The 53,137-nt window shown below is 66.8% G+C and carries 47 protein-coding genes (1 of these 47 running past the window's edge); 22 read left to right on the plus strand and 25 right to left on the minus strand.

What is annotated here, in order from left to right; all coding sequences use genetic code 11:
- A protein-coding gene (locus EV216_RS05615) for a protein meaA (protein ID WP_132694084.1) crosses the window boundary here: on the plus strand, positions 1 to 962 show its 3' end. The gene continues 1,006 nt to the left of window position 1, outside the view; 962 of the gene's 1,968 nt are visible here — the last part of the coding sequence; its start codon lies beyond the left edge, outside the window; the stop codon is at positions 960 to 962.
- Between the two features lie 44 nt (positions 963 to 1,006).
- Here EV216_RS05615 and EV216_RS05620 read toward each other — a convergent pair whose 3' ends face one another.
- The 3 genes from EV216_RS05620 to EV216_RS05630 form a co-directional block, all read right to left on the minus strand.
- Entirely contained in the window at positions 1,007 to 1,324 is a 318-nt protein-coding gene (locus tag EV216_RS05620) for an HPF/RaiA family ribosome-associated protein (protein WP_132694085.1), read from the minus strand.
- An 87-nt stretch (positions 1,325 to 1,411) separates the two neighbouring features.
- Positions 1,412 to 2,632 carry a glycosyltransferase family protein gene (locus tag EV216_RS05625; RefSeq protein ID WP_132694086.1) on the minus strand — a complete coding sequence of 407 codons (1,221 nt, stop codon included), beginning with the start codon at positions 2,630 to 2,632 and terminating at the stop codon, positions 1,412 to 1,414.
- A gap of 18 nt (positions 2,633 to 2,650) precedes the next feature.
- Positions 2,651 to 3,430: an HAD-IIB family hydrolase gene (locus tag EV216_RS05630; protein ID WP_132694087.1), complete on the minus strand. Its 780-nt coding sequence runs from the start codon at positions 3,428 to 3,430 to the stop codon at positions 2,651 to 2,653.
- Positions 3,431 to 3,551: 121 nt separating this feature from the next.
- On the opposite strand from EV216_RS05630, the gene EV216_RS05635 reads away from it, so the two are divergent.
- The 7 genes from EV216_RS05635 (at position 3,552) to EV216_RS05665 (ending at position 11,595) form a co-directional block, all read left to right on the plus strand.
- The gene (locus EV216_RS05635; protein WP_132694088.1) at positions 3,552 to 4,259 is read left to right on the plus strand and encodes an ABC transporter ATP-binding protein; all 708 of its coding nucleotides are present in this window, start codon (positions 3,552 to 3,554) and stop codon (positions 4,257 to 4,259) included.
- 5 nt (positions 4,260 to 4,264) lie between these two features.
- A complete protein-coding gene (locus EV216_RS05640; protein WP_132694089.1) occupies positions 4,265 to 6,628 on the plus strand; it encodes an ABC transporter permease in 2,364 nt (787 codons plus the stop codon).
- Positions 6,629 to 6,631: 3 nt separating this feature from the next.
- On the plus strand, positions 6,632 to 7,852 hold the full coding sequence (locus EV216_RS05645) for an efflux RND transporter periplasmic adaptor subunit (RefSeq protein WP_132694090.1): 1,221 nt from the start codon (positions 6,632 to 6,634) through the stop codon (positions 7,850 to 7,852).
- A 160-nt stretch (positions 7,853 to 8,012) separates the two neighbouring features.
- A complete protein-coding gene (locus tag EV216_RS05650; protein WP_132694091.1) occupies positions 8,013 to 8,756 on the plus strand; it encodes a phosphoadenylyl-sulfate reductase in 744 nt (247 codons plus the stop codon).
- Between the two features lie 142 nt (positions 8,757 to 8,898).
- Complete coding sequence (locus EV216_RS05655) at positions 8,899 to 10,218, plus strand: NAD(P)/FAD-dependent oxidoreductase (RefSeq protein ID WP_132694092.1); 1,320 nt, start codon at positions 8,899 to 8,901, stop codon at positions 10,216 to 10,218.
- A 12-nt stretch (positions 10,219 to 10,230) separates the two neighbouring features.
- The gene (locus EV216_RS05660; RefSeq protein ID WP_132694093.1) at positions 10,231 to 10,590 is read left to right on the plus strand and encodes a DUF5368 domain-containing protein; all 360 of its coding nucleotides are present in this window, start codon (positions 10,231 to 10,233) and stop codon (positions 10,588 to 10,590) included.
- A 21-nt stretch (positions 10,591 to 10,611) separates the two neighbouring features.
- Positions 10,612 to 11,595, plus strand: coding sequence for an SLAC1 anion channel family protein (locus tag EV216_RS05665; RefSeq protein ID WP_132694094.1), 984 nt, complete (start codon positions 10,612 to 10,614; stop codon positions 11,593 to 11,595).
- A 139-nt stretch (positions 11,596 to 11,734) separates the two neighbouring features.
- Here EV216_RS05665 and EV216_RS05670 read toward each other — a convergent pair whose 3' ends face one another.
- Genes EV216_RS05670 through EV216_RS05680 form a run of 3 tightly spaced genes read right to left on the minus strand, consistent with a single transcriptional unit; the run spans position 11,735 to position 13,771 of the window.
- Positions 11,735 to 12,520, minus strand: coding sequence for a metal ABC transporter permease (locus EV216_RS05670; protein WP_132694095.1), 786 nt, complete (start codon positions 12,518 to 12,520; stop codon positions 11,735 to 11,737).
- On the minus strand, positions 12,510 to 13,286 hold the full coding sequence (locus EV216_RS05675; protein ID WP_132694096.1) for a metal ABC transporter ATP-binding protein: 777 nt from the start codon (positions 13,284 to 13,286) through the stop codon (positions 12,510 to 12,512). Before EV216_RS05675 ends, EV216_RS05670 begins: the two co-directional genes overlap by 11 nt.
- Positions 13,283 to 13,771, minus strand: a complete 489-nt coding sequence (locus tag EV216_RS05680) for a Fur family transcriptional regulator (protein ID WP_132694097.1) — start codon at positions 13,769 to 13,771, stop codon at positions 13,283 to 13,285. The genes EV216_RS05675 and EV216_RS05680 overlap by 4 nt, the downstream gene beginning before the upstream one ends.
- Positions 13,772 to 13,851: 80 nt before the next feature.
- Here EV216_RS05680 and EV216_RS05685 point away from each other — a divergent pair, with 80 nt between their 5' ends.
- A complete protein-coding gene (locus EV216_RS05685) occupies positions 13,852 to 14,799 on the plus strand; it encodes a zinc ABC transporter substrate-binding protein (RefSeq protein WP_132694098.1) in 948 nt (315 codons plus the stop codon).
- Between the two features lie 15 nt (positions 14,800 to 14,814).
- Here the strand turns inward: EV216_RS05685 and bhcD are convergent, their stop codons facing one another.
- From bhcD to bhcA, 4 genes are all read right to left on the minus strand, one after another.
- Positions 14,815 to 15,780 carry an iminosuccinate reductase BhcD gene (bhcD, locus tag EV216_RS05690; protein ID WP_132694099.1) on the minus strand — a complete coding sequence of 322 codons (966 nt, stop codon included), beginning with the start codon at positions 15,778 to 15,780 and terminating at the stop codon, positions 14,815 to 14,817.
- Positions 15,781 to 15,954: 174 nt separating this feature from the next.
- Positions 15,955 to 17,118: a 3-hydroxy-D-aspartate aldolase BhcC gene (bhcC, locus tag EV216_RS05695; RefSeq protein WP_132694100.1), complete on the minus strand. Its 1,164-nt coding sequence runs from the start codon at positions 17,116 to 17,118 to the stop codon at positions 15,955 to 15,957.
- Between the two features lie 15 nt (positions 17,119 to 17,133).
- Positions 17,134 to 18,105, minus strand: a complete 972-nt coding sequence (bhcB, locus tag EV216_RS05700) for a beta-hydroxyaspartate dehydratase BhcB (protein WP_132694101.1) — start codon at positions 18,103 to 18,105, stop codon at positions 17,134 to 17,136.
- A 7-nt stretch (positions 18,106 to 18,112) separates the two neighbouring features.
- Complete coding sequence (gene bhcA / locus EV216_RS05705; protein ID WP_132694102.1) at positions 18,113 to 19,291, minus strand: L-aspartate--glyoxylate aminotransferase BhcA; 1,179 nt, start codon at positions 19,289 to 19,291, stop codon at positions 18,113 to 18,115.
- Between the two features lie 187 nt (positions 19,292 to 19,478).
- Here bhcA and bhcR point away from each other — a divergent pair, with 187 nt between their 5' ends.
- On the plus strand, positions 19,479 to 20,294 hold the full coding sequence (gene bhcR, locus EV216_RS05710) for an HTH-type transcriptional regulator BhcR (RefSeq protein WP_132694103.1): 816 nt from the start codon (positions 19,479 to 19,481) through the stop codon (positions 20,292 to 20,294).
- A gap of 18 nt (positions 20,295 to 20,312) precedes the next feature.
- On the opposite strand, the gene EV216_RS05715 is transcribed toward bhcR, so the two are convergent.
- Positions 20,313 to 23,903 (minus strand): hydantoinase B/oxoprolinase family protein, encoded by a 3,591-nt coding sequence (locus tag EV216_RS05715; RefSeq protein WP_132694104.1) that lies wholly within the window; start codon positions 23,901 to 23,903, stop codon positions 20,313 to 20,315.
- 160 nt (positions 23,904 to 24,063) lie between these two features.
- On the opposite strand from EV216_RS05715, the gene EV216_RS05720 reads away from it, so the two are divergent.
- Complete coding sequence (locus tag EV216_RS05720; RefSeq protein WP_132694105.1) at positions 24,064 to 24,543, plus strand: Lrp/AsnC family transcriptional regulator; 480 nt, start codon at positions 24,064 to 24,066, stop codon at positions 24,541 to 24,543.
- A 36-nt stretch (positions 24,544 to 24,579) separates the two neighbouring features.
- Here EV216_RS05720 and EV216_RS05725 read toward each other — a convergent pair whose 3' ends face one another.
- From EV216_RS05725 to EV216_RS05735, 3 genes are read right to left on the minus strand one after another with little or no spacing between them, the layout of a single operon-like run.
- The gene (locus EV216_RS05725; RefSeq protein ID WP_132694106.1) at positions 24,580 to 25,434 is read right to left on the minus strand and encodes a universal stress protein; all 855 of its coding nucleotides are present in this window, start codon (positions 25,432 to 25,434) and stop codon (positions 24,580 to 24,582) included.
- On the minus strand, positions 25,434 to 26,510 hold the full coding sequence (arsB, locus tag EV216_RS05730) for an ACR3 family arsenite efflux transporter (RefSeq protein ID WP_132694107.1): 1,077 nt from the start codon (positions 26,508 to 26,510) through the stop codon (positions 25,434 to 25,436). The genes EV216_RS05725 and arsB overlap by 1 nt, the downstream gene beginning before the upstream one ends.
- 47 nt (positions 26,511 to 26,557) lie before the next feature.
- Positions 26,558 to 26,908: an ArsR/SmtB family transcription factor gene (locus EV216_RS05735; protein WP_132694108.1), complete on the minus strand. Its 351-nt coding sequence runs from the start codon at positions 26,906 to 26,908 to the stop codon at positions 26,558 to 26,560.
- Positions 26,909 to 27,253: 345 nt separating this feature from the next.
- Between EV216_RS05735 and EV216_RS05740 the strand changes: the two genes are divergently transcribed.
- The 3 genes from EV216_RS05740 to EV216_RS05750 all read left to right on the plus strand — a co-directional run bounded on the left by EV216_RS05740 (position 27,254) and on the right by EV216_RS05750 (position 29,784).
- On the plus strand, positions 27,254 to 28,513 hold the full coding sequence (locus tag EV216_RS05740; protein ID WP_132694109.1) for a DEAD/DEAH box helicase: 1,260 nt from the start codon (positions 27,254 to 27,256) through the stop codon (positions 28,511 to 28,513).
- A 96-nt stretch (positions 28,514 to 28,609) separates the two neighbouring features.
- Positions 28,610 to 28,981: a hypothetical protein gene (locus tag EV216_RS05745; RefSeq protein ID WP_132694110.1), complete on the plus strand. Its 372-nt coding sequence runs from the start codon at positions 28,610 to 28,612 to the stop codon at positions 28,979 to 28,981.
- Between the two features lie 107 nt (positions 28,982 to 29,088).
- Positions 29,089 to 29,784: an MT-A70 family methyltransferase gene (locus EV216_RS05750; protein ID WP_132694111.1), complete on the plus strand. Its 696-nt coding sequence runs from the start codon at positions 29,089 to 29,091 to the stop codon at positions 29,782 to 29,784.
- Here the strand turns inward: EV216_RS05750 and EV216_RS05755 are convergent.
- From EV216_RS05755 to EV216_RS05780, 6 genes are all read right to left on the minus strand, one after another.
- Positions 29,694 to 30,809 (minus strand): DGQHR domain-containing protein, encoded by a 1,116-nt coding sequence (locus EV216_RS05755; RefSeq protein ID WP_132694112.1) that lies wholly within the window; start codon positions 30,807 to 30,809, stop codon positions 29,694 to 29,696. The genes EV216_RS05750 and EV216_RS05755 overlap by 91 nt on opposite strands.
- Positions 30,806 to 31,363, minus strand: a complete 558-nt coding sequence (locus tag EV216_RS05760) for a hypothetical protein (RefSeq protein ID WP_132694113.1) — start codon at positions 31,361 to 31,363, stop codon at positions 30,806 to 30,808. Before EV216_RS05760 ends, EV216_RS05755 begins: the two co-directional genes overlap by 4 nt.
- A gap of 32 nt (positions 31,364 to 31,395) precedes the next feature.
- Positions 31,396 to 33,324: an aspartate--tRNA ligase gene (aspS, locus tag EV216_RS05765; protein WP_132694114.1), complete on the minus strand. Its 1,929-nt coding sequence runs from the start codon at positions 33,322 to 33,324 to the stop codon at positions 31,396 to 31,398.
- Positions 33,325 to 33,404: 80 nt separating this feature from the next.
- A complete protein-coding gene (gene bchJ, locus EV216_RS05770) occupies positions 33,405 to 34,004 on the minus strand; it encodes a bacteriochlorophyll 4-vinyl reductase (RefSeq protein WP_132694115.1) in 600 nt (199 codons plus the stop codon).
- Positions 34,001 to 35,644 carry a magnesium-protoporphyrin IX monomethyl ester anaerobic oxidative cyclase gene (gene bchE, locus EV216_RS05775; RefSeq protein ID WP_132694116.1) on the minus strand — a complete coding sequence of 548 codons (1,644 nt, stop codon included), beginning with the start codon at positions 35,642 to 35,644 and terminating at the stop codon, positions 34,001 to 34,003. The genes bchJ and bchE overlap by 4 nt, the downstream gene beginning before the upstream one ends.
- Before the next feature lie 103 nt (positions 35,645 to 35,747).
- On the minus strand, positions 35,748 to 36,419 hold the full coding sequence (locus EV216_RS05780) for a CPBP family intramembrane glutamic endopeptidase (protein WP_243641975.1): 672 nt from the start codon (positions 36,417 to 36,419) through the stop codon (positions 35,748 to 35,750).
- A gap of 191 nt (positions 36,420 to 36,610) precedes the next feature.
- On the opposite strand from EV216_RS05780, the gene EV216_RS05785 reads away from it, so the two are divergent.
- The 7 genes from EV216_RS05785 to EV216_RS05815 all read left to right on the plus strand — a co-directional run bounded on the left by EV216_RS05785 (position 36,611) and on the right by EV216_RS05815 (position 45,917).
- On the plus strand, positions 36,611 to 37,924 hold the full coding sequence (locus EV216_RS05785; RefSeq protein ID WP_132694117.1) for a glycosyltransferase family 87 protein: 1,314 nt from the start codon (positions 36,611 to 36,613) through the stop codon (positions 37,922 to 37,924).
- 71 nt (positions 37,925 to 37,995) lie between these two features.
- Positions 37,996 to 41,223 carry a carbamoyl-phosphate synthase large subunit gene (gene carB, locus EV216_RS05790; protein ID WP_132694118.1) on the plus strand — a complete coding sequence of 1,076 codons (3,228 nt, stop codon included), beginning with the start codon at positions 37,996 to 37,998 and terminating at the stop codon, positions 41,221 to 41,223.
- Between the two features lie 76 nt (positions 41,224 to 41,299).
- Complete coding sequence (gene denD / locus EV216_RS05795) at positions 41,300 to 42,295, plus strand: D-erythronate dehydrogenase (RefSeq protein ID WP_243641976.1); 996 nt, start codon at positions 41,300 to 41,302, stop codon at positions 42,293 to 42,295.
- Between the two features lie 29 nt (positions 42,296 to 42,324).
- Positions 42,325 to 43,293 carry a TRAP transporter substrate-binding protein gene (locus EV216_RS05800; protein ID WP_132694120.1) on the plus strand — a complete coding sequence of 323 codons (969 nt, stop codon included), beginning with the start codon at positions 42,325 to 42,327 and terminating at the stop codon, positions 43,291 to 43,293.
- A gap of 67 nt (positions 43,294 to 43,360) precedes the next feature.
- Complete coding sequence (locus tag EV216_RS05805) at positions 43,361 to 43,858, plus strand: TRAP transporter small permease (RefSeq protein ID WP_132694121.1); 498 nt, start codon at positions 43,361 to 43,363, stop codon at positions 43,856 to 43,858.
- A complete protein-coding gene (locus EV216_RS05810; protein WP_132694122.1) occupies positions 43,855 to 45,138 on the plus strand; it encodes a TRAP transporter large permease in 1,284 nt (427 codons plus the stop codon). Before EV216_RS05805 ends, EV216_RS05810 begins: the two co-directional genes overlap by 4 nt.
- Positions 45,139 to 45,146: 8 nt before the next feature.
- Positions 45,147 to 45,917, plus strand: a complete 771-nt coding sequence (locus EV216_RS05815) for a hydroxypyruvate isomerase family protein (RefSeq protein ID WP_132694136.1) — start codon at positions 45,147 to 45,149, stop codon at positions 45,915 to 45,917.
- A 2-nt stretch (positions 45,918 to 45,919) separates the two neighbouring features.
- Here the strand turns inward: EV216_RS05815 and htpX are convergent, their stop codons facing one another.
- The 5 genes from htpX to EV216_RS05840 all read right to left on the minus strand — a co-directional run bounded on the left by htpX (position 45,920) and on the right by EV216_RS05840 (position 51,206).
- Complete coding sequence (htpX, locus tag EV216_RS05820; RefSeq protein WP_132694123.1) at positions 45,920 to 46,825, minus strand: zinc metalloprotease HtpX; 906 nt, start codon at positions 46,823 to 46,825, stop codon at positions 45,920 to 45,922.
- Between the two features lie 89 nt (positions 46,826 to 46,914).
- Entirely contained in the window at positions 46,915 to 47,811 is an 897-nt protein-coding gene (sucD, locus tag EV216_RS05825; protein ID WP_132694124.1) for a succinate--CoA ligase subunit alpha, read from the minus strand.
- A gap of 12 nt (positions 47,812 to 47,823) precedes the next feature.
- The gene (locus EV216_RS05830) at positions 47,824 to 48,996 is read right to left on the minus strand and encodes a malate--CoA ligase subunit beta (protein ID WP_132694125.1); all 1,173 of its coding nucleotides are present in this window, start codon (positions 48,994 to 48,996) and stop codon (positions 47,824 to 47,826) included.
- A 34-nt stretch (positions 48,997 to 49,030) separates the two neighbouring features.
- Positions 49,031 to 49,972: an HpcH/HpaI aldolase/citrate lyase family protein gene (locus EV216_RS05835; protein WP_132694126.1), complete on the minus strand. Its 942-nt coding sequence runs from the start codon at positions 49,970 to 49,972 to the stop codon at positions 49,031 to 49,033.
- A 34-nt stretch (positions 49,973 to 50,006) separates the two neighbouring features.
- Complete coding sequence (locus EV216_RS05840) at positions 50,007 to 51,206, minus strand: aminotransferase class V-fold PLP-dependent enzyme (RefSeq protein ID WP_132694127.1); 1,200 nt, start codon at positions 51,204 to 51,206, stop codon at positions 50,007 to 50,009.
- A 171-nt stretch (positions 51,207 to 51,377) separates the two neighbouring features.
- Between EV216_RS05840 and EV216_RS05845 the strand changes: the two genes are divergently transcribed.
- Positions 51,378 to 52,781, plus strand: coding sequence for a helix-turn-helix domain-containing protein (locus EV216_RS05845; RefSeq protein ID WP_132694128.1), 1,404 nt, complete (start codon positions 51,378 to 51,380; stop codon positions 52,779 to 52,781).
- The last annotated feature ends 356 nt before the right edge of the window (positions 52,782 to 53,137 follow it).

The raw sequence follows: 53,137 nt of genomic DNA on the forward strand, positions 1-53,137 counted from the left end.
ACGGTAACCCCGCGGTGAGCGCGCGGGTCGAGGACCTCAAGGCCAATGCCCGCACCGAACTTGCCCAGATCGACGCGCTGGGCGGCGCGGTGGCGGCCATCGACTACATGAAATCGCGCCTCGTCGAGAGCAATTCCGAGCGCATCGTTGGCGTCGAGACCGGCGAGACGGTCGTGGTCGGGGTCAACCGCTGGACCCAGGGCGAACCCTCGCCGCTGACCGCAGGCGAGGATGCGATCATGGTGGTCGATCCGGCGGTCGAGGCCGACCAGATCGCGCGCCTGAATGCCTGGCGGGCCGAACGCGACGCCGATGCCGTGCAGCACGCGCTCAAGGCGCTGCGCGAGGCCGCGGCGACGGGCGCCAACATCATGCCGCCCTCGATCGCGGCGGCGAAGGCGGGGGTCACCACCGGCGAATGGGGCGATGTGATGCGCAACGTCTTCGGCCAGTATCGCGGCCCGACGGGCGTCTCCAAGAACCCCTCGAACCGCACCGAGGGGCTTGACGACATCCGCGCCGCGGTGGACGCGGTGGCCGCCCGGCTGGGGCGGCGGCCGAAATTCCTGGTCGGCAAGCCCGGCCTTGATGGCCATTCCAACGGCGCCGAACAGATCGCCGCCCGCGCCCGCGATTGCGGCATGGAAATCCATTACGAGGGCATCCGCCTGACCCCGGCCGAGATCGTCGCCGCCGCCCGCGAGGGCAATGTGGATATCGTCGGCCTCTCGATCCTGTCGGGCAGCCATATCCCGCTGATGGAAAGCCTGATGGCCGAGATGCGCGCGGCCGGGCTGACGCATGTGCCCGTCGTGGTCGGCGGCATCATCCCCGAGGACGACGCCCGCCGCCTGCAGGCGATGGGGGTGGCCAAGGTCTACACGCCGAAGGATTTCGAACTGAACCGCATCATGTTCGACATCGTCGGGCTGATCGGCCCCGAACCCGTCGCGGCGGAATAGCCCCGGCCCGCGGCCCGGAACGGCCGCGGAGCGGGGCGTCGGGCTCAGCGCCGCGGGTCGAGCTTGCCGAACTCGCTTTCGAGATGCGCCCGCATCTTGCGCGCACCGCCGCGCAGGGCGGCCTCGACATTGGCGTCACTATGGGTGACCGTGTGCGGCCGCAACCCCTCGGGGCGCGCCTCGATGGTGCAGCGGATGTCGTCGGGGCCGCCCTTGGCGCCGTTGGTATCGACCAGATGCACCTCGACCCGCGTCAAGCGGCCCGTCAGATGCCCCAGACCGGACGTCACCATCTGTTCGGCCACCTCGGCCAGCCGCTCGTCGCCATGGATGTTGGAATCGGTGTTCAGTTGGAACTGCATGTCGTCTGGTCTCCTTCACCTGAGCCTCTTTTTTTCACCTAGGCATGCCGAAGCCGGATCGCCAGCCCCCCACACGGCTGCGACTGCCTAGACGAATTCCGCCGCATCCGCCGCGACCGCCGACAGCATGTCCGACATCAGGTCGGGATCGGCCGCATGCACCCTGTTCCATGTCGGGATGAAGGGCGTCTCGGCGGGGTTTTCCAGGTAGACATTGCCCGCCTCGACGATGTTGCGGGCAAACAGCTCGATGATGTTCTCCTCGCCATGCCGGTCGAGGCTGAGCCCGTTCATCCGCGCATCGTTGTAGTAGCAATCCAGCAAATCCAGCGCCGAGCGGTAATAGGTCGCCTTGAGCGTGCGGAACACCTCTTCGGAGAACACCGTTCCGTCGGCCGCCAGCTTGCGGAAGATCGACTTGCAGATATCGACCGACATCCGCGACAGTCCCGCACTGGCATCCTCGGCCGAGACCGGCTGGTGCTTGTGGTCATAGCTGTCGGCGATCTCGACCTGGCAGACGGATCCCGGCGCCAGGTTGCGCCAGGCCTCGGACAGCACCCCGATTTCCAGACCCCAGTCGGACGGGATGCGCAGATCGGGCAGGGGCGCGGTGCGCATCGCGAATTCGCCCGACAGCGGATAGCGGAACGAACGCAGGTAATCGAGATAGTCGCGGTCCCCGATCGTCTTTTTCAGAGCGATCAGGATCGGGCTCACCAGCAGGCGGCTGACCCGCCCGTTCAGCTTGCCCTCGCCGATCCGGGGATAGAAGCCCTTGGCCAGTTGATAGGGAAAGTTCGGGTTCGCCACCGGATAGACCAGCCGGGCCAGCATCTCGCGACTGTATGTCAGGATATCGCAATCATGCAGCGCCATCACCGCGCTGTCCTTGCAGGCCATCAGATAGCCCATGCAGAACCACACGTTGCGCCCCTTGCCCGGCTCGCCGGGATGCAGGTTCAGCGCGTCCAGCCGGGCATGGATCGCCTTCATCCGCGGGCTGTCCTGCCAGATCACGACATGGTTCTGCGGCAAGCGACCAAAGAATGTCACGGCATGGGCGAACTGGTCGGCATCGGCCTGGTCCAGCCCGATCACGATGCGGTGCAGATAGGGCACCTCGGCCAGTTCATCGAGGATGGCGGGAAGGGCGTCGCCCTGAAGTTCCGAGAACAGCGAGGGCAGGATCAGGCTGATCTTGCGGGTCTGGGCAAAGCTCGTCAGTTCGTGGATCAGCAGATCCGGCGCGGCGAACCGCAGGTTGTGCAGGGTCGCCACATTGCCGTTCTGGTGAAAATCCCCCAAGCGCCCGATCCTCCTGCCTCAGATGCCGCGCCCCTTGATAACCCGTTCCATCGCCGCGTTCCAACCTTTCGGTCCTGCTGCGTCGATCCGCACGATCCGGCCACCGGCCTCGCCCGACAGCGGCGGCAGGGACGGGCGGTGCGGATTGGCGATGACAAACCCCAGATCGGCGGCTTCCAGCATCTCGACATCATTGGGCGCATCGCCCAGCGCGACCGTGAAGGGGCGGCCATAGCGGGCGGCGATCTCGGCCATGCGGCTGGCCTTGGTGCCGCCGAAGGACAGCGTCAGAAACCGCCCGCCCTCGCGCGCCTGCACGCCTTGCGCGGCCAGCGCGCCGAGGAACGCCGCCTTCTGCGCCTCCGATCCACGCCAGAGTCCCGGCTCGGAAAACCGCCGCCGCGCGGCAAGCTCGGCCTCGGCCAGCGGCAGGCCGGTGCGCCGGGCGATCATCGGCACGTCCCAGTCACCGAAGCCCCGGAATGCCGCCCGCAGCGAGGCAGGCAACCGATCCAGCAAGACGCGTAATTCGCCATAGCGGCCCCGGTCCTCGGGCGCCTCGGCGCCGGGTTCCAGAACGCCCGCGCCGTTCTCGACAATGGCAGGGTGATCCGCCAGCCCCAGATCCGCGCGCAACGGCGCGATCTCGCCCGCCGTCTTGGACGAGGCCAGGATCACCGGCACCCCCGCCGCCCGCAACCGTGCAAGCGCAGGTTCGGCCGGGTCATGGGAATAATCCTCGTGATCCAGAAGCGTGCCGTCCAGATCGGTGAAGACAAGAAAGGGGGGACTGGGCATCGGAGGGATCCGGGCTTGTTCGCGCAGGTGGCATCCTAGCCCGGGGACAGGGCGCAAGCCACCCCGCCGCCCCTTGAAAGACGGGGCAAGGACTGTCTTATTGACCAGCGAGGGGGCGATCATGGACCGTCCGATCTTTCGCACCGAGGCCCTGAGCAAGGTCTACGACACCGGGGGCGCCAAGGTTCATGCGCTGGCCGGTGTCGATCTAAAGCTCTTCACCGGAGAGCTTGCGGTTCTGCTCGGGCCTTCGGGCAGCGGGAAATCGACGCTTCTGAACATCCTGGGCGGGCTGGACCGGGCAAGCTCGGGCAAGGTCTGGTTTCGGGACATCGACCTGAGTGCGCTGCGCGAGCGGGGGCTCACGCGCTACCGGCGCGACCATGTGGGCTTTGTGTTCCAGTTCTACAATCTCGTGCCGTCCCTCAGCGCGCGCGAGAATGTCCAGCTTGTGACCGATGTCGCCCGCGACCCGATGGACCCGGCCGAGGCGCTGGGGCTGGTGGGTCTGTCGCACCGGCTGGACCATTTCCCGGCCGAGATGTCGGGCGGCGAACAGCAGCGCGTCGCCATCGCGCGCGCCATCGCCAAGCGGCCCGAGGTCCTGCTTTGCGACGAGCCCACCGGCGCGCTGGACAGCAAGACCGGCGTGCAGGTTCTCGAGGCGCTGAAGGACATCAACGAACGCTTCGGCACCACCACCATCGTCATCACCCATAACGCCGCGATCCGGCGGATGGCGCACCGGATCGTGCGGTTCCAGGACGGGCGCATCGTCTCGGCCGAGACCAACGAAACCCGCCTTGCCCCCCACGATATCGACTGGTGAGGGGCATGCAGGCACTGGACATCAAGCTCTTGCGCGACTTCCGTCGGCTCTGGGCGCAGGCGCTGGCGATCGCGCTGGTGCTGGGCTGCGGCGTCGCGATCTTCCTGACCTCGTTCGAGATGTACAACGCGCTCGAAGACACCCGCGCGGCCTATTACGAGCGCAACCGCTTTGCCGATGTCTTTTCCGAAACCCGCCGCGCGCCCGCGCCGCTGGAAGCCGAGATCGCGGCGATCCCGGGCGTGGCCAGCGTCGAGACCCGCGTCGTCGGCTCGGTCATCCTGGACATTCCCGGCCGGACCCAGACCGCGGTGGGCCGGGTGATCTCGCTGCCGAACGGGGGGCTGCCGCAGCTCAACATCCCGCTTCTGCGCGCGGGCCGCCTGCCCGCCCCCGAGGCAACCGACGAGGTTGCCGTGAACGAGCCATTCGCCCGGGCCAACGGCTTCGTGCCCGGCGACAGCTTTCACGCCAACCTGAACGGGCAGAAGCGGCAGTTGACGATCACCGGCACGATGCTGTCGCCGGAATTCATCTACACGATCGGGCCGGGCCAGATGATGCCCGACAACGCCGCCTTCGGCATCCTGTGGATGCCCGAACGCGCCGCGGCCGCCGCCTTCGACATGACCGGCGCGTTCAACTCGGTCGCGCTGAGCCTGACGCGCGACGCGCAGACGGCCGAGGTGATCGACCGGCTGGACGACCTGCTGGACCCCTATGGCGGCTTCGGCGCCTATGGGCAGGAAACGCAACTGTCCAACAGCTTCATCGACGCCGAGATCATGCAGCTCAGGACGCTGGCGATGGTGCTGCCCCCCGTCTTCTTCGGCATCTCGGCCTTCCTTGTGAACATGGTGCTGGCCCGCATCATCGCGCTGGAACGCAGCGAGATCGGGCTGCTCAAGGCCGTGGGCTATTCCGATGCCGAGGTGTGCCAGCATTACCTGATGCTGGCCGGGCTGGTGGCGATTGCGGGCATCGTGCTGGGCTTTGGGGCGGGCAGTTGGCTGGCGCATGCGCTGGCCCGGCTTTACGCGGATTTCTTCGATTTTCCCTATCTGATCTTCCGCGTCTCCTATGACGCCTATGCGATTTCGGCGGCCATTGCGCTGGCCGCAGCGGGGCTGGGGGCCGGGCGTTCGGCACTGGCCGCGGCCCGGCTGTCGCCCGCCATCGCGATGCAGCCGCCCGCCCCGCCGCGCTACAGCCGCGGCCTGTTCGACCGGGCGCTTGGGGCGTTGCGGCTGTCGCAGCCCGCGATGATGGTCTTTCGCTCGATCCTGCGCTGGCCGGTGCGGGCCGGGCTGACCATGCTGGGCCTTGCGCTGGCGGTGGCCGTCATGGTCGCCGCCACCTTCACCGACGACGCGCTGGACGAGATCCTGGATGTCGCCTTTTCCCAGTCGAACCGGCAGGACACGATGCTGCTCTTCGCCGAGGATCGGCCGGTTTCCGTGCTGGAGGAAGTCCGCCGCCTGCCCGGCGTGCTGGTGGTCGAGGGCCATCTTTACCTTGCCGCGGAACTGCGTCACGGCCCCCGGTCCAAGCAGGTCGCCATCGAGGCCCGCCCGCCCGAAAGCGATCTGTCGCGCGTGATCGACGGAACGGGCCGGGTGGTCGCGCCGCCGCCCGGCACGATCCTGCTGGCCGACCGGCTGGCCGCGCAACTGAACGCCCAGCCCGGCGACGTGATCGAGGTGGAATTCCTGACCAACCGGCGCGAGACGTTCCAACTGCCGGTCGCGGGGCTGGTGACGCAGTATTTCGGCCTTGGCGCCTATATGGATTTCGACACGGTCAACACCCTGTTCCGACAGGCGCCACGGGTCTCGACCGCAAGCCTGCTGATCGACGAGGGGCACGAGGACGCGCTGCATGCGCGGCTGAAGGAGATGCCGGGGCTGGCGGGCACCATCATGCTGACCGAAAGCCGCCGGGCCTTCGAGGACACCATTGCCGAGAACGTGGTCATAATGACGACGATCTACGCGACCATCGCCATCCTGATCACCGTGGGCGTAGCCTATAACGGCGCGCGCGTGCAATTGTCCGAACGCGCGCGGGAACTGGCCAGCCTGCGCATCCTGGGCTTCAGCCGGGGCGAGGTTTCGGCGATCCTGATGGGCGAAACGCTGGTGCTGGCGCTTGCGGCGCAGCCGCTGGGATGGGTGCTGGGCTCGGCCATCGCCTGGTCGATGACCGAGGGCTTCACCTCGGATCTCTACGCGATCCCGCTGGTGCTGAAACCCGCGACCTTCGCGCAGGCCAGCCTGGTGGTGCTGGTCGCCTGCGTCGTCGCGGTGCTGGTGGTGCGGCGGCGGCTGGACAATCTGGATCTTGTGGCGGTGATGAAGACGCGGGAGTGAGGCATGAAGGTTCCGGCACGCAACATCATCCTGATCGGGCTTGGCGCGGCGCTGGCGGGCGGGTTGATCTATACCGCCTTCCGCACCGAACCGGTGCCGGTCGATCTGCATATCGTCACAAGCGGGCCGATGCAGGTCACCGTGAATGCCGATGGCAAGACCCGCATCCGCGACATCTACGAGGTTGCAGCCCCCCTGACAGGCACCGCCCTGCGCTCGCCCGTCGAGGTGGGCGAGCGGGTGGTTCGCGGCGAAACCGTGGTCGCCATCGTCGAGCCGACCGCGCCCAGCCTGCTGGACAGCCGCGCGCGCGTGCAGGCCGAAGCCGCCGTGCGCGAGGCGCAGGCCGCCCGCGCACAGGCCGAGAGCGGGCTGCGGAAGGCCGACGAGGATCTGAACTATGCCGAAACCCAGTTCGAGCGCGCGCAGACGCTGGTCGAACGCGGCGTGGCCACCTTTACCCGGCTCGAGGACGCGACCCAGCAGCTTGCCATCGCGCGGGCGGCCCGCGATGCCGCCGCCTCGGGGCTGGCCATGGCGGATGGCGCGCTGGAACGCGCCCGCGCCGCGCTGATCGCGCCTGCGGTCGATGGTCTGGGCGGACCGGCGGGGGAATGCTGCGTGCAGATCCATGCGCCCATCGACGGCATGGTGCTGGAAATCGACGTGATTTCGGAACGCCCGGTCACCATCGGCACGCGGCTTCTGTCTATCGGGCGGCCCGACGACCTGGAAATCGTGGCGGACCTTCTGTCCTCGGACGCGGTGCGGCTGCAACCCGGCGCGCGGGCAATGGCCGAACGCTGGGGCGGCGGCGCGACCCTGGAGGCCCGGCTGCGCAAGGTCGAGCCCGTGGCCCGCACCAAGGTCTCGGCGCTGGGGATCGAGGAACAGCGGGTCGATGCCCGCTTCGACATCCTGACCCCACCCGAGGACCGCGCCGGACTGGGCGAAGGCTTCGCCGTGTTCCTGCGCATCGTCGAATGGCAGGCCGAGGACGCGCTTCAGGTGCCGCTTTCGGCGCTGTTCCGCCGCGATGGCGGCTGGGCGGTGTTTGCCGTCGAAAACGCCACCGCGCGGCTGACCCCGGTCGAGATCGGCCGCCGGGGCGAGACCACGGCCGAGGTTCTGGCCGGGCTCGAGCAGGGGCTTGCGGTCGTCACCCACCCCTCTGACCGGATCGGCGAGGGAACGGCGGTCGTGGACCGCGCCACGCTTGAATGACCGCCGATATGTGATTCGATGACAGCCCGGTGACAACAGGCAGCGGGCGATTGCCGCGCGGCTTTCGGACCCGGATCGCGGCTGTTTCGGGCGCCGCGGCGCTCTGCTATAGGGCGTCGCGGGGGCGCGGCATGCGCCCGGACCGGCGAGGTGTCGCGCGATGATGAACTGGCCCGCGGGCGGGTCCGATCCGCTGCTCGAAGCATTGCAATCCGACCATCTGCCCGATCTGGGCCATGTCGACATGGCGGGATTGCTGGGCGACCCGCGGCTTGGCCGCAGGGCGCTGGTCTCGTCCTTCGGGGCGGAAAGTGCCGCGCTTCTGCATTTCGTCACGCAGCTTTTCCCCGACATGCCGGTGCTGTTCATCGACACCGGCCGACACTTTGCCGAAACGCTGAGCTATCGCGACCTGCTGGCCGAACGGCTGGGGCTGAACCTCGTGAACATCCTGCCCGATCCCGCGACACTGGCCGGCGAGGATGCGGACGGGCGGCTTCACGCGCGCGATCCGAACATGTGCTGCACCCTGCGCAAGACCTTTCCGCTGGCCGATGCGCTGGAAGGGTTCGACACATGGATCTCGGGGCGCAAGCGCTACCAGGGCGCGACCCGGGCCGCCCTGCCCGTGATCGAGCGCGACGGCAGCCATCTCAAGGTGAACCCGCTGGCCCTCTGGACCGAGGCCGATCTGGCGGCCTATTTCGCGGCGCATGACCTTCCCCGCCACCCGCTGGTGGATCGCGGCTATGCCTCGATCGGTTGCGCCCCCTGCACGCGGCCCGTGCGCAATGGCGAGGCGCTGCGCGCCGGCCGCTGGGCCGACAATCCCGACAAGACCGAATGCGGCATCCATCTGGGCCCCGATGGCCGTTTCGTGCGCGGGCGTCCCGGGCGGGGCTGAGAGCCCAGCACGGCGCAGGGCAACCCCGAAAGCGGGCGCAAAAACCTGACCGCGGCAAATATGAATCTTTGACATAGCTCCGCCTTGTTGCGTATACACGCGCATACACATGCAAGAATGCGAATGTCATAGGAGGAGACCGATGGACCACCCGGATCGAATCGCCCTGTCGCGGCGCGGGTTTCTCGGTATGGCGGCCGGGGGGATGGCACTGGCCGGAACGGGGGCGCCCGCCCGGGCGCAAAAGATCCCCACCTCGGCGCGGATCGTGATCCTGGGCGCGGGCGCGGCCGGGACCACCATGGCACGCCGCCTTGCCGAGCGGCTGGACGGCGCAACGATCACCATCGTCGATGCACGCAAGCGTCACCTCTACCAGCCCGGCTTCACGCTGATCGCGGCCGGGCTGAAACCGGCAAACTACGCGGTGTCCTCAACGGCGGAATGGCTGCCCAAAGGCGTCGAATGGATCGAGGAGGCCGCGGCCGAGATCGACCCCGAGGCGAACCGGATCGTCACCGCGGGCGGCAAGACCGTCGCCTATGACTTCCTGATCCTCGCCACGGGGCTGAAACTCGACTGGGACGCGGTCGAGGGCTTCGACATGAACCTCGTCGGCACCAACGGGATCGGCGCGGTCTATGCCGGACCGGAACAGGCCGCCGCGACCTGGGGCGCGATGAACCGCTTCACCGACGAGGGCGGAAAGGCCGTGTTCTTCCGCCCCGCGACCGAGATGAAATGCGCGGGCGCACCGCTGAAATACACCTTCCTCACCGACGATTACGCGCGCCGCAAGGGCAGCCGCGGGCGGGTGGAAGTCCACTACCACGCCCATGCGGGGGCGCTGTTCTCGGTGCCGATCGTGAACGAGAAGGTGCGGATGCTGTTCGACGACCGGGGCGTGAAGACCCAATACAACCACGTCATCAAGGCAATCGACCCGGGGAAGAAGATACTCACCTTCGCCACCCCCGAGGGCGATATCGAGACCGATTACGACTTCACCAACGTGATCCCGCCGATGGTGGCCCCCGACGTGCTGCGCAACTCGCCCCTGCCCTGGCAGGGTGGCCCCTGGATGAACGAGGGCTGGGCCGAGGTGAACCCGGAGACGATGCGCCATGTCCGCTATCCGAACGTCTTCGCGGTCGGCGATTGCGCGGGCGTGCCCAAGGGCAAGACCGCGGCTTCGGTCAAATGGCAGGTGCCGGTCGCCGAGGATCACCTGATCGCCGATATCGAGGGCAAGCTGAGCCCGGCCACCTATAACGGCTATACCTCCTGTCCGATGATCACCCGGGTCGGCCGTGCGATGCTGATCGAGTTCGACTACAAGAACAACCTGGTCGAATCCTTCCCCGGAGTGATCGCACCGCTGGAGGAATTGTGGATTTCCTGGCTGATGAAGGAGGTGGCGCTGAAGGCCACCTATAACGCGATGCTGCGCGGCAAGGCTTGAGGAGGACGGACCATGAAGGAACTGACTTTCGGAACAATGATCGCCGTGTTCGAGGAAATGTATGGCCCCTGGCTGTTCTGGGCCATGGTGCTCGTTGCTGCAATCATTACTCTGGCATTCATCTTTGTTCTGATTCGGGACCGCAGCATTGAGGGCCGCTATCTGGCGCGGGCGGAGTTGACGGCACCGATCGGGGCAATCGCCGCGATCCTGTTCGTGCAATACATCACGAATTCGGGCTTTGCCGATATCGGCGGACCGATCGACGTGATCGTCGTGCTGATGATCGGGGTCATGGGGGCGGGCGGCCTGACCTTCCTGGCCTATGTGGCGCAGGCATTCATGAGGCAGCCCGGGAACAACCGGAACTGATTACAGGGGATCGCCACCGCGATGAACGCATCCGTCGAAACCGGGACGGGCCAGCATGAAAGCCGCCTGGCCCATTTCCCGATCACCTTCTTCGCCACCGTCATGGGGATGCTCGGGCTGACGCTCGCGCTCCATGCCGGGGAACGGGCCTTCGGGCTGAGCGGGCTGTTTTCCAATACGGCGCTGATCGCCTCGGTGGCGCTGCTGGTGGCGGTGGCCGCACTTTACGGGCTGAAGCTGCTCACGCAGTTCCGGATGGCCGCCGCGGAATGGCACCATCCGGTGCGGCTGGCCTTCTTTCCCACGGTCTCGATCTCGCTGATCCTGCTGGCAACCGCGCTGGTGGGCGCGCGCCCCGCACTGGCCGAACCGATCTGGATCGTCGGCACCGTCCTTCAGGGCGGGCTGGCGCTTCTGGTGATCTCGGACTGGATCGGACATCGCGACTTCAAGCCGGGGCAAATGAACGCCGCCTGGTTCATCCCCGCGGTCGGCAACATCCTGGTGCCGATTGCAGGCGCGCCGCTGGGATATCTGGAAATCTCGTGGCTGTTCTTCTCGGGCGGCCTGGTGTTCTGGGTGGTGCTGCTGACGCTGGTGATGAACCGGCTGACCTTTCACGAACCGCTGCCGAGCCGCCTGCAGCCGACGCTGGTGATCCTGATCGCGCCGCCCGCTGTGGGTTTCCTCGCCTGGATGCGGCTGAATGGCGAGATGGACCAGTTGGCGATGTTCCTGATCCATGCGGCCTATGTCTTCGCGCTGATCGTGGCCACGCAATTGCCGAAGATCCTGCGGCTGCCCTTCGCGCTGTCGTTCTGGGCGCTCAGCTTTCCGCTGGCCGCGCTGACCGTGGCGACCTTCGTCTATGCCGAGGAGATGGGATCGGCATTCCACAAGGGGCTGGGCGCGGGTCTGCTGGCGTTGCTGATCGCGGTGATCGCGGCTCTGGTCGCGCGCACCGGGCTGGCGATTGCGCGCGGCGAGATCTGTCGGCCGGAATAGGGCACGGCGGTTCCGGAGGTTCTCCCGCCCCCGGCCTGCGCGGGGCTGACGCCCCGCTTGTCCGGCGTTGGGCGTGGCCGCGCGCTGACGCGCGCGGCGCCTCCGGCGGGGGTATTTGAGCCAAGAAGAAGCGGCCGGGTCAGGCGCGGCGGGGGGCGAGGCGGCTGAGCGCGAAAAGCGCGGTCGCGGCGACCACGATGCTGGGGCCCGCGGGCGTGTCGAAGGCAAGCGAGCCCCAGAGCCCGCCCAGCGCGGCGAGCCCCGCGAAGAGCGTGGCGAGAATGGCCATCGTTTCGGGCGAGCGGGAGAGCGGGCGGGCGGCCGCAGCGGGGATGATCAGCATCGCCACGATCAGCAGCGCGCCGACGACCTGAAGCGCGACCGCGACGACAAGAGCGAGCGCGACGGTCAGCGCCAGCCGTTCACGGCCGGGATCGAGCCCGGCGGCCTTGGCCAGTTCCTCGCTGACGGTGACGGTCAGCAGCGCGTTCCAGCGCCAGAGCAGAAGCGTCAGAACGCCGAGCGCGCCCGCCCAGATCACGGCAAGCTGGCTGCGTCCCACGGCGAGGATGTCGCCGAAGAGATAGGCCGACAGATCGACCCGCACCGCGGGCAGGAAGGAAACCGCCACAAGCCCGATGGCAAGCGCGCCATGGGCCAGCACGCCAAGCGCCGTGTCGATCGCAAGGCCACGGCCCGCCAGCGCGGTCACGGTCAGCGCCATTGCCAGCGCCGTGGCCAGCGTGCCCGCGAAAAGCGAAATCTGGAAGGCCAGCGCCAGCGCCACGCCCAGAATCGCGGCATGGGCCGTTGCCTCGCCGAAATAGGCCATCCGGCGCCAGACGACGAAGCTGCCCAAGGGGCCGGCCGCGATGGCTACGGCCAGACCGGCAAGGGCGGCGCGGACGAGGAAATCATCCAGCATGGGCGGGTTCCTTCGCCTCGTCCTTGGCGTGGGCATCGCCATGGGAATGGTCACAGGCGTCATGGTCGTGATCATGCGCATGCTGGTAAAGCGCCATGGTCCCCAGCGTGCCAAGCCCGAACAGCGCGCGGTATTCCGGCGCGGCGGTGACCACATGGGGCTGACCCTGGCAGCAGATATGGCCGTTCAGGCAGATCACCCGGTCAGAGGCCGCCATCACCACATGCAGGTCATGGCTGACCATCAGGATGCCCGCGCCGGTCTGGTGCCGGACATCCTCGACCAGTTGATAGAAGGATGCGGTGCCGGGCTGGTCGAGGCCCTGCGTCGCCTCGTCCAGGATCAGCAGTTCCGGCTCGGCCAGCAAGGCGCGCGCCAGCAGCACCCGCTGGAACTGCCCGCCCGACAGCGCGGTCATCTGGCGGCCCTCGAGCCCCGGCACCCCGACATGGGCCAGCATCGCCGCGATCTCGGCCCGGCCGCGGCGGTCAGGCAGCGACAGGAAGCGCGCCACGCTCAGCGGCATCCGGTCGTCCACCGCCAGCCGCTGCGGCACATAGCCGATGCGCAGCCCGGCGCGGCGCGTCACCTGCCCCTCGGACGGCCGGACCACCCCCAGCAGCGCGCGCACCAGCGAGGACTTGCCCGACCCGTTCGGGCCGACCAGTGTCACGATCTCGCCGGGCTCGATCGCGAAGGCGACATCTCGCAGCGCGATCACGCCGCCATAGCGCACCCCGAGCCCGCGCGCGGCGATCAGCGTCATTCGCTGCCCCCCTGGCAGGCGGGACAGAGGCCGACCGCCTCGATGCTCATCCGCTCGACCCGGAAGCCGAGCGGCCCGGCGGCCTGCCGAAGGGACGCGGCCACCGCGGCCCCCGGCGCCTCGGCCAGACCGTTGCAGGCCGAGCAGATCAGAAAGACAGGCACATGCGCCTCGCCCGGGTGCATGCAGGCGGCAAAGGCGTTCAGCCGCCGGATGCGATGGGCGAAGCCATGCTCGACCAGGAATTCCAGCGCGCGATAGGCCACGGGCGGCTGGCGGCCGAACCCCTCTTCGGCCAGCCGGTCGAGCACGTCATAGGCGCCCAGCGCCTGATGCGACTCGAGCAGGATTTCCAGCGCGCGGCGCCGCACTGGGGTCAGGCGCAGGCCCTTTGCCTCGGCCACGGCTTCGGCATGGGCAAGCGCCCCGTCGCGACAGGCGGCGTGGTCATGGCTGGCAAAGGCCAGCGTGCCGTCGGGGTCCATCCGATTCCCTCTTGACTAGTTATCTTATAACATATTCCTTGCCTGCCAAGCCGCACAACCCGGAAACGACGGAGCTCCCCATGCGTTCGCTGACCGCCCTCGCCCTTGTCCTGACCGCCGCCCCGGCACTGGCCGCGCCGCCCAGCGTAATGACGGATATCCCTGCCGTCCATGCGCTGACCGCCGCGGTGATGGGGGATCTTGGCACGCCCGACATCCTGCTCGACAAGGGGGCTGACCCGCATCATTTCCAGCTGCGCCCGTCCCAGGCCAGAGCCTTGTCCGAGGCCGATCTGGTGCTCTGGATCGGGCCGCGCTTGACGCCCTGGCTGGAACGCGCCATCGCGGGCGTCGGGCTTTCGGGCGAAAGCGTTGCGCTGCTCGATCTGCCGGGCACGTTCCGGCGCGATTTCGGCGACAAGGGCGGGCATGATCACGACCATGGCCACGATCACGGCCATGACCACGCGCATGAGGCGGCCGAGACACATGACCATACCGGGCTCGATCCCCATGCCTGGCTCGACCCCGAAAACGGGCGCGTCTGGACGCGGGCCATCGCCGATCGGCTTGCCGCGCTCGACCCCGACAACGCCGCCACCTATGCCGCCAATGCCGAAGCGACGCTGGCCGCCATCGACGCGGCCGAGGCCGAGACACGCGACCTGCTGGCCCCGGTGGGCGATGCGCCGATCATGGTCTTCCACGATGCCTATGGCTATTTCGCCGATCATTTCGGGATCACGGTCGCCGGTTCCATCGCGCTGGGCGATGCCGCCTCTCCGGGCGCCGGACGGCTGGCCGACCTGCGCGACCAGCTGCGCGAGGGCGGGATCGCCTGCATCTTCCCCGAGGCCCAGCACGATCCGGCCCATGTCACCGCCATCGTCGAGGGCACGGACACCCGCATCGGCGGGCTGCTGGACCCGTCGGGCAGCACGATGGAATTCGGCCCCGGCCTTTACCCCGCACTCCTGACCGGCCTTGCCCGGACCATCGCCGATTGCGTCGCGGGCGCGGGGGGCTGAGCCCCCCGCCACCCTTCAGAAGTCGATCTCGACCGCGACGCCGCGCGCCCGCGCGATCTCGACCGCCCGGGCCGCGACCGCCAGATCCTGCAAGCCCACGCCGGTCCCGTCGAACAGCGTGATCTCGTCGGCCGATTGCCGCCCCGGCGCCAGCCCCGCGATCACGGCGCCGATCTGGGTGATGTCGCCCCCCCCGATCAGCCCCGCCGCCACCGCATGCTGCGCCTCGCCGATGCTGACCGATTGTGCGACCTCGTCGGTGAACACCCGCGCGCGGCCGAGGATCGTCGGATCGACCTCCTGCTTGCCCTTGGTGTCGGTCCCCATGCAGGCCAGATGCGTGCCGGGCCGGACATGGGCATCCAGCAACTGCGGCTCGAAGCTCGAGGTGATGGTGACGATCACATCGGCCTTCGCGCCCAACTCCTCCAGCGACACCGCCTCGAAGGGCAGGCCCAGTTCGGCCGCGGTCTCGGCCAGCCGCGGCAGCATCTCGGGGTGATAGTTCCAGCCCACCACCTTCTCGAAATCCCGCTCGCGCACTGCCGCCCGCAATTGAAAGGCCGACTGATGCCCCGCGCCGACCATGCCCAGGACCCTCGCATCCTTGCGCGCCAGATGCCGGATCGACACCGCACTCGCCGCCGCCGTCCTGAGCGCCGTCAACAGGTTGCCGCCCACCAGCGCCCTGGCCTGCCCGGTATCGGGATCGAACAGCACCACGGTCGATTGATGGTTGGTCAGCCCCCTGGCCATGTTACCCGGCCAGTAGCCCCCCGATTTCAACCCCAGCACCAGCCCCGCCCGATCAAAGCCGGACTTGAAACCGTAAAGCGCATCCGCATGGCCGATCGCCTCGCGCACCACGGGAAAGTTCCACGCCTCCCCCCGCGCCATCGCGGCAAAGACCGCCTCGACCGCCTCGAAACACTCCTCGGCCGAGATCAGCCCTGCGATCTCTCTCTCGGGAACGATGATCATCCCTGCCCCTCCTTGTCCCTCATTCAAAGGGGCGCCGACACAGCGCCCCTCACTTCGCTTCTTCTTGGCTGAAATACCCCCGCCGGAGGCGCGCGGCCGTCAGGCCGCGCCACGCCCAACCCCGGACAAGCGGGGCGCATGCGCCCTGCGCCGGCCGGGGGCGGGAGCGCCCCGTCAATAGGCCTTGCCGCGGGCCGAAACCGGCCAGACCACCTCGACCTTGCCGCCCCGCACGCCCACATACCAGTCGTGGACATTGCAGGTCGGGTCGCAATGGCCGGGCACCAGCTTCAGCTTCTCGCCGACCTTCAGCACGCCCTTCGGATCCGAAATCACCCCATGCTCGTCCGAGCATTTGACGTATTCCACATCGTCGCGGCCAAAGATGAAGGGCAGCCCGCTATCGACCGATTGCGCCTTGAGCCCGGCATCGCAGATCGCGCGATCCGCCTTCACATGGCTCATCACGCTGGTCAGGATGAACAGCGCATTCTCCCATTCGCCCTGGTCGATCCGCTTGCCGTCCTTGTCGAGGATCCGCCCGTAATCGGCATCCATGAAGGCGTAGGAGCCGCATTGCAGCTCGTTATAGACCCCCGAATTACCCTCGAAATAATAGCTGCCCGTCCCGCCGCCGCCGACGATGTCGCAGTCCAGCCCCGCGGCCTTCAGCCCCTCGACCGCATCGCGCACCATCGCCACCGCGATGTCGATCTTGGCCTTGCGGTCCTCGTACAGGTCCATGTGCTGCATCGCGCCCTGATAGGCCTGGATACCGGCGAATTTCAGCCCCGGTGCCGCGTCGATCGCCCTGGCGATCTCGACCACGGCCTGCGTGGTCGTCACCCCGCAGCGCCCGGCGCCGCAGTCGATCTCGACTAGGCACTCGATCTGCGTGCCATGTTTCACCGCCGCCGCCGACAGGTCGGCCACGTTGACGACATCATCGACGCAGACGATCGTCCGCGCCCCCAGTTTCGGAATACGCGCCAGGCGGTCGATCTTGGCCTTGTCGCGCACCTGGTTCGAGACCAGCACATCCTTGATGCCGCCGCGGGCAAAGACCTCGGCCTCGCTCACCTTCTGGCAGCACACGCCGCAGGACCCGCCCAGGCGCTCCTGCAACAGTGCCACATCCACCGACTTGTGCATCTTGCCATGCACCCGGTGGCGCATGCCGTGTTCCTTGCACCAGTCGCCCATCTTCCTGATGTTGCGCTCCAGCGCGTCGAGATCCAGCACCAGGCACGGGGTCTGGATGTCCGCCTCGTCCATCCCCGGCAGGGCGGGGATGTCATAGCCCACTTCGAGCCCTTCGAAATCCGTCACGTCCTTCATGGCGTTTCTCCCTGTTCAGCCCTTGGTCCAGGGCAGCTTGTCCAGATCGACATTGCCACCCGTGATGATGACGCCCACGCGCTTGCCCGCAAAGACGTCGCGGTTCTTCAGGATGGTGGCCAGCGGCACGGCGCAGCTTGCCTCCATCACGATCTTCATCCGCTGCCATGTCAGCTTCATCGCGTCGATGATCTCCTGCTCGCTGGCGGTCAGGATGTCGGTCACATGGTTCGACACGAAATGCCAGGTGAGTTCCTTCAGCGGCACCTTCAACCCGTCGGCCACCGTGTCGGGGGCGTCGTCGGCGATGATGTGACCGGCCTTGAAGCTGCGATAGGCGTCGTCCGCCTGTTCCGGCTCGGCGGCGTAGATCTCGATGCCCGGTGCGATGGTCGACAGCGTCAGGCAGGTGCCCGACACCATGCCGCCGCCGCCGATGGGCGCGATCACCGCGTCCAGCCCCGGCACCTGTTCGTTCAGCTCGCGCGAGCAGGTCCCCTGCCCCGCGATCACGCGCGGGTCGTTGTAGGGGTGGACGAACTCGGCCCCCGTGCGGGCCTGCACCTCGGCAAAGACTGCCTCGCGGCTGGACGTGGACGGTTCGCATTCGGTGATCGAGCCGCCATAGCCCCGCACGGCGTCCTTCTTGGCCTGCGGCGCGGTGCGCGGCATCACCACATGACAGGGAATGCCCCGCCGCCCGGCGGCATAGGACAGCGACAGCGCGTGGTTGCCCGAGGAATGCGTCGCCACGCCCTTTTTCGCCGTCTCGTCATCGAGGCCAAACACCGCGTTGCAGGCGCCCCGCACCTTGAAGGCGCCCGCCTTCTGGAAGTTCTCGCATTTGAAGAACAGCTCGGCCCCGGTAAGCTCGTTGAAATAGCTCGAGGTCAGCACCGGCGTGCGGTGGATATGGGGCGCGATCCGCGCATGCGCCGCCACCACGTCGTCATAGGTCGGGATATACATCTGTGTCTGATCCTTCATCGCACCCTCACGCCGCTGCCCGCACCGGATCCGTCTTGGTTGCCCGGTAATGCGCCTGCGCCGCGGCCACGCCGCTGCCCAGCGTGACCGGCACGCCCATATCCGCCATCGCCATCTCGGCCGCAGCGATCCCCGACAGCGCCAGAACGTCGGTCAGCATCCCCAGATGGCCGATGCGGAACACCTTGCCCGCGACCTCGCCCAGCCCCGCGCCGAAAGCGACGCCATAGGCATCGGCCGCGTGTCGGCACAGCGCATTGCCGTCGATCCCCTCGGGCAGCACGATCGCCGTCACGGAATTAGAGTAGAGCGCAGGCGCCACCGCGCAAGGCCGCAGCCCCCAGCCGACGACCGCCTTGCGTACCCCCTCGGCGATCCGGTGATGGCGGGCAAAGACATTGTCCAACCCCTCTTCCAGCAGCATGTCGCAGGCCGCGCCCAGCCCGTTCAGCAGCCCCACCGCGGGCGTGTAGGGCGTGCCCAGCTTCAGCATGTCGCGGAAATCGAAGAAACAGCGCGACAGCGTGGCCCCCTCCATCGCCGCCAGCGCCTTGGGGCTGACCCCGACAATGGCCAGGCCCACCGGCAGCATGAAACCCTTTTGCGAGCCCGCGACCGCCAGATCGACGCCCCATTCGGTCATCCGGAAATCCATCGAACCGATGGAACTGACCCCATCCACCATCAGCAGCGCGGGATGCTGCGCCGCATCCAGCGCCCGGCGCACCCCCGCCACGTCCGAGACAACGCCCGTCGCCGTTTCGTTATGGGTGACCAGAACCGCCTTGATCTCGTGCGCGGTATCGGCGGCCAGGATCTCGGCGAAGCGCTCGACCGGGGCACCCTCGCCCCAGGGGCAGGTCACGATCTCGACATCCAGGCGATGGCGCTGGCACAGGTCGATCCATTTCATCGAGAACATGCCATGCCGCGCGGCCAGCACCTTGTCGCCCGGGCTCAGCGTGTTGGTGACCGCGGCCTCCCAACCGCCGGTGCCCGAGGCCGGGAACAGGATCACCTCGCCCTCGTCCATCTTCAGCACGCGCTTCACGCCCGATTTCGCGCGCTCGAAGAGCGGCGGGAAGGCGGCCGAGCGGTGATCCATCGTGGGAATGTCGCAGGCCCGGCGCAGCACCTCGGGGATGTTGGTCGGGCCGGGAATGAAGACGGGGTTCTGGCTGGACATGCGGACGATCCTCCCTGTGTCGCGGCTTGTGGATAGCGCGGGCGGGGTAGGGCGGGCAATTTTTTTGAAAAATTCCACCGCCTGACGAAAAAACATCCAAACTGCATGAATTTATGTAATTTTCTGGCTTCCCAGAAATGAAAAATCATTTCATTTTGCAGCGCAGCACGCGAAAGGACCGATTCGCATGACCCAGCCCCGGCCCCGCGGCCGCCCCCGCGCCTTCCATGACAAGACCGACCAGAACACCATCCAGTCGCTCGACCGGGCGATGTCGCTCTTGCGTGCGCTGGCCAGGACGAACGGGCTGACGCTGAGCGAACTGGCCGAGCGCAGCGGGCAAAGCGCCGCCACGGTCTACCGCGTCCTCGTCACGCTTCAGGGCCACGAGATCGTCGAGTTCGAGGAGGGCGCCCAGCGCTGGCATGTCGGCGCGGGCGCGTTCCGCATCGGCTCGGGCTTCCTGCGGCGGGCCAATGTCGCCGAACGCTCGCGCGGGGCGATGCAGATGCTGATGCGCGCCACCGGCGAGACGGCCAATCTGGGGATCGAGACCCGCGACGAGGTGCTGTTCCTGACCCAGGTCGAGACGCATGAGGCGATCCGCGCCTTCTTTCCCCCCGGCACCCGCAGCCCGATGCATGTCTCCGGCATCGGCAAGGCGCTGCTGGCCTATTACCCCGAGGCGCGGGTGGCGGCGATCGTCGCGGAAAAGGGGCTGCCGGGCTTCACCTCGCTGTCCATCACGTCAGAGGCCAGCCTCGCCCGCGACCTTGCCCGCACCCGCGAGCGCGGCTTTGCCATCGACGACCAGGAACGCGCCGAGGGCATGCGCTGCGTCGCCGCGCCGATCTTCAACGCCCATGGCGAACCGGTCGCGGGGCTTTCCGTCTCGGGACCGGCATTCCGCATGACCCTGTCCGAGGCCACCCGGATCGGCCAGGAGGTCCGCCGCGCCGCGGACAGCGTGACGGCGGCCATCGGGGGCACACGGCCGGGCTGATCCCGGCCCGCCCATGGCTCAGGGCGTTCCCCAGCCGCCGCCGCCGGGCGTCCGGATCTCGAACAGCGCGCCCGCCGGAAGGTCGATCCGGTCATTGCCCCTCAACTCGACCTGCTGGCCGCCGGGCAGTTCGGCCCGGTTCTCGCCCACCGCACCCGGATCGCCACCGTCCACCCCAAAGGGCGGGATCTCGCGGTGCGAACACAGCGTCGTCACCGTCACATCGTCCAGGAACCGCAGCCGCCGGATCACCCCGTTGCCGCCGTGCCAGCGCCCCGCCCCGCCGGACCCGGCCCGGATGCCGAACTCTTCCAGCCGGACGGGGAAGCGTTTCTCCAGCACCTCCGGATCGGTCATCCGGGTGTTGGTCATGTGGCTCTGCACCGCGTCGCAGCCGTGAAACCCCGGCCCCGCCCCGGTGCCGCCGGCGATGGTCTCGTAGTTCTGGAACCGGTCGTTGCCCCAGACGAAGTTGTTCATCGTCGCCTGGCTGCCTGCGATCACCCCCAACGCACCGTAAAGCGCGTTGCAGGCGGCCTGGCTGACCTCGGTATTGCCCGCGATCACCGCCGCCGGATAGGCGGGGTTCAGCATGCAGCCCTCGGGCGCGACGATCTTCAGCGGCTTCAGGCAGCCCTCGTTCAGCGGGATCTCGGTGCCCACCAGCGTGCGGAAGACGTACAGAACCACCGCGCGACAGACCGCGAAGGGCGCGTTGTAGTTGCCCGCGTGCTGTGCGCTTGTGCCGGTGAAGTCGATCATCGCCTCGCGCTTGTCGCGGTCCACCCGGACGGCGACCCGGATATCGGCGCCATGGTCCATCGGGTAGGTGAACTCGCCGTCCCTGAGCGTGCCGATCACCCGGCGCACGCTTTCCTCGGCATTGTCCTGCACATGGCCCATATAGGCCATCACCACGTCGCGGCCGTATTGCTCGACCACCTTCAGCAATTCCCGCCGCCCGGTCTCGTTCGCGGCGACCTGCGCCTTGAGATCGGCCATGTTCTGCGCGACGTTGCGGCAGGGCCAACGCCCCGAGGCCAGCATCGCCTCGGCCTCGGCTTCCAGCAGACGGCCCCGGTCCACCAGCCGGACATTGTCGATCAGCACGCCCTCGTCCTCGATCACGGTCGAGTCGGGCGGGGACGACCCCGGCGTGCGCCCGCCGATATCGGCATGATGCCCGCGCGAGCCCAGCCAGAACAGGATTTCCCCGGCCACGAAAACCGGTGTCACCACCGTCACGTCGGGCAGGTGCGTGCCGCCGTTATAGGGCGAATTCAGCATGAAGGCGTCTCCCGGCCGGATCGCCCCCGCATTCTCGCGCATCACCGCCTTGATCGAGTCGGACATCGAGCCCAGGTGCACCGGCACATGCGGCGCGTTGGCCACCAGATCGCCCCTGGCGTCGAAGATCGCGCAGGAAAAATCCAGCCGTTCCTTGATGTTCACCGACCAGGACGTGTTCGCCAGCGTCGCACCCATCTGCTCGGCCACCGACATGAACAGGTTCGACATCACCTCCAGCAGCACCGGGTCGGCCTCGGTCCCCAGCGCGCGGGGGCGGGACTTGGCGGCCACCCGCGTCAGGATCAGGTTGCCCAGCGCGTCCACCTCGGCGGCCCAGCCGGGTTCGACCACATTGGTTCCCGTGGACTCGGTGATGATGGCGGGGCCGTCGACCCGCGCCCCGGCACCAAGGCTTGTGCGGTCGTAAAGCGGCACCTCGGCCCATGCGCCGTCCAGATGCACAGGAACGCGGGCCTCGCTCCGCGCCGTCGCGGCGGGCGCCATCGCGGCGGGGGCCTCGCCGGTCGCGCCGATCGCCTCGACCTCGATCATGTCGAAACAGAGCGCCCGTTCCGGCGAGGTGAAGCCGAAGCGCGCAAGATGCGCCGCCTCGAACGCCGCCTGCATCCCGGGCGGGTGGCCAAAGGGCACCTCAAGGGTCTGGTGCGAGCCTTCGTAGCGCAGGTGTGCCCGCGCCACACAGCCGATCGCGCCCTCGGGTACCCCCTGCGCCGCAACCTGCGCCACCGCCCGGCCCCGCAGCGCCGCAACTTCCGCCTCTGCCCCGGCGATTTCGGCAAGCGGGGCGTCGAACTGGGTTTCCTCGATGGCCCGGATCTCGGCCAGCCCCATGCCATAGGCCGACAAGACCCCCGCAAAGGGATGCAGGAAGACCCGCTTCATGCCCAGCGCATCGGCCACCAGACAGGCATGCTGCCCCCCCGCGCCCCCGAAACATTGCAGCGTGTAGCCGGTCACGTCATGGCCGCGCTGGACGGATATCTTCTTGATCGCGTTCGCCATGTTGTCGACTGCGATCCGCAGGAAGCCTTCGGCCACCGCTTCGGGGCTGCGCGGCGCCTCGCCCGTCGCGGCGGCGATCTCGGCGGCCAGCGCGGCGAATTTCTCGCGCACCGTCGCCAGATCCAGCGGCTGATCGCCCCCCGGCCCGAACACGGCGGGGAAATGCGCCGGGTTCAGCTTGCCCAGCATCACGTTGCAATCGGTCACCGTCAGCGGCCCGCCGCGGCGATAGCAGGCAGGCCCCGGATCGGCGCCCGCGCTTTCGGGGCCGACCTGAAACCGGCCATCGGCAAAGCGGCAGATCGACCCGCCGCCCGCCGCGACGGTGTGAATGTCCATCATCGGCGCGCGCATCCGCACGCCTGCCACCTCGGTCTCGAAACTGCGCTCATAGGCGCCCGCGTAATGGCTGACATCGGTCGAGGTGCCGCCCATGTCGAACCCGATCAGCCGGTCGAAACCCGCGGCTTCCGCCGTCCGGACCATGCCGACGATGCCGCCCGCGGGGCCGGACAGGATCGCGTCCTTGCCCTGGAACAGGGCGGCATCGGTCAGCCCGCCATTCGACTGCATGAACAACAGCCGCTCGCAGCCCCCCGCGCCGACATCCAGCGCGTCCGCCACCTGATCGACATAGCGGCGCAGGATCGGCGAGAGATAGGCATCGACCACCGTGGTATCGCCCCGCCCCACCAGCTTGATCAGGCGCGAGACGCGATGGCTGACCGAGACCTGCGCAAACCCCTCCTCGGCGGCGATTTCGGCCAGCCGGTCCTCATGCGCGCCGTTCAGATAGCCATGCATCAGCGCGATGGCGACCGCCCGGATGCCGCGCCCATGCGCCGCCCGCAGCGCCGCCCGCGCCGCGTCTTCGTCCAGCGGCAGCAGGATATTGCCGTCGGCATCCAGCCGCTCGGCCACCTCGGCCACGTCTTCGTAGAGCAGGTCCGGGCGGCGGATATGCAAATCGAACAGCCGCGGCCTTGTCTGGTAGCCGATGCGCAGCAGGTCCGCGAAACCCTGCGTGATCAGCAACAGAACCCGTTCGCCCTTGCGCTCCAGCAGCGCGTTGGTGGCAACCGTCGTGCCCATCTTGACCGCCCGGATCGCGCCTTCGGGCAAGGGCGCATCCGGCGCCAGCCCCAGCAGTTCGCGGATGCCCTGCACGGCGGCATCGCGGTAGCGTTCGGGGTTCTCGGACAGAAGCTTGTGGGTCATGAGCCGCCCATCGGGCGCGCGCGCCACGATATCGGTAAAGGTGCCACCCCGGTCGATCCAGAATTCCCAGCCGCCCATGTCCCTGCCCCTGCTGCCCCGCGCACCATGTCCGCCCGGCGCACCAAAGGTCAAGGCCGCCACGGGCATTGCGCGGAACCTTGTCCCGCCACAGCACCGATTCCCCTTGCATCCAGGGAACATTGTTCCGATTGTATCCCGACGCCGGAAGGAGAAGACCATGGCCCGCACCGACGACAAACCCGAGCTTGACGCGCTGGACCGGCGCATCCTGGGCGAGTTGCAGGCCGATGCCGCCCAGTCGCTGGACGATATCGCGAAAAAGGTCGGCTCGTCCAAGACGCCGGTCTGGAACCGCATCCGCAAGATGCGCGAGGCAGGCGTGATCCGGCAGAACACGGTGATCGTCGACCCGAGGGCGCTGGACCGCGGCACCTGTTTCTTCGTGCTGATCCGCACCTCGGAACACGAGGCGGACTGGCAGCGCCGTTTCCTTGCCGCGCTGTTGAAACGGCCGGAGGTTCTGGAAGCGCACAGGCTGGCAGGCGAGATCGACTATATCCTGAAGGTGCGCGTGTCGGATGCCGCGGCCTATGACACCTTCTATCAGGCGCTGATCGCGGATGTGCGCATCTTCAACGTCACGGCGCTTCTGTCGATGGAGGAGATCAAGGCGACCACCGTCCTGCCGGTCGAATAGGCGCAACCATATCCGCAAGCCGATGGTGCGGGCCGGTCAGGCGTCGTCCTCGGTCGGCGGCATCATCAGCACCGGGCGACGGGCGGTTTCGCACAGCGCGGCGGCGGTCGAACCGATCAGCCGGTCCTGCACCCAGTTCCGGCCATGCTTGCCGACCACGATCAGGTCGCTTCCATGCTCGGCCGCAAGGCGCGCGATCTCCTCCGAGGGCTTGCCTTCCAGCAGGTGAGTCTCGGCCCGCCCGCCCGCGGCGCGGATGTCATCGGCGATATGGGCAAGCGCCACCCGCGCCATCTGGGGCCAGCGCGCGTAGATGCGGCGCTCGTCCTGGGTCAGCACATGCACGACATCGACGGACACGCCCGCGCCGCCCAGCGCGATGGCCGCCGCCTCGGCGGATTGCGATTGCTGCGAGAAATCGGTGGCCAGCAGGATGCGGGTCAGCCCGCCCGCGCACACCCGCGCGCAGCTCTCGTCCTCGTTCGCGTCGATCCATTCCAGCCGCACCGGCAGGGGGCTGTCGCGCAGCACCTCGCGCGCGACCGAGCCCAGGAACAGGCCCCGGATCATGTTCTGCCCGCGCGAGCCGATCACGATCAGGCCTGCGCCATGATCGCTGGCCGCTTGCAGAATGTCCTTCGCCACCGCGCCCGCGGCGCGGATGTCGATCCCGACCGCAAGCCCCGCCTCGCGCAGCGGCGCGGCGCGCTTGCCCAGCCAGTCCTTCAGCGCGTCCTCGTGGCCATGGCCCGCCCCCTGGCCATAGCCCACCCTCACCACATGGGTCAGGACCACGCGGGAAACGCCCATGGCGTGCAGGTCGGTCAGGCTGTCCAGCATCGGCCCTTCGGCGGCCGAAAAGTCCAGCGCGATCAATGCGGTGCGAAACATCAGCTCTGCTCCCTGGGTCTGGAGGTGCGGATCGCGCTTTCCTCGGCCGGGAACCAGTGGGTGGTGCGGTTGGCGAACCAGACCAGCGACAGCATCACCGGCACCTCGACCAGCACGCCGACCACGGTGACCAGCGCGGCGATGGAATTCAGCCCGAACAGCCCGATGGCGACCGCCACGGCCAGTTCGAAGAAATTCGACGTGCCGATCAGCGCGCAGGGCGCGGCGACCTTGTGCGGCACCCGCCACGCCCTGGCCGCCCAATAGGCCAGCGCAAAGATCCCGTAGGACTGGATCAGCAGCGGCAGCGCGATCATCGCGATCACCAGCGGCCGGTCCAGGATCACCTCGCCCTGAAAGCCGAACAGGATCACCACGGTCGCCAGCAGCCCCAGGATCGACAGCGGCTTGATCCGGGCGGTAAAGGCCGCCACTCGCGCCTCGCCCTCGGCGGCGCTGGCCGAACCCCTCGTCAGCCGCAGCCGGGTCAGGACACCCGCCCCCAGCGGAATGACCACATACAGCACCACCGACAGCACCAGCACCTCCCACGGCACGGAAATGTCGGTCACGCCCAGCAGCAGCGCGACGATGGGCGCAAAGGCAAACACCATGATGACATCGTTCAGCGAGACCTGGACCAGCGTGTAGTTCGGATCGCCCCGGGTCAGATGCGACCAGACGAACACCATCGCCGTGCAGGGCGCGGCCCCCAGCAGGATCATGCCCGCGATATACTGCCCCGCCGTGCCCGGCTCGATGAAGGGGGCAAAGACCCACTCGAAGAACAGCACCCCCAGCGCCGCCATGGTGAAGGGCTTTATCAGCCAGTTCACCGCCAACGTGATGATCAGCCCCTTGGGCCGTTCATGGATGCGCGCCAGCGAGGAGAAATCGACGCCCACCATCATCGGAAAGACCATGAACCAGATCAGGATCGCGACGACCAGGTTGACCGAACCCCATTCAAGCCCGGCCAGAAACCCCACCAGCCCCGGCGCGACCTGCCCCAGCCCCAGCCCGGCAAGGATCGCAAGTGCGACCCAGATGGACAGAAAACGTTCGAAGACGGGCATTCGGCATTGTCCCTTGTCTATGGCTTCCAGGCGGTGAGCTTCGCCCGTCAGCAGCAGGTGGCATCGTTTTCGACCGGCCGCGTCACCACCCGGCCGATCAGGCCGGACAGCGGGGCCAGCGCGGCGGGGTTCAGCGAATAGCAGATCCGCGGGCGTTCGATCGTCCCGACGACAAGTCCCGACGCCTTGAGGATGCGCAGATGTTCCGAGACGGTGGATTGCGCCAGCCCGACCTCGTCCACGATATCGCCGCCGATGCACCCCGGTCGTGACAGCAGCACCTCGACAATCCTGACCCGCGCGGGATGCGCCAGCGCCTTGGCAACTGCCGCAATCGCTTCGGCTTCGGCTTCGGCTTCGGCGAGCGGAGCCGCCAGGGAAGCGTTCTTGTCCAGCATGCGGGCCCCCTCATATCTATCGCCGAATAACGATATACTGGCAACGTCCCGGCGGAACAAGGGCAGCACCCGCCCATCACGCTTGACACGGCGGCGCCGATGCCCCATGTCGCAGGGGTCGCTGCGCTGCCGCGTGAGCAGGCCGCGCCCCATGGGGGCGCTCCAGCGCAAACGAGACCCCAGTTCCCCATCACGCAGGGTTCCTGATGCGACGGCCGGATGGCGCGGGAAACGCCCGCCTGTCCCGAGGCCGCGCCAACCCAGTTGCGCCGTGCGATCCGCGCGGCATCCCGGCTTTCCCGCGTGCGGCCACAGGCCCTTGCGCGACCAGTAAAGGACCATCCCTTGAGCGATTTCACCACCCTCGGCCTTGCGCCGGCCCTGACCGACGCACTGCGCCAGGCGGGCTTTACCCAACCGACCCCGATCCAGACCCAGGCGATCCCGCTGGCGCTGGAGGGCCATGACATCCTGGGCCTTGCCCAGACCGGCACCGGCAAGACGCTGGCCTTCGGCCTGCCGCTGATCGACCGGCTGTTGGCGACCCCCGACAGGCCCGCACCGAAATCCGCCAGGGCGCTGATCCTGGCCCCCACGCGCGAACTGGTCACCCAGATCGCCGACGCGCTGCGCGCCCTGACCGCGGGCACGAAACTGCGCGTGGCAACCGTGGTGGGCGGGCAGTCGATCAACCGTCAGGTGGCCCTGCTGGACCGCGGCACCGATATCCTTGTGGCGACGCCCGGCCGACTGATCGACCTGATGGACCGGCGCGCGGTCGATCTGGGCCGGGCACGGTATCTGGTGCTGGACGAGGCCGACCAGATGCTGGATCTGGGCTTCATCCATGCCCTGCGCCGGATCGCCCCGAAACTGGGCACGCCGCGCCAGACCATGCTGTTCTCGGCCACCATGCCGAAACAGATGGAGGAACTCAGCCGCGCCTACCTGACCAACCCCCGGCGCGTGCAGGTCTCCCCCCCGGGCAAGGCGGCCGACAAGGTCACCCAGTCGGTGCATTTCCTCGACAAGGCCGAGAAACCCGCCCGCCTGCGCGAGATCCTGATCCGGGATCCCGGCGCGCTGACGCTGGTCTTCGCGCGCACCAAGCATGGCGCCGAAAAGCTGATGAAGGGGCTCGTCGCCGACGGGCACAACGCCGCCTCGATCCATGGCAACAAGAGCCAGGGCCAGCGCGACCGCGCGATCAAGGCATTCCGCGAGGGCACGATCACGACGCTGGTCGCCACCGATGTCGCCGCGCGCGGCATCGACATTCCCGGCGTCGCCTATGTCGTGAACTATGACCTGCCCGAGGTGCCGGACAACTATGTCCACCGCATCGGCCGCACTGCCCGCGCCGGGCGCGAGGGCGAAGCGATCGCGCTTTGCGCGCATGACGAGGTGGGGCTGCTGCAACAGATCGAACGTCTGATGAAGATCGAGATCCCCGTGGCCCGCGGCGACCGCCCTGTCGGCAGCGCCACACCGGCCCGCAACGCGGGCAAGCCGCCGCGTCGGGGCGGCAAACCGGCCGCCCGCCCGTTCGCCGAGGCCCCGGCGGCAGGCAAGGGACGTCGCCCGCGTCGCCGCCGCGCGGCCTGAGGCCAGTCACCACCCGCGCGCGGCACCGGTTGCCGCGCCGGGTTCTGGCATCCGGCGGTCCGGCCCCTATATCCCTTGGCAAAAGGGAGACATGCCATGACCGACCGGACCCGCCGCGCCGAGGAAGCGCGGCAGAAGATCCTCGCCTCGGGCGATGCCGAACTGATCAATCGCCTTCATCTTCTGGACGCCGCCGCCGGAACGGCCCCGCCCGCGCGGCCTGCGCGCAATCGGGCTGGCCCGGGACTTCTGGGCACCGGGCTTGCCGTCGCGGGCGGCGCGTGGCTCGGGACGGTGCTGGCCGGGCTGACGCTTTCGGGCGAGATGCAGGCGGCCTTTGCCGCGGTGGCCGACGAGCTTGGGCTCGACCCCGACCTTGCCGGGCTTGACGGCGCGGCGCTGGCCGAGGCGGGCGAAGACGGCGACTTCTTCGACGATTTCGGCCTGGGCGATCTCTTCGACGTCTGAGCCCCGGCACGCCGCCAGGCCGGGCCGCGCGAAAGGGTTTGCAACCCGGCGACGTTCCTCTATTGTTCCCATTGGAGCATCAGGGGAAATCCGCCACTATGTTGGATATGACAAGCTCTCCGGCACAAGACCTGCGCGTGTTTCTGGATGGTGGCCGGTTCGGCACCGTGCTGGCCGATCCGCCTTGGCGATTCGTCAACCGCACCGGCAAGGTCGCGCCTGAACATCGGCGCCTGTCGCGCTATCCCACGCTCGATGTCGACGAGATCTGCGCCCTGCCCGTGGCAGACCACCTTGCGGACCGGGCGCATTGCTATCTGTGGGTGCCGAACGCGCTGTTGCCGCAGGGCTTGCAGGTGCTTTCGGCCTGGGGCTTCGAGTACAAGTCGAACATCGTCTGGCACAAGGTGCGCAAGGATGGCGGCTCGGACGGGCGCGGCGTGGGCTTCTATTTCCGCAACGTGACGGAACTGCTGCTGTTCGGCACGCGGGGGCGCAATGCGCGCACGCTGGATGCGGGGCGGCGGCAGGTCAACATGCTGCAGACCCGCAAGCGCGAACATTCCCGCAAGCCCGACGAGCAATACGAGCTGATCGAAAGCTGTTCCTGGGGTCCCTATCTGGAACTGTTCGGCCGCGGTGTCCGGCAGGGCTGGACGGTCTGGGGCAACCAGGCGGATGCCGATTACAAGCCCGACTGGAAGACCTACGCCTATAATTCGGGGATGGCTTCTTTCAGGTACTCGAAGAGACGCGCCTCTCCGCTCGTTCCCGCAGGAAATGTCTCAGTCGTAAATTCGTGATCCTCAAGAGGGATTGCATTAACGAAGTCAGCATAGTCTGCGGACCTCAGAACATCTTTCTCTTTTTTATCCCGTAATATTGGGTATACAACTCTGAGCGCCCTCATTAACGCTCGAAACCCATTTGTCTTTGGCAAAACGTTACCCTTCTCACGCACCTTATCCCACGACTCTGGATACCTTTGCCTAATGGCAAGGAAGAAGTTTATAACATTTGCCAGGATTAGGTCATCATCACCTGACAAATAGAATCGACGGAAAGGGAATTTCCGATCATCAACATTCTGCAACTGACGGCGGATTTCAAACCGCCACAGATCATTGCGATCTCTTAAGGGGTCATCTGATACGAACGGAAGCAGCGCCTCGACAACAGTCGCCTGCGTCAATGTCTCTCCACTCCTACCCTCTGTAGCCACCCCCAATCGCTTGATCCTCTTATGGAACGGGCTTTCCTCCATTCGATCAAGTGAGACGGCTACCTTGTGGCAAACCTTCTGAGGTGTTTCTTTCTTCTCATACGCTAGCAAATCATATGCCAGGCTGCGGTTCACCTTAGTCTGGGCCAGATTCACCGTTGCAAAAATTGTTGACTTGGTCTGCATGTCCGGACCAACGAAGATGCAAACCGGAACCTCGAAATCTTCACCCTTGAATGCCTTCAACCCTTCAATCCGATGCTGGCCGTCGATAATTACAGCTATATCCTCACCATTACCCCCCTGCTCGGAAAAAAGAGAAAGAACTCTTTTTTCCACATCATACTCTGCACTACGCGAGTCTACAGCGAGGATCACCGACGTCGGAAAAGACGCATCATATGAATTGACGTAATTACGAATCTCTTTCATCCGAGATGGATTCAAACGCCTTTGTATTCCGATATATTCATCAAACTCGCTGTCTTTAAGTCTTCGAATATCGGAAGAAGACACGGCAATTAGATCGCTGCGATCCATAACACAAAGATAAAATTCCCCTATAGGCTGCGAGATGGAAAGGGCTGGAAAAGAGAATTTTGTCATCCTATATTCTCCCTCGCCTTCTTCGTCATTTTCCGACGCTCCTCATCTCCTTCGGGATCAGCTTTTCTCTCCTCAATGTTTCTTTGCTCGAACAACGCCAGAAGCCAGGCGACTATTAGAATAACGAAAAGCCCAGATGAATAGCTCTGTACAAATGAATTTGGGTTTCCGCTCGACAAACTAACCATTGGCGGTATCAGGGCCGCAAAGAAAATAACCAAGAGGGGAATTACGATTCCGGTGAAAATTACACGCGTACGATTCTCGATTAATCTCATCCTAAGAACAAAAAACACAATCGCCGAACCAAGAACGCCGGTAGAGTATATAAAAACATCTCCGACTGAGTATCTGGAAAAGATATCTTCGAGAAATGTTGTCGCCTCAAGGTCTTTTTCGTCAGAATCCGCCCTTGAAATCAACGCAGCAATAAGAACGGGAAGCTGAGAAAACAGAACTATAAGAAACGCTTCCAGCGGAACAGATCGGTACTTACGCCAAGCAGACTTGACGCTAGACCAAAATGACCGCTTTTCGAATGCTTCCTCTGACATGCCGCGAGGTTGAAGGAACTTGAGCTATGAAATCAAGCCCCTTCATCGCCCTCCTCGGGGATCACCCTCAGCCGCAACTCGCGCAGTTGCTCGTTCGTGGGCAGCGTGGGCGCCCCCATCATCAGGTCCTCGGCGCGCTGGTTCATCGGGAACATGATGACCTCGCGGATGTTCATCTCGTCGGCCAGCAGCATCACGATCCGGTCGATCCCCGCGGCACAGCCCCCGTGCGGCGGCGGGCCGAAGCGGAAGGCGTTGACAAGGCTGGGGAACCGGCTGCGCACCTCGTCCTCGGCGTAACCGGCGAGGCTGAACGCCTTGAACATGACGTCCAGCCGATGGTTCCGGATCGCGCCCGAGATCAGTTCATAGCCGTTGCAGGCCAGGTCGTACTGATAGCCCAGCACCTCCAGCGGATCGCCCTCCAGCGCCGCCATGCCGCCCTGGGGCATCGAGAACGGGTTGTGGCTGAAGTCGATCGCGCCGGTTTCGGGGTCCTTTTCATACATCGGGAAATCGACGATCCAGCAGAAGGCGAAGCGGTCCTTGTCGGTCAGCCCCAGTTCCTCGCCGATGACGTTGCGCGCGCGCCCCGCCACGGCCTCGAACGCCGAGGGTTTGCCGCCGAGGAAGAAGGCGGCGTCGCCCTTGCCGAGGCCCAGTTGCTGGCGGATCGCCTCGGTGCGCTCGGGGCCGATGTTCTTGGCGAGGGGGCCCGCAGCTTCCATCCAATGACCGTTGCCCAAGTCAATCCGTTCGGATTTCCACTGCTCTAGTCTTTCAAGTGCTCTGCCATAGTGCGCGTTCGTCGACTGATCCGGAGCAATATCGCCGTCATCGTCAGCAAAACCGAAGAAGTCCAAACCGGGCTGCTCCACCTCGCGCCAGAAGATATACCCCATCCCCGGCAGCCCTTCCTTCTGGGCAAAGGCGTTCATGCGGTCGCAGAACTTGCGCGAGCCGCCGCCGGGGGCGGGGATGGCGCGGATCTCGGTGCCGTCCTGTTCCAGCAGTTTCGCGAAGATCGCGAAGCCCGAGCCGCGGAAATGCTCGGACACGTCCTGCATCCTGATCGGGTTGCGCAGGTCGGGCTTGTCGGTGCCGTACCAGCGCGCGGCGTCGGCATAGCTGATCTGCGGCCAGTGCTGGTCGACCCTGTGGCCGCCACCGAATTCCTCGAACACGCCCGCGATCACCGGCTGGACGGTGTCGAACACGTCCTGCTGGGTGGCAAAGCTCATCTCCATGTCAAGCTGGTAGAAATCGGTGGGGCTGCGGTCGGCGCGCGGATCCTCGTCGCGGAAACAGGGCGCGATCTGGAAATAGCGGTCGAAGCCCGAGACCATGATCAGCTGCTTGAAGATCTGCGGCGCCTGCGGCAGCGCGTAGAACCGCCCCGGATGCAGGCGCGAGGGCACGAGGAAGTCGCGCGCGCCCTCGGGCGAGGACGCGGTGATGATCGGCGTCTGGTATTCGCGGAACCCCTTGTCCCACATCCGTCGGCGGATCGAGGCCACCACGTCCGAGCGCAGCTTCATGTTGGCCTGCATGCTGTCGCGGCGCAGGTCGAGGTAGCGATAGCGCAGCCGCGTTTCCTCGGGGTAGTCCTGATCGCCGAAGACCATCAGCGGCAGTTCCTCGGCCTGGCCCAGAACCTCGACCTCGCGGATGAAGACCTCGATCTCGCCGGTCGGCAGTTTCGGGTTCACCAGGCTTTCATCGCGTGCCTTCACCAGCCCGTCGATGCGGATGCACCATTCGCTGCGCAGCTTTTCCACCGCGGCAAAGGCGGGGCTGTCGCTGTCGGCCAGCACCTGCGTGACGCCGTAATGGTCGCGCAGGTCGATGAACAGCACGCCGCCATGGTCGCGCACCCGGTTCACCCAGCCCGACAGGCGAACGGTTTCGCCGACATTGGCCTTGGTCAGCTCGGCGCAGGTATGGCTGCGGAAGGGGTGCATCGGGCGATCCTTCGGGATTGGGACAGGTCCGCGCCGATACACCCCCGATGGGGGCCGAAGTCAAGGGGAGGCAGGGCCCCTCAGCCGCGGGTGATCTCGAACCGGCAGAGCGGGGCGCCGGTCGCGGCGCAGGCGGTTTCGCGGGTGCGCAGCCGCTTGTCCACCAGCGTCTGGAACAGCCGGTCGAACACCGCCTCGTGCCAGCCGCAGATCGGGTGGGGCGCATGTTCGCCCCGGATCAGCGGGTTGTCGGTCAGTTCGAACACCAGCGGCCGGGTCGAGACGACGCGGAACGCGCCCGATCCGGCGAAGGTCCAGCTATGCTTGGCGATCGCCTTGGCCAGCACCGGCGCGGCCAGCGCGGGCGGCAACGCCTTCAGCAGCTTTTGCGCAAGCGGCGGGATACGGTGGGCAAGGATATAGTCCCCGGTCCGCGCACCCGCCTCCCGCAGGAGGTCGGGCGCGCGGCCGGGCAGGCGGCGGCGCAGCGCATGATGCATGGCGGCGGCCGGTCCCTCGTCCATGAGGCCGGTATCCGACGGGGGCGCATCAAGGCCCGCCGCCTCAAGCATCTCGTCGCGAAGCGCCGCTCCGCCCGCCGTCTCCAGCACAGGGAGAAGCTGGAGAACGGCATTCGGTCCGATCCGGCCGGAACCATGGCCGGACAGGCTGTCCTTCATCTTGCGTCTTCCAGTTGCTGGTCGCCGCCGCCGCAGACCTTGACCTCGGACGCGCCGCCCTCGGTGGGCATCTTGAAGGAGTTATCCTTGGACTTGCGCTTGGCCGCAGCCTGCGCCGCCTTGTCGGCCGAGGACACCCAGTCGTCGATCTGCGCCTGGGCGGGCTGGCGGGTCATGTCGAACTCGAACTTGACCTTGTCCTTGGATTGCGGACCCCAGTAGTTGTTCTTGCCCAGATCGTAGAAGGTCCGCCCGACGCCCGCCTTGAGGAACGCCTTGAGACAGCCCAGCAGGTAACGCCGACGGAACCCGGTGCCGCGCCACGGATAGTGGAACAGCGCCTTGCGCATGTAGAACCGGCGATAGTTGTTCATCACCCGGTCCAGAAGCTCGGCACGGTCCATCGCCTCGGGCTTCATGATCGGGTTCACGAAGTTGTAGCGCGAGTAGTCGAAGACCTCGACCTTGTTGTGCAACTCCTGGAACAGCGGCGTGAAGGGCCAGGGCGTGTACATCGCCCAGTTCGCCAGGTCCGGCTGCCAGTCCCAGGCCATCTGGAAGGTCTCTTCCAGCGTCTCGGGGGTCTCGTTGTCCAGCCCGACGATGAACTGCGCCTCGGTCAGGATGTCGGCCTCGCGCAGCAACTGGATCGCGCGCTTGTTGTCCTCGACCCGGGTTTCCTTGTTGAACTGGTCAAGCTTCAGCTGCGCCGCCGCCTCGGTGCCGAGGCTGATATGGACGAGACCGGCCTTGCGGTAGAAGGGCAGCAATTCCTCGTCGCGCAGGATGTCGGTGACGCGGGTGTTGATGCCCCACTTGACCTTGTCGGGCAGGCCGCGGTCGATCAGTTCCTGGCAGAAGGCGATGAACTTCTTGCGGTTGATCGTGGGTTCCTCGTCCGCAAGGATGAAGAAGCCGACCTGGTGCTTGTTCACCAGTTCCTCGATCTCGTCGACCACCAGTTTCGGGTCGCGGATGCGGTAGTCGCGCCAGAATTTCCACTGCGAGCAGAACGAGCAGGTGAACGGGCAGCCGCGCGCCATGTTCGGGATGGCCACCCGGCAGTTGAGCGGGATGTAGATGTATTTCTCCCACTCCAGGATATCCCAGTCGGGCTTGATCGCATCGACATTCTTGATCGTGGGCGCGGCAGCGGTGGCCACGATCTCGTCACCGTCGAGGAAGGCCAGACCCTTGATGTCGCGGCGGCTTTCCGGCCATTTGCCGTCCCGGATCGCGTTCATCAGCTCGACGACGATCTCTTCGCCCTCGCCGCGGACGATCACATCGACCCAGGGGGCCTCGGACAGGACCTGCTTGAACATGAAGGTGGCATGGATGCCGCCCAGCACGCGCACCGCGTTCGGCACTTCTTCCTTGGCGATTTCCAGCAACCGCTCGGCGGCATAGATCGACGGCGTGATCGAGGTCGTGGCGACGACATCGGGCCGCAATTCCTTCAGTTGCGCGCGAACCACATCCTCGGAAAGGTTGTTCGTCATCGCGTCGATGAAGACGATGTCGTCATATCCCGCCACCCGCAGCGCGCCGGTCAGGTAGGCTACCCAGGCCGGGGGCCAGTTGCCCGCAATCTCGGCACCGCCGGACTTGTAGTTGGGATGCAAAAAGACAATGCGCATGGATCGACTCCCCTGTTTCGCGGGACAACATGACACATCCGCTGTCAACCTGAATTGACACAAGTCAAATCGGTGTCAGCTTCGCCCACCGGCCGGACGCGGGTCAGAACGGACGTTCTATGTTGCCGGAATAAAAGAACATTCCCAGCCCCGCGGCGAACACGATCCAGCCCGCAACGCTGTGCAGAACGACCGCCATGGGGAAATTCCGTCTGGATTCATAGGCCCAGGCGAAGGCGATTCCACCGCAGAAGGTCATCGCCGCCACGATCCAGCTCCAGAACATCAGATGCGCCAGCGAGAACAGCGCGGCGTTCAGGACGATCGCGGGCCACAGACCCGGCAGAAGCGGCCCGTAGCGCCGGAAGAAGAGCGGGCGGAACACGATCTCCTGCGGCAGCGCCGAAAGCGGCGGGTAAAGCAGCATGACCGCCACGAACAGCGCCGGCTGCTCGCGCGGCAGGATCAGTGCCTGTTCGGGCGCACGCAGCGCGACGACCGTCCCCGCCACCGCAGCGGTCAGCAGCGCGAACAGCCCGACCGCGCGCCAGCCGATCCGGTCCAGTCCGCGGACAAGCCCGGACCAGCGGAACCCCTCGGTGACATGCAGCAGCACAAGCCCCAGCGCGGTCACGCCGAACAGCGCCGGAAACAGCGCCGAAGGCGGCAACAGGAACGCCATGACCAGCGGCGCAGCAAGGAAAAGCGCACCGAACTCCGCCCAGAGCCGCGCGCGCGAGGGCACGCGCTTGTCCATCCGCAGGCTTTCGGTCATCGCCCTCTCCGCTGCACCGCCCGGTCACCGGAAAGGACCTAGCTGCGATCCCACCGGGTCTCCAGTCCGGGCCGGACCTCCCGCCATCACATTGCCGCATGCCGGGCCTGTCCGCGCGAAAGGGATTGTAAAGGCGCGCCGTTCTACGCTGTCACCTCTTTCTCACGGCAATTGACAGGCAGATATTTCGCATGTTCCGGACAAGGACCGCCACCGCGCCGCCCCCCCTTTCGGCAAGCATCCTGCGGGCCGCCCCCATCGTTCTGGGCACGACGGTCCTGGGCCTCGCCATCCTCGGCTTCCTCGACATTCCGCGGATTTCGGGCGATCTGCTTCCGCTCTGGCTGGCAGGACAGGCCTTTGCCGAGGGCGCGCCGGGAGAGGTCTATGCCCCGGTCGAACCCGTCTTCCGCATGCTGCCCCCCGACAGCTGGGCCGAGCGGGCGCGCGCGGCGGGCTATGAGGGGTTCGTCTATCCCTTCGTCTACCCCCCGCTCTGGGCCTGGGTCTTCGGGCTGATCGGGCGGATCGCCGACTTCCAGACGCTTGCCGGGCTGGCCAGCATCGTCAATCCGGCCCTGCTTCTGGCGACCTGCCTGCTGGCATGGCGGGCCAGCGGCGCGCCATCGGGCGTCCTGACCCATGTCGCAGTCGCGCTGGTGCTTCTGCTGATGACGCCGGTCGGCGTGATCGCCATCCTTCAGAATCAGGCCCAGATCCTCGTCGCGTTTCTGGTCGTCCTGGCGCTTGAACGGGCGCAGGCGAACCGCCCGGTCAGCGCGGGCGCGGCGCTGGCGCTGGCGGCCTCGATCAAGCTGTTCCCGGCGATCTTCGCCCTGTTCTGGCTCGCCTCGGGCGAGCGGCGGGCCTTCACCGCCTTTGCCGGCGTGGGGCTGGGGCTCGGCCTGATGTCGCTCGCCGTCGCGGGCTGGCCGCTGCATGCCGAGTTTCTGGCGCATGTCTCGGCAATCGGGCGGACCGGCTTCTTCAGTCCGCTCTCGTTCAGCCTCGACGGGGTGCTGGCCAAGTACATGACCGGGGCGCCGATCGAGGTGTTGCTGGGCCATACCGCCCCCGGGACCGAAGTGCCGCGCAGGATCACGGTCGCCGAAAAGGGTCCGGCGCTGGTCCTTGCCGGGCAGGCGGCGCTTCTGCTGCTGACAGCGGGTTTTGCCTGGGCGATGGCGCGCGCCAGGCAGGCGGCACGCAACGCCGCGCTCTGGCCCGCCGCGCTGGCGCTGTTCCCGCTGATCGGACCGATCGCCTGGGGCTATTATTTCATCGCCGCCACCGCCTTCGCCCCTACCCTGCTGTCACGTCTCGGAATGGCCCGGGGCGCGGCCGTGCTGGTCGTCGTGTTCGGTCCGATCCATGTCTGGGCACTGCCGGGAATGCAGGCGCTCGGCACCGATTTCCAGCTTCTCGGCGCGGTGCTGTTCCTGATCCTCGGCCTCACGTTCCTCGTCGCGGCCCGGACAGGACCGGAACGCAGCGGAAAAACCTGAGCCCTGCCCTTGCGTGCCCCCGGCGCTTGTCTATAACCCCCAGCAATTTGCCAGCCCCGGGGGAAAGACCCATGCCGAAGAGAACCGATATCAAGTCCATCATGATCATCGGCGCGGGCCCCATCGTGATCGGCCAGGCCTGCGAGTTCGACTATTCCGGCGCCCAGGCCTGCAAGGCGCTGCGCGAGGAAGGCTACCGGGTCATCCTGGTCAACTCGAACCCCGCCACGATCATGACCGATCCGGGTCTGGCCGACGCCACCTATATCGAGCCGATCACCCCCGAGGTCGTCGCCCGCATCATCGAGAGGGAACGCCCCGACGCGCTGTTGCCGACCATGGGCGGGCAGACCGGGCTGAACACCTCGCTCAAGCTCGCCGACATGGGGGTGCTGGACCGCTTCGGCGTGGAACTGATCGGCGCCAACCGGCAGGCCATCGAGATGGCCGAGGACCGCAAGCTGTTCCGCGAGGCGATGGACCGGATCGGGCTGGAAAACCCCAAGGCCACCATCGCCAACAGCATGGCGGAATGCATCGCCGCCCTCGACCATGTCGGCCTGCCCGCGATCATCCGCCCGGCCTTCACGCTGGGCGGCACCGGCGGCGGCATCGCCTATAACCGCGAGGAATTCGTGCATTACTGCAAGACCGGCCTCGACGCCTCGCCGGTCAACCAGATCCTGATCGACGAAAGCCTGCTGGGCTGGAAGGAATTCGAGATGGAGGTGGTCCGCGACAAGGCGGACAACGCGATCATCGTCTGTTCCATCGAGAACGTCGATCCGATGGGCGTGCACACGGGCGATTCCATCACCGTGGCGCCCGCGCTGACGCTGACCGACAAGGAATACCAGATCATGCGCAACGGCTCCATCGCCGTGTTGCGCGAGATCGGGGTGGAAACCGGCGGGTCGAACGTGCAATGGGCGATCAACCCCGAAGACGGGCGCATGGTGGTGATCGAGATGAACCCGCGCGTGTCGCGCTCCTCTGCGCTGGCATCCAAGGCCACCGGGTTCCCGATTGCCAAGATCGCGGCGAAGCTTGCCGTGGGCTATACGCTGGATGAACTCGACAACGACATCACCAAGGTCACGCCCGCCAGCTTCGAGCCGACCATCGACTATGTCGTGACCAAGATCCCGCGCTTTGCCTTCGAGAAGTTTCCGGGCGCCAAGCCGGAACTGACCACCGCGATGAAATCCGTGGGCGAGGCGATGGCCATTGGCCGGACCATCCACGAATCGCTGCAAAAGGCGCTGGCCTCGCTTGAAACCGGCCTGACCGGGTTCGACGAGATCGAGATCGAGGGCGCGCCCGACCATGCGCAGGTGATCGCGGCGCTGTCCCGGGCCACGCCCGACCGGCTGCGGGTGATCGCGCAGGCGATGCGGCACGGGCTGTCGGACGACGACATCTTTGCCGCGACGAAATACGACCCCTGGTTCCTCGCCCGCATCCGCGAGATCGTCGAGACCGAGGACAAGCTGCGCAAGGACGGCCTGCCCGTGACCGAGGATGGCCTGCGCAAGCTCAAGATGATGGGCTTCACCGATGCCCGCCTTGCCCATCTGACCGGCCGGGACGAGGATCAGGTGCGCCGCGCCCGCCGCAATCTGGGCGTCACCGCCGTCTTCAAGCGCATCGACACCTGCGCGGCCGAGTTCGAGGCCCAGACCCCCTACATGTATTCGACCTATGAAACCCCGGTGATGGGCGAGGTCGAATGCGAGGCGCGGCCCAGCACCCGCAAGAAGGTGGTGATCCTGGGCGGCGGCCCGAACCGGATCGGCCAGGGGATCGAGTTCGACTATTGCTGCTGTCATGCCTGTTTCGCACTGACGGACGCGGGCTACGAGACCATCATGGTCAACTGCAACCCCGAGACCGTCTCGACCGATTACGACACCTCGGACCGGCTCTATTTCGAGCCGCTGACCTTCGAGCATGTGATGGAGATCCTGCGCGTCGAGCAGGAGCGCGGCACGCTGCATGGCGTGATCGTGCAGTTCGGCGGCCAGACGCCGCTGAAGCTCGCCGATGCGCTGCAATCCGAGGGTATCCCGATCCTCGGCACCACGCCCGACGCCATCGACCTGGCCGAAGACCGCGAGCGGTTCCAGGCGCTGGTCAACCGGCTGGGGCTGAAGCAGCCGCATAACGCCATCGCCGCATCCGCAGCGGCGGCGGTCAGGGCGGCCGGGGAAATCGGCTTCCCGCTGGTGATCCGCCCCTCCTATGTCCTCGGCGGCCGCGCGATGGAGATCGTTCGCGACATGGCGCATCTGGAACGCTACATCGCCGAGGCGGTTGTGGTCTCGGGCAAGTCGCCGGTCCTGCTCGACAGCTACCTGTCGGGGGCGACCGAGATCGACGTGGACGCGCTGTGCGACGGCCAGGACGTGCATGTGGCCGGCATCATGCAGCATATCGAGGAGGCGGGCGTCCATTCCGGCGACAGCGCCTGTTCCCTGCCGCCCTATTCGCTGGCCCCCGAGATCGTCGCGGAGCTGAAACGCCAGACCCGCGCGCTGGCGCTGGAACTGGGCGTCGTCGGCCTGATGAACGTGCAATTCGCGGTGAAGGATGGCGAGGTCTACCTGATCGAGGTGAACCCCCGCGCCAGCCGCACCGTGCCCTTCGTCGCAAAGGCCGTGAACTCGCCCATCGCGTCGATCGCCGCGCGCGTCATGGCGGGCGAGAAACTTGCCGATTTCGACCTGAAGGCCCCCGAGATCGAGGGTTTCGCGGTCAAGGAGGCCGTGCTGCCCTTCGCCCGCTTCCCCGGCGTCGATACGCTGCTGGGGCCGGAAATGCGCTCGACCGGCGAGGTGATGGGCTATGACCGCACCTTCCCCCGCGCCTTCCTCAAGGCGCAGATGGGCGCGGGCACGCATCTGCCGCACGAGGGCACGGTGTTCCTGTCGATCAAGGATTCCGACAAGACGCCGCAACTGGTCGAGACCGCGCAGATCCTGACCGATCTGGGCTTTTCCATCCTCGCCACGCAGGGCACCGCCAGGTTCCTGGCCGAGAACGGCATCGCGGCACAGCTCGTCAACAAGGCCTATGAGGGCGGGCGCACCATCGTCGACGTGATGAAGGACGGGCTGGTGCATCTGGTGATGAACACCACCGAAGGCGCGCAGGCGGTCGAGGACAGCCGCTCGATGCGCAATGTCGCGCTGATGGACCGCATCCCCTATTTCACCACCGCCGCAGGCTGCCATGCCGCCGCATTGGCCATGCAGTCCCGCGAAGAGGGCGAACTGAGCGTCGTCAGCCTTCAGGAATAGCCCCTTCAGGCGCCCGCACGGGCGATTGACGCCCCGGCGATTGGATGCGAGCCTTCCCGCCGCAAGCATTGGGAGGATGCGCAGCGTGAGGATCGCGATCACCGGCGCGGCCGGGTTTCTGGGGCAGATGCTGGTCACGGCCCTGTCCGCGCGCGACACGCTTGCCCTGAATGGCGAGCCGCGCCGCATTTCGGCGATCATCGCCAATGACATCGCGGCCGAACCGCTTGACCGGCTGGCCCGGCTGCGCCGCGTCCATGCCCTGCCCGGCGCCTTGTCCGCCCCCGCCACGCTGGCCCGGCTGGCCGAGGACAGCCCCGATCTGGTGATCCATCTGGCCGCCGTGGTCTCGGGCCAGGCCGAGGCCGATTTCGACCTCGGCATGGCGGTCAACCTGCACGGCACCGTCGATCTGGTGAATGCCTGCCGCGCGATGCGCCGCCCGCCGGTGCTGATCTTCGCCTCGTCCGTGGCGGTGTTTTCCTGCACCGCGAATGACACGATCACCGAGGACACCCCGCCCGCGCCGCGCTCCTCCTACGGCACGCAAAAGCTGATGGGCGAATTGCTGGTCCGCGACGCCACCCGCCGGGGCTTCATCCATGGCCGGTCGCTGCGCTTTCCCACCATCGCGGTGCGCCCCGGCGTCCCCAACCGCGCGGCTTCGGGCTTTGCCAGCGGCATCCTGCGCGACCCGCTGGCCGGGCAGCCCGCCGATCTGCCCGTGGGGCGTGACTTGCGACTGCATCTTGGCTCGCCCGCCCGGGCGCTTGACCATATCCTGAGGGCCGCGGCGCTGGCGCAGGAGGCGCTGGGCGGCGAGCCGACGATCACCCTTCCGGGCATTTCCGTCACCGTGGGCGAGATGATCGACACGCTGGCCCGGCTTGCCGGGCCCGAAACCGCCGCCCTGATCCGCCCCGCCCCCGACCCCGCGACCGAGGCCATCGTCGCAAGCTGGCCCGGCGGGATCGACACGCCCCGCGCCCGCGCGCTGGACTTTGCACCCAATGCCGATTTCGCCGAACTTCTGCGCGAACACATGGACCGCAGGGGCGTAGCTGCGGCCTGAAAGACCGGAAAAACCAAGGGAGGAGACCCATGAAACACGTCCTGATCGGCACCATCGCCGCGCTTGCGCTGACCACCGCCGCCGAGGCCCAGCAAAAGATCGTGGTCGGCCATTCGCTGTCGCCGACCTCGCATTACGGCGTCGGCGCGCAGGCCTTCATCGACACGCTGACCGAGCTTTCGGGCGGCGCCTTCACCGGCGAACAGGCCCCCGCGGGCCAGCTGGGCGGCGAGCGCGACATGATCGAGGGCTTGCAGATCGGCTCGATGGACGTGGTCATCACCTCGACCGGCCCCCTGGGCAATTTCGTGCCCGAGATCTTCGCGCTCGACCTGCCCTTCCTGTTCCGCGACTACGACCATGCCCGCAAGGTGCTGGATGGCGAGATCGGGCAGGAATTGCTGGACAAGATCGGCGAGAACACCCTCGTGGGCCTCGCCTGGACCGAGAACGGCTTTCGCCATGTGACCAATTCCCAGCGCCCGGTGCGCACGCCCGAGGACCTGCAGGGGCTGAAGCTGCGCACCATGGAAAACAAGGTCCACATGGCCGCCTTCACCGGCATGGGCGCCGCCCCCACGCCGATGGCCTTCCCCGAATTGTTCGGCGCGATGCAACAGGGCGTCGTGGACGGGCAGGAAAACCCGGTCACCGTCATCACCGCGGCCAAGTTCTGGGAGGTGCAGAAATACGTCTCGCTCACGGGGCATGTCTATTCCCCCGCCGTCGTGCTGGCCGCGCCCGCGCTTTATGACGGGCTCAGCGACGAACAGAAGGACTGGTTCCTTCAGGCCGCCCGCGCATCCGCCGCCGCAACCCGGGCCGAGGTCAACCGGCTGGAGGAAGAAGGCGTCGCCATGCTGATCGAAAACGGGATGGAGGTCATCACCGAGATCGACAAGGCCCCCTTTGCCGCGCTGGCCGAGCAATCCTCCTATGCCGTCTATACCGACCAATACGGCACCGAGATGGTCGAGCGGATCAAGGCGGTCGAGTGACCCCGTACCCCACGGTCCGGCCCGGCGCAGCCCCCTGCGCCGGTGCTGCGGCAGCCACGGCAAGCCCATGACCCTGTTCCTGCGGATCGAGGCGGTCACCACCCGCATCGCGCTGTGGCTCGCGATCCTGTTCCTGCTGATCGCGGCCGCACTCGCGCTCTATCAGGTGACGGCACGCTTCGTCTTCGGCACGCCCTCGACATGGTCCGAGGTGGTCACGCGCTCCGCGATGATCTGGTCGGTCTTCCTGGGCGTCGCGCCCGCCTTTCGCGAAGGCGCGATGATCGCGGTCGGGATCGTGCAGACCGCCCTGCCCCGCCGCCTGGGCCGCGCGCTTTACCAGCTTTCGATGATCCTGACGCTGAGCTTCTTTTCCATCCTGCTCTGGCAGGGCTGGGCCATGACCGGCCGGGTGATGCGCCAGAAGCTTGCCGCGCTCGATATTTCCATCGCCTGGGTCTATGCCGCGCTTCCCGTGGGCTCCGCCTTCATCCTGATCGCCGTTCTGGGCTGCATGATCCGCGCATGGCAGGGCATCGGCGACCCGCTGGAGTCCCCCCGATGAACGCAGCGCTTGCCCTGTCGCTGGCGATCCTCTTCCTGCTGGGCGTGCCCATCGCGGTCGCCATCGGTCTTGCCTCGGTCATCGGGATCGAGGTGCAGGGGCGGCTGCCGCTTCTGCTGGTGGCGCAGCGGATGTTCACCGGGCTCGACAGCTTTCCGCTGATGGCGATCCCGCTGTTCATCCTGGCGGGCAACCTGATGTCGGCGGGCGGCATCTCGCATCGGCTGGTGGAACTGGCGAAATCCATCGTGGGCGGCATCCAGGGCGGGCTTGCGGCCTCCTGCGTGCTGACCTGCATGCTGTTCGCCTCGGTCTCGGGCTCATCGGTCGCGACGACCTTTGCCATCGGCGCGATCCTGATCCCGGCCATGGTGCGCCATGGCTATCCCGCCCCCATGGCGGCCTCGGTGCAGGCCAGTTCCGCGGAACTGGGCGTGCTGATCCCGCCCTCGATCCCGCTGATCCTCTATGGCGTCTCGACCGATACCTCGATCGGGCAGCTGTTCCTTGCGGGCATCGGCCCCGGGCTTCTGGTCGGCGGCGCGCTGATGGCGCTGGTGCTGATCCTGTGCCGGGTCCGCGGCATCGGGCGCGAGGATGGCGCCGACCGCCCCCGCCTTGGCCCCGCACTCTGGGCGGCGTTGCCCGCGCTGATGGTGCCGGTGGTGATCCTTGGCGGCATCTATTCCGGCATCTTCACCCCGACCGAGGCCAGCGCCGTCGCGGTCGCCACCGCCCTGATCGTCGGCATGGGATTCTACCGCGACCTGCGGCTGCGCGACCTGCCGGGCGTGCTGAAGAAAACCGTCATCGCCACCTCGGCGATCATGCTCATCATCTCGGCCGCGGCACTGTTTTCCTTCCTCGTCACCCGCTCGGGCCTGCCGAACGAAATCGCGGCCTGGTTCCGGGATGTCTTCGAAAGCCGCATCGCCTTCCTGCTGGCGGTGAACCTGCTGCTTCTGGTGGTTGGGATGTTCATCGAAACCTCGGCCGCGATCCTTGTTCTGGCCCCGATCCTTGCGCCCATCGCGGTCGCCTATGGGGTCGATCCGGTGCATTTCGGGCTGATCGTGGTGGTGAACCTGGCGCTGGGGATGATCACACCGCCGCTGGGCGTGAACCTGTTCGCCGCCTGCGCGGTGGCGCGCCTGCCGGTCGAAAGGATCATTCCCCAGCTTCTGTGGTTCGTGCTGACCGTGTTCGCCGCGCTGATGGTCATCACCTATGTCCCCGCGATCACGCTCTGGCCGGTCGAGATGCTGATGCGGGGACGCTGATGGGGCGGCTGCGGTTCTCGGCCAATCTGGGCTTCCTGTTCACCGACCTGCCCTTGCCACAGGCGATCCGCGCCGCCCGGGACGCGGGCTTCGACGCGGTCGAATGCCATTTCCCCTATGCGGTTCCGGTGGCCGAGGTGGCGGCCGCGCTGGCTGGGACGGGGTTGCCGATGCTCTCGCTCAACACGCCCCCCGGCGAGCGGGCGCGCGGCGAATTCGGGCTGGCCGCCCTGCCCGGCCGCGAACCGCAGGCGCGGGCCGGGATCGCGCAGGCGCTGGACCATGCCGCGGCGACACGCACGGACGCGGTGCATGTGATGGCGGGCATCACCCACGGCGCGGCGGGGGCAGAGGCGGCATTCCGCGCCAATCTGGCCCATGCCTGCGACCTGGCCGCGGCCCGAGGGATCACCATCCTGATCGAGCCGCTGAACCCGCGCGACGTGCCGGGCTATCACTTGGCCAGCCTCGATCACGCATTGCGCATCGTTGCGGCACTGGATCGCCCGAACCTGAAGATCCTGTTCGACTGCTATCACATGCAGATCACGGGCGGCGACCTGCTGACCCGGTTCCGCGCCGCGCACGACCGCATCGGCCATGTCCAGTTCGCAGGCGTGCCCGACCGGGCCGAACCGGATCGGGGCGAGGTGGATTTCCGCTGGCTGCTGTCGGAATTCGCCGCCTCAGGCTGGACCCGCCCCTTCGGCGCGGAATACCGGCCGCGGGGCGACATCGCGGCCGGTCTGGGCTGGCTGTCCGACTGGCGCGGGGGCTGAAATCAGCCCCAGGGCCCCGCGGACGGCCCGCGCGGGGCCGCGCCCCAGGGCGCACCGCCACCCGCACGCGGCGCAGCCCCCGCCATCGCGCGCAGCGCCGCGATGCGGTTCTCGGTCGCGGGATGCGTGGCGAACAGGTTGTCGCGCTTGTGGGCATGCAGCGGGTTGATGATGAACATATGCGCGGTTGCCGGGTTCCGCTCGGCCGCGTCATTGTCGATCCGCGCCGCCCCCACCTGAATCCGCTCCAGCGCCGAGGCAAGCCACAGCGGCTGGCCGCAGATCTCGGCCCCGGCCTTGTCGGCGGCATATTCCCGCGTCCGGCTGATCGCCATCTGCACCACAGCCGCGGCCATCGGCGCCAGGATCATCAGCGCGATGGTCCCGATCGGCCCCATCCGGTTGTCGCGCCCGCCGCCGAAGAACAGCGCGAAATTGGCCAGCATCGTGATCGCCCCGGCAAAGGTCGCCGTCACCGTCATGATCGCGGTGTCATGGTTGCGGATATGGGCCAGTTCATGCGCGACAACCCCCGCCAGTTCCTCGCGCGAGAGCGTCTGCATCAGCCCCGTGGTCACCGCCACCGCCGCATTCTCGGGGTTGCGCCCGGTGGCAAAGGCATTGGGCTGCGGCGTGTCGATCAGATAGACCGCAGGCACCGGCATGTTCGCGTTGCGCGCCAGCTCCGCCACCATCTGCGACAGGCCCGAGCGGTCATTCGGGCCGACAGGCTGGGCGTTGTGCATCCGCAGCACCATCTTGTCGGAATTCCACCAGGTAAAGGCGTTCATCAGCGCCGCCACCACCAGCGCGATGGTCGCCCCGCCGCTGCCGCCCAGCAGATAGCCGATCCCCATGAACAGCGCGGTCATCGCCGCCATCAGCATCGCGGTTCTGGTATAACCCATGGCTCGCCCCCTCATCCTAGCGCCAACAAGGCAGGATATAGGGAGCGCCCGGGGCCACGCAACACCGCGCGCCCCCGGGCCTTTGCGCTTCAGGCGGCCACGCGCTTGGCCAGCACATCGGCCATGGTCTGGCCCATGGCGGACGGGTTCGGCGCGACCGTGATGCCGACCGCGGACAGGATTTCGACCTTTTCCTGCGCGCTTTCCCCGAAGGCCGAGATGATCGCGCCGGCATGGCCCATCTTGCGGCCCTTGGGCGCGGACAGCCCGGCGATATAGGCGACCACGGGCTTCTTCATATGCGCCTCGACATAGGCGGCGGCCTCGGCCTCCTGCGGGCCGCCGATCTCGCCGATCAGCATCACGGCATCGGTATCCGGATCGGCCTCGAACAGTTCGAGGATGTCCCTGAAGGACGAGCCGTTGATCGGGTCGCCGCCGATGCCCACGCTGGTCGACACCCCGATGCCCAGCGCCTTCATCTGGCTGGCTGCCTCATAGCCCAGCGTGCCCGAGCGGCCGACGATGCCGACCCGGCCCGGCATGTAGATATGCGGCGGCATGATCCCCATGAAGCCCTTGCCGGGCGAGATCACGCCCGCGCAGTTCGGGCCGATCAGCTGCATCTTCTTCTCGCGCGGATAGCGGCGCAGGAAGCGTTTCACCCGCATCATGTCCTGCGCGGGGATGCCGTCGGTCACGCTGACCGCGGTGCGGATACCGGCATCCGCCGCCTCCATCATCGCATCCGCCGCAAAGGGCGGCGGCACGAACAGCAGCGCCGCCTCGGCCCCCGTCGCCTCGACCGCCTCGCGCACGGTGTTGAAGACGGGCCGTCCCAGCACCGTCTCGCCGCCCTTGCCCGGCGTCACGCCTGCCACGACATTGGTGCCATATTCGATCATTTCCTCGGCATGGAACTTGCCGATGCGGCCCGACATGCCCTGGACAACGACCTTGGTGTTCTCGTCGATCAGAATAGCCATGGGTCTCCTCCCTCAGGCAGCTTTCTTCGGACGCGCGGCCACGGCCTTTTCGGCGGCCTCGGCCAGCGTCTCGGCGGTGATGAGCGGCAGGCCCGACTCGTCGATGATCTTGCGGCCCTCATCCACATTCGTTCCCGCAAGGCGCACCACCACGGGCAGGGTCAGCCCCTCGGCCTTGTAGGCCTCGACCACGCCTTTCGCGACCCAGTCGCAGCGGTTGATGCCCGCGAAGATGTTGACAAGGATCACGCTGACATTCGGATCCGACAGCACCGTGCGGAAGGCGGTCATCACCCGTTCGGGGCTGGCGCCGCCGCCGATATCCAGGAAATTCGCAGGCTCGCCGCCCGACAGCTTGATCATGTCCATCGTCGCCATGGCGAGGCCCGCACCGTTGATGATGCAGCCGATATCGCCATCGAGCCCGACATAGGCCAGCCCGTTGTCATGGGCCATCGCCTCGCGCGAATCCTCCTGGCTGGGATCGCGCAGTGCGGCGACCTGCGGGCGGCGATAGAGCGCGTTGGTGTCGAAACTCATCTTGGCATCCAGCGCCACCAGATCGCCCGACCCGGTGATGACCAGCGGGTTGATCTCGACCATGGTGGCGTCAAGGTCGCGATAGGCGCGGTAGCAGGCGCGCACCGCCTTGACCATCTGGCCGATCTGGTCGCCCGTCAGCCCCAGCCGGAACGCCAGTTCTCGGGCCTGGTATTCGACCAGCCCATGCGCGGGATCGACCACCATGCGCACCAGGCTGTCGGGGTCTTCCTCGGCGATCTCCTCGATCTCCATCCCGCCGCTCGACGAGGCGACGAGCATGATGCGCTCGGACTTCCGGTCGAGCACGAAGCCCAGGTAAAGTTCCTTGGCGATATCGGTGGCTTCCTCGACCCAGAGCCGATAGACGCCCTTGCCGTTCTGGTCGGTCTGGCGCGTCACCAGTTGCCGCCCCAACAGACCCTTGGCGAAATCGTAGACCTCATGTTCGGACTTGCAGACCTTGACGCCGCCCGCCTCGCCACGGCCGCCCGCATGGACCTGCGCCTTGACGACCCAGCCGGTCCCGCCCAGTTCACGGGCGCGAAACGCCGCCTGTTCGGGGCTGTAGGCCAGCCCGCCGCGCGGCACCGGCACACCGAAGCCCGCAAGGATTTCCTTGGCCTGATGTTCGTGAATGTCCATCTGTTTCCTCCCGGATGCTGCGAAATCCGCCGCCCTAACCCTTGGCCGCGATCGCGTCGGCCACCGTGATGACGTTCATCGCCATCCGCTCCGACGCCGCGTCGATCATCTTGCCGTCCAATGCTGCGGCCCCCCGCCCCTCGGCCTCGGCCTTGCGCAATTCCTCGATGATGCGCCGGGCACGTGTCACTTCGGTTTCGGGCGGGCTGAAAACCTCGTTCGCCAGCGCGATCTGGCTGGGATGGATTGCCCATTTGCCTTCGCAACCCAGCGCGGCGGCCCGCCGTGCGCCGTCCTTGTAGCCCTCGGGATCCGAGAAATCGCCGAAGGGACCATCGACCGCCCGCAAGCCATAGGCCCGGCAGGCCACCACCATCCGGGTGATCGAGGCATGCCACTGGTCGCCCGGATAGTTCGGGTTCAGCCCGCCGATATTCACCGTGCGCGCCCGCATCGAGGCCGCGTAATCCGCCACCCCGAAATGCAGCGCCTCAAGCCGCCCGCCAAACCGCGCGATGTCCTCGACATTGGCCATGCCCAGCGCCGTCTCGATCAGCGCCTCAAGGCCCACGCGGGTCTGATAGCCCTTGCCCTGCTCGATCTGGTTCACCATCGCCTCGACCATGTACAGATCGGCAGGCACACCCACCTTGGGCACGAGCAGCGTGTGAACCTTGTCGCCCGCCTGCTCCATCACGTCGACGACATCGCGATACATGTAATGCGTATCAAGCCCGTTGATCCGCACCGAAACCGTCTTGCCCTTGGCCGCCCAGTCGATGTCGTTCAGCGCCTGGATCGCGTTCCTGCGGGCCTGTTCCTTCTCGGGCGGGGCCACCGCGTCCTCGAGGTCGAGAAAGACGTAATCCGCCTCGCTGTCGGCGGCCTTCTCGACCATCGTGGGGTTCGAGGCCGGGACCGCGAGTTCGGACCGTTGCAGGCGTTGCCGCCTGAGCGGGTGTAGGGTGTGGCTCATGCCTTGTCTCCGTTCTGGAGGGTTTTGACCTGCCTCATTCGGCGGCGATGTTCATCCGGGCCGCCGGGGCGGTTTCCGCATACCATGCCTGCGCCGCCGCCACGCCCGAACCGAACGCGACCTTGGCACCCGCCCCGGCCAGCGACAATTCCGCCAGCGAAAGCGCGGTCAGGCACATCCCCTCGTTCAGATCGCCCAGATGGCCGATGCGGAACACCTTGCCCGCAAGCTGCGCAAGCCCGCTGCCGAAGGAAATGTTGTAGTGTTCATAGCCGATGCGGATCACCTCGCGCGCATCCACATCCGCGGGCACCCGGATCGCGGACACCGTGTCCGAGTAGAAGACGGGCGCCTCGGCCACCAGGTTCAGCCCCCAGGCCTGCACGCCGCGGCGCACCCCCTCGGCCAGCCGACGATGGCGGGCGATGACATTGTCCAGCCCCTCGGCAAAGATGCGGTCCAGCGACCGGCGCAGCCCGTGGAACAACTGGGTCGGCGGGGTATAGGGGAAATAGCCCGTGGCGTTCAGGGTCACCATGTCGGAAAACTCGAAATAGGCCCGCCGCATGGTGGCGGTCTTCGACGCCGCCATCGCCTTTTCACTGACCGCCAGAACGCCCAGCCCCGCGGGCAGCATCAGCCCCTTCTGGCTGCCGGTCACGGCCAGATCGACACCCCATTCGTCCATCCGGAAGTCGATGGACGCGATCGAGGACACGCCGTCCACGAACAGAAGCGCGTCGTGATAACTCTCGTCCAGCGCCTGGCGCACCCCCGCCACGTCCGAGGTCACGCCGGTCGCGGTCTCGTTATGGGTGACGAAGACCGCCTTGATCTCGCCCTTTCGGTCGGCGCCCAGGCGGCGGGCATATTCCTTGACCGGGCAGCCCGCACCCCAGGGCACGTCGATAACCTCGACATCGAGGCCCAGCCGTTCCGCCATCTCGACCCACAGATGCGAGAACTGGCCAAAGCGCGACATCAGCACCTTGTCGCCGGGGTTCAGCGTGTTCGTGATCGCCGCCTCCCACGCGCCCGTCCCCGACCCCGGGAACAGGAAGACCGTGCCCGTCTCGGTCCGGAACACCCGTTTCAGATCGCGGAACAGCCCCAGCGTCAGATCGCCGAAATCGGGCGCCCGCATGTCCTGCATCGGCACGTTCATGGCCTGCCGGACGGGTTCGGGAATGTTCGTGGGGCCGGGAATGAACAGATGGGTCAATCCGGTCTTCATGTCAGGATCCTCCTCGCGCGCCTGGTTCTTGGCCTGATCTGCGCCGACTTGCCCACATGCCAAGCCAAAGGAGAAACGAATACGGGTCCTGCTGTGAACGCGAGGTTTTACATTTCCAAGAAGTTGTGAAAATGTGAAATCGACGCGCCGGGGAGGGCGCGGAGGGGAGCAATGCAGAAGACGTTCATCGGCCCGCATCTGCGGCGCCTCCGGCTGGAGCGCGGCGAGACCCAGGCGCAGATGGGCAAGGCGCTGGGGATCAGCACCTCTTACGTCAACCTGCTGGAAAAGAACGAACGCAGCGTGTCCGCCGCGGTCATGCTGCGGCTGTTCGAGACCTATGGCGTCGACTGGCGCGATATCGCCGAGGACGAGGACACCACCGTCCTGGCCGACCTGCGCGCGACGGTGCAGGATCCGCTGTTCGACAGCCGCCGCCCCGACCTTGCGCAACTGCGCGCAGCCCAGGTCCACAGCCCGGAACTGGTCGCCTGCTTCCTGCATCTGCACCGCGCCTATCTGGCGACGACCGACCGGCTGCTTTCGGTGACCGATGCGAGGCGCGAGGATGGCGAAGCCCTGCTTGCCTCCTCGCCCGAGGCGGTGGTGCACAACTACTTCCGCCGCAAGCGCAACCATTTCGCCGAGCTTGAATCCGCCGCCGAAACCTTCTGCGAGGGGCTCTGCACCGCGCCCGACGACCTCTATCCCGCGCTCAAGGCCCGGCTGCGCGACCGGCTGGGCCTGATGGTGCGCGTCGTGCCGGTGGACGATCTGCGCCAGGGACTGCGCGAACATGACGAAACCCGGCGGGAAATCCTGCTCTCCGAGGGGCTCGACCATCCCAACCGGGTCTTCCAGCTCGTCCATGTCGCGGGGCTGATGGAACAGCGCGCAACGCTGGATGCGCTGCTCGAACAATCCGGTATCGCCGATCCGCAGGGCCTGTCGCGCTGCCGTGTGGAACTGGCCAACTATTTCGCCGCCGCCGTGCTGATGCCCTATGACCGCTTCCTTGCCGAGGCCCGCGCCAGCAAGTACGATTTCGACCATCTGGCGATCCGCTTCGGCGTCAGCTTCGAACAGGCCTGCCACCGCGCCACGACCCTTCAACGCTCGGGCGCGCAGGGGGTGCCGTTCTTCTTCCTGCGGATCGACAAGGCGGGCAATGTCACCAAGCGGTTCAACGCCACCGATTTCCACCTCGCCGAACATGGCGGCGCCTGCCCGCGGCTCGATGTCCACACCTCGTTCCGCACGCCCGGCCGGATCGTGCCGCAATTCGTCGAGATGCCCGATTCCAGCCAGTTCTTCGTGTTCTCGCGCACCGTGGACCGGCCCACCTTCACCCGCCACAGCCAGGATCTGCGGCTGGCCGTGGCGATGGGCTGCGCGATCGAGCATGCCGCCGAGATCGGCTATTCCGAGGGACTGACCGGCGCCCGCGTCACGCCGATCGGCATCAACTGCCGGATCTGCCCGCGCGCCAGTTGCGACCAGCGCGCCCATCAGGCGGCGATCCTGGCCAATTCCGTAGACGAACGCCGCCGCGGGGCCACGCGCTATGAGAGCTGACCGCCTGCCCGCCCGGCCTGCAGCGCCACCCCGGCCGCCCGCAAGGCGGGTCGGAGACGGCTTGGTAAACATTTTTACTATCCTGGCCCGCCTCGCGGTCAGAGCCTTCACAATTCATCGCGCGCATTCGTATTGCCGCGTTGATTCTTTACAGACTGTGGTAAATGCCAAAAACGTGAGGGCCGGTGACGCTGCGGCGTCTTCCGGTCGGTAGGAGAAGGAGACCGAGACGATGAACGCGACCGCGGCCGGGGAAGATACCGACAAGCTTTACGCGCCTTTGCCTGATTTTGTGCGTTCTGCGCATGTTGACGGGGCGCGGTACGAGGAGATGTATCGCCGGTCGGTGGAGGATC

The sequence above is a fragment of the Rhodovulum steppense genome (assembly GCF_004339675.1).
Lineage (GTDB): Bacteria > Pseudomonadota > Alphaproteobacteria > Rhodobacterales > Rhodobacteraceae > Rhodovulum > Rhodovulum steppense.

What these genes read in the sequence shown, in the direction of transcription:
- EV216_RS05665 (WP_132694094.1), top strand. Translation starts at nt 10,612, where the DNA reads ATGAACGCATCCGTCGAAACCGGGACGGGCCAGCATGAAAGCCGCCTG.
- htpX (WP_132694123.1), bottom strand. Translation starts at nt 46,825, where the DNA reads ATGGGTTATACCAGAACCGCGATGCTGATGGCGGCGATGACCGCGCTG.
- sucD (WP_132694124.1), bottom strand. Translation starts at nt 47,811, where the DNA reads ATGGCTATTCTGATCGACGAGAACACCAAGGTCGTTGTCCAGGGCATG.
- bhcC (WP_132694100.1), bottom strand. Translation starts at nt 17,118, where the DNA reads ATGAAGGACGTGACGGATTTCGAAGGGCTCGAAGTGGGCTATGACATC.
- EV216_RS05755 (WP_132694112.1), bottom strand. Translation starts at nt 30,809, where the DNA reads ATGACAAAATTCTCTTTTCCAGCCCTTTCCATCTCGCAGCCTATAGGG.
- EV216_RS05725 (WP_132694106.1), bottom strand. Translation starts at nt 25,434, where the DNA reads ATGTTTCGCACCGCATTGATCGCGCTGGACTTTTCGGCCGCCGAAGGG.
- EV216_RS05630 (WP_132694087.1), bottom strand. Translation starts at nt 3,430, where the DNA reads ATGCCCAGTCCCCCCTTTCTTGTCTTCACCGATCTGGACGGCACGCTT.
- EV216_RS05655 (WP_132694092.1), top strand. Translation starts at nt 8,899, where the DNA reads ATGGACCACCCGGATCGAATCGCCCTGTCGCGGCGCGGGTTTCTCGGT.
- EV216_RS05735 (WP_132694108.1), bottom strand. Translation starts at nt 26,908, where the DNA reads ATGCTGGACAAGAACGCTTCCCTGGCGGCTCCGCTCGCCGAAGCCGAA.
- EV216_RS05720 (WP_132694105.1), top strand. Translation starts at nt 24,064, where the DNA reads ATGGCCCGCACCGACGACAAACCCGAGCTTGACGCGCTGGACCGGCGC.
- EV216_RS05830 (WP_132694125.1), bottom strand. Translation starts at nt 48,996, where the DNA reads ATGGACATTCACGAACATCAGGCCAAGGAAATCCTTGCGGGCTTCGGT.
- denD (WP_243641976.1), top strand. Translation starts at nt 41,300, where the DNA reads ATGCGCAGCGTGAGGATCGCGATCACCGGCGCGGCCGGGTTTCTGGGG.
- EV216_RS05640 (WP_132694089.1), top strand. Translation starts at nt 4,265, where the DNA reads ATGCAGGCACTGGACATCAAGCTCTTGCGCGACTTCCGTCGGCTCTGG.
- EV216_RS05650 (WP_132694091.1), top strand. Translation starts at nt 8,013, where the DNA reads ATGATGAACTGGCCCGCGGGCGGGTCCGATCCGCTGCTCGAAGCATTG.
- EV216_RS05645 (WP_132694090.1), top strand. Translation starts at nt 6,632, where the DNA reads ATGAAGGTTCCGGCACGCAACATCATCCTGATCGGGCTTGGCGCGGCG.
- EV216_RS05670 (WP_132694095.1), bottom strand. Translation starts at nt 12,520, where the DNA reads ATGCTGGATGATTTCCTCGTCCGCGCCGCCCTTGCCGGTCTGGCCGTA.
- EV216_RS05810 (WP_132694122.1), top strand. Translation starts at nt 43,855, where the DNA reads ATGAACGCAGCGCTTGCCCTGTCGCTGGCGATCCTCTTCCTGCTGGGC.
- EV216_RS05845 (WP_132694128.1), top strand. Translation starts at nt 51,378, where the DNA reads ATGCAGAAGACGTTCATCGGCCCGCATCTGCGGCGCCTCCGGCTGGAG.
- bhcR (WP_132694103.1), top strand. Translation starts at nt 19,479, where the DNA reads ATGACCCAGCCCCGGCCCCGCGGCCGCCCCCGCGCCTTCCATGACAAG.
- bhcB (WP_132694101.1), bottom strand. Translation starts at nt 18,105, where the DNA reads ATGAAGGATCAGACACAGATGTATATCCCGACCTATGACGACGTGGTG.
- EV216_RS05715 (WP_132694104.1), bottom strand. Translation starts at nt 23,903, where the DNA reads ATGGGCGGCTGGGAATTCTGGATCGACCGGGGTGGCACCTTTACCGAT.
- EV216_RS05800 (WP_132694120.1), top strand. Translation starts at nt 42,325, where the DNA reads ATGAAACACGTCCTGATCGGCACCATCGCCGCGCTTGCGCTGACCACC.
- EV216_RS05760 (WP_132694113.1), bottom strand. Translation starts at nt 31,363, where the DNA reads ATGTCAGAGGAAGCATTCGAAAAGCGGTCATTTTGGTCTAGCGTCAAG.
- EV216_RS05840 (WP_132694127.1), bottom strand. Translation starts at nt 51,206, where the DNA reads ATGAAGACCGGATTGACCCATCTGTTCATTCCCGGCCCCACGAACATT.
- bhcD (WP_132694099.1), bottom strand. Translation starts at nt 15,780, where the DNA reads ATGATCATCGTTCCCGAGAGAGAGATCGCAGGGCTGATCTCGGCCGAG.
- EV216_RS05635 (WP_132694088.1), top strand. Translation starts at nt 3,552, where the DNA reads ATGGACCGTCCGATCTTTCGCACCGAGGCCCTGAGCAAGGTCTACGAC.
- bchE (WP_132694116.1), bottom strand. Translation starts at nt 35,644, where the DNA reads ATGCGCATTGTCTTTTTGCATCCCAACTACAAGTCCGGCGGTGCCGAG.
- EV216_RS05750 (WP_132694111.1), top strand. Translation starts at nt 29,089, where the DNA reads ATGACAAGCTCTCCGGCACAAGACCTGCGCGTGTTTCTGGATGGTGGC.
- arsB (WP_132694107.1), bottom strand. Translation starts at nt 26,510, where the DNA reads ATGCCCGTCTTCGAACGTTTTCTGTCCATCTGGGTCGCACTTGCGATC.
- EV216_RS05680 (WP_132694097.1), bottom strand. Translation starts at nt 13,771, where the DNA reads ATGGACCCCGACGGCACGCTGGCCTTTGCCAGCCATGACCACGCCGCC.
- EV216_RS05745 (WP_132694110.1), top strand. Translation starts at nt 28,610, where the DNA reads ATGACCGACCGGACCCGCCGCGCCGAGGAAGCGCGGCAGAAGATCCTC.
- EV216_RS05785 (WP_132694117.1), top strand. Translation starts at nt 36,611, where the DNA reads ATGTTCCGGACAAGGACCGCCACCGCGCCGCCCCCCCTTTCGGCAAGC.
- EV216_RS05685 (WP_132694098.1), top strand. Translation starts at nt 13,852, where the DNA reads ATGCGTTCGCTGACCGCCCTCGCCCTTGTCCTGACCGCCGCCCCGGCA.
- bchJ (WP_132694115.1), bottom strand. Translation starts at nt 34,004, where the DNA reads ATGAAGGACAGCCTGTCCGGCCATGGTTCCGGCCGGATCGGACCGAAT.
- EV216_RS05620 (WP_132694085.1), bottom strand. Translation starts at nt 1,324, where the DNA reads ATGCAGTTCCAACTGAACACCGATTCCAACATCCATGGCGACGAGCGG.
- aspS (WP_132694114.1), bottom strand. Translation starts at nt 33,324, where the DNA reads ATGCACCCCTTCCGCAGCCATACCTGCGCCGAGCTGACCAAGGCCAAT.
- EV216_RS05780 (WP_243641975.1), bottom strand. Translation starts at nt 36,419, where the DNA reads ATGACCGAAAGCCTGCGGATGGACAAGCGCGTGCCCTCGCGCGCGCGG.
- EV216_RS05835 (WP_132694126.1), bottom strand. Translation starts at nt 49,972, where the DNA reads ATGAGCCACACCCTACACCCGCTCAGGCGGCAACGCCTGCAACGGTCC.
- EV216_RS05805 (WP_132694121.1), top strand. Translation starts at nt 43,361, where the DNA reads ATGACCCTGTTCCTGCGGATCGAGGCGGTCACCACCCGCATCGCGCTG.
- EV216_RS05675 (WP_132694096.1), bottom strand. Translation starts at nt 13,286, where the DNA reads ATGACGCTGATCGCCGCGCGCGGGCTCGGGGTGCGCTATGGCGGCGTG.
- EV216_RS05660 (WP_132694093.1), top strand. Translation starts at nt 10,231, where the DNA reads ATGAAGGAACTGACTTTCGGAACAATGATCGCCGTGTTCGAGGAAATG.
- bhcA (WP_132694102.1), bottom strand. Translation starts at nt 19,291, where the DNA reads ATGTCCAGCCAGAACCCCGTCTTCATTCCCGGCCCGACCAACATCCCC.
- carB (WP_132694118.1), top strand. Translation starts at nt 37,996, where the DNA reads ATGCCGAAGAGAACCGATATCAAGTCCATCATGATCATCGGCGCGGGC.